The sequence below is a fragment of the Aureimonas sp. AU4 genome, from assembly GCF_001463765.1.
Classification (GTDB): domain Bacteria; phylum Pseudomonadota; class Alphaproteobacteria; order Rhizobiales; family Rhizobiaceae; genus Aureimonas.
Genome location: NZ_BBWK01000025.1, coordinates 1 through 54,793 on the forward strand (window position 1 = coordinate 1; position 54,793 = coordinate 54,793).

The following is a 54,793-nucleotide window of genomic DNA, read 5'->3' on the forward strand; positions in this document are numbered from 1 at the left end:
CCCCCTGCCCCCGCGCATCCGCGAGGGGTTCCGCTTCGAGAACGTCGGCTTCCGCTATGCGGGCTCGGAGCGCTGGGCCGTGCGCGGCCTCGACGTCCAACTACCCGCCGGTGAGGTGGTCGCGCTGGTCGGCGAGAACGGCGCGGGCAAGACGACGCTGGTGAAGCTGCTCGCCCGGCTCTACGACCCGACCGAGGGGCGCATCCTCCTCGACGGCACCGACCTGCGCGAGTTCGACCTTGCCGAGCTGCGCTCGCGCGTCGGCGTCATCTTCCAGGACTTCGTGCGCTACGACCTGTCGGCGGGCGAGAACGTCGCGGTCGGGCGGATCGAGGCGCGCGGGGACGCGAACCGCATCCGCGAGGCAGCCGGGCGCAGCCTCGCCGACGAGGTGATCGAGCGCCTGCCGGAGAAATACGACCAGACGCTGGGCCGCCTGTTCGCGGGCGGCGTCGAGCTGTCGGGTGGCGAATGGCAGAAGATCGCGATCGCCCGCGCCTACATGCGCGACGCCGAGGTGCTGATCCTCGACGAGCCGACGGCGGCCCTCGACGCGCGTGCCGAGTTCGCGGTCTTCGAGCGCTTCCGCGAGCTCAGCGCCGGCCGCACGGCGGTGCTCATCTCGCACCGCTTCTCGTCGGTGCGCCGGGCCGACCGCATCCTGGTTCTCGCCGGTGGCCGCATCGAGGCGGAAGGAACGCACGAGGCGCTGATGGCGGCTGGCGGACGCTATGCCGAGCTCTTCGAGCTGCAGGCCGCCGGCTACCGTTGAGCCGCGCTAGCCGAGCGCCAGCACGGAGCGGCGCAGTTGCTCGGTCAGCGCGAGGCGGTCGCTCGTCTGCCCGATCTCGTCCGGCGCGATCGGGCGGCCGACCGTGATGCGCAGCTGCCGGCCGCGCAGGCGGCGGAACTCGCCCACCAAGAGCCCGAGACGCACGGTGGCCGAGACGCGGCTGGCGAGGTGGAAGAGCGGCCCGTTCTGCCCGGCGCAGTGAACGGGCAGGACGCCCGCGCGGCCCCCACGCACGAGCCCGGCGGCGAACGTCTTCCAGGGCAGGTCCTCGGCGCGCCCGAAGGGTCGGGGCGCTGTGGCGACCGCGCCGGCCGGAAACACGATCACGATCGTGCCCTCGGCGAGAAGCTCGGCGGCGCGCCGCTTGGTGGCAAGGTTCAGCGCCACCGCCTCGCGCGTTTCCTCGAACGAGACCGGCAGGCCGTAGCGCGCCATCTCGGGGATCTGCATGAGGTCGTTGTGGAGAAGGATGCGCGCCGGCCGGCCGAGCCGCTCCGCGAGCGCCAGCATGGCCGCGCCGTCGCCGATGCCGAACGGATGGTTCGCGACCATCACGAGGCGCTCGGGCAGCTCGCCCGGCCGGAGCGGCCAGCTTCCGCCGATGTCGAGACCGATCCGCATCGTCTCCAGCATGAGGTGGAAGGGCTGCGGATGCCCCAGCGCCACGCGTTCGCGCCATTGCCGGTAGAGCCGCTCCAGCTCGCGCCGCCCCGACAGCATCTCCAGCGAGCGGATGAGGGCGCGTCGCGCGAGCGGGTCGGTCGGTCGCGCATAGCTGATCGCCGCCACCTCGTCGCGCGCTCGGTGAAGGCGCGGCAGGCGGATGCCGCGTCTCGAGCCCCGCTCCTGTCCCGCCCCGTCGATCCGCATGCGCCGTCCCCTGCCGCCTGGCCGAAGCCAGAGGCATAGCGCCTGCCCGTGACGGGGAGGCGACAGCGGCTGTGGAGCCTCCGCAGCCGGTGCGGGAGCGCTCCGGCGTCGCACGATGCGTCGATACGAATGGCCTAGAGGCCGAGAAGCCCGTGGCCGTCGGGGTCGTGGGCCGGAATGCCGTCGCCGCCGGAAAGGCGCAGCGCCGTGCGCTGGCCCGGCACGGACGCAAGGGCGCCGGGGGTTCGGTAGCACAGGAGTTCCAGATGCGGCGGCGCGCCACCCGGCGGCTGGAGCCCCGTCACCTCCACCGCGACGGCGGAGGGGTCGACGCCGGCCAGCCCGTCCATGCGGGCCTGCTCGGCACCGCGGTTCGTTTGTCGCGACAGGACTGTGAAGCCGAGCTGCCCGTAGAAGCGCAGGCTCTCGTCGGTGTCGCGCACCGAGACGGCGCTGTGGTCGATGCCCTGAAACAGGCCGGGCCGCTCGCGCCAGAGGTTCGGCACGTTCCCTGAAGGAAATCGGAGGAACTCCAGCGGGTGCCCATCGGGGTCGCGAAACTTGAAGGCGGTGGCGCAGCCGGACGCCTCGGGCAGGTGTTCGGGTCCGTTGAGCGAGATCGCCCGCCAACCGGGAACCGCGCGCAGGCGCTCCATCGCCGCCGCCATGTCGAAGACGATGATCGCCATGTGCTGGAAGCCGACCGAGTTCGAGGGCGCCGAGGCGGGTGGCCCGCTGCCGCGCTTGAACTCGACGCGCTCTTGCCCGAGCCGCACCGCTCCCTCGCCGTCCGCCACGGCATCGAAGGCCGCGCGATAAAAGGCGGCGAGCCGGGCGGGGTCGCGCGCCTCGCGCACGATCGCGGCGATACGCAGCGCGCCGCTCATGGCCAGCGCGCTCCGCGCGTGTTCAGGAACACGGCCATCAGCGTGTGGCTCGCGCCGATGAAGAGCCGATCGCGGTGCGGCCCGCCGCCGAAGGTGAGGTTCGAGACGGTGACGCCGAGGTGGATGCGCCCGAGAAGCCGGCCGTCGGGGCCGAGGCAATGGATGCCGTCGCCCGCGCTCGACCAGATGCGGCCCGCCTCGTCGACGGCCATCCCGTCCGTGTAGCCGGGCGAGACCTTGGCGAGGTCGCGCACGGCCCCGAGTGTGCGCCCGTCCGGCAAGACGGGCAGGACGCGAAGGACCTGCACGGGATCAGGACGGCTCTGGTCGCCCGTCTCGGCGACATAGAGGAGCGTCTCGTCGGGCGAGAAGGCGAGACCGTTCGGCCCCTGGAAGTCGAGGCTAACGGCCGAAAGGTCCCGCGTGTCGGGATTGAGCCGGTAGACCGTCGGCGGGAGCTCGGCCGCCTGCCGCTCGCCCTCGTAGTCGTTGGCAATGCCGTAGGGCGGGTCGGTGAACCAGATCGAGCCGTCACTCTTCACCACGACGTCGTTGGGCGAGTTGAGCCGGCGCCCCCGGAAATGCGTGGCGAGCGTGGTGAGCGAACCATCGTGCTCGACCCGAACCACCGCGCGATCGAGGTTGACGCAGGCGATGACGCGCCCCTCGCGGTCGCGCGCCTGTCCGTTGGCGTTGCCGGACGGCTCGCGCCAGACATGGAGGCCGCCGCGCTCGCTCCACGCCATGGTGCGCCCGCGCGGCAGGTCCTGGAACAGGAGCGTCGCCCAGTCCCCCATCCAGACCAGCCCCTCGATCCAGCGAAAGCCAGTCGCCAGCACCTCCACCGGCGCGTTCGAGAGCGTCAGCTGGTCGAACTCGGGCTCCACCGTCTCGAAGCGGAAGTCGGCGATGGGAAGCCCGGCATCCGGGACGCCGCCGGTCAGCGGAAACGGCACGGCGTCGTCCGGTCGCGCTGGGAGTCGAACTGCACGACCATGAGGACAGCCGGCTCGTCGCCCGCCGTGCCCGACATGTGCCCCTTGCGGCCGTCCTTCTCCCGCGTGCCCTGGTCCTCGCCGAACGAGATTTCGCCCGGCCCCATCTCGACCCGCGTACCGTCCATGGATTCCACCCACCAGCGGCCCGAAAGCGGGATGATCCATTGCGGCGCGGGGTTCTCGTGCCAGGCGCCCTCCCAGCCCGCCGGCTGCACCGTCACCATGACGGTCATCCCGTCGTGATGCTTTTCGCCCTGCCATTGCGGGGCGGCGGGCGGCTGCATGCTTTTCAGCTCGAACTCGGTCATCTCGCACTGGCGCTGCCGGCTGACGCCGTCCTCGTCGGTGTAGAGGTGCCAGTAGGATACGCGGGGCGGGGTCTCGTCGCTCATGGCTGGGTCTCGGCAAGGCTGTAGGGATGGGTGGAGCCGAACGGGTCGGCGAAGAAGCGGTCGACGCTCGCCGCCGTCGTGCCGAAGGTGACGAGCAGGAAGCCGCCGGCCAGCGCGAAGTTCTTCAGGAAGTCCCAGAACAGGTCGCGGCCCTTGCTCGGACCGGTGAAGGCGAAGTCCCCTTGCGCCCAGAAGCGCTTCCACAGGACGGCGGTCGCCATGCAGTAGCCGGCCAGAACCAGGGCGGCCATGCGGTCGGCGACGCCCGTCAGGACGCCGAGCGACATGACGATCTCGACCGCGAGGCCGGCAAAGATGAGCGCTCTGGCGAGCGTGCGCGAGGGCGCGATCTCGCCCGCCTGGCCGACGGCCCCCCGGAAGTTCACGATCTTGTCCATCGCGCTGAAGGGCAGGAACAGGGCGACGAGGAGGAGCCGGATCCCGAAGGCGATGACGAGCGACATGGGACCGGAACTCCGCTGGGTCTTGCCGCCGCTGAACGCCGCGCTTCCCCCTCGGTTGCACATGTGGACGAAACGTCATCACGCGTTCGGGAACGGCGCCCGAGCCCGATCGTTGCCCGGCTCACGTATTGGGACGCCTGAAGGGATGCGCCATGGATGACCGCTACGACGTCGTGATCGTGGGCGCGGGACCGGGCGGGGGCACGGTGGCCTGGCGTCTCGCGCAGACCGGCAAGCGCGTGCTCCTCGTCGAGCGCGGCGACTATCTCAAACGCGAGCGCCAGAACTGGGATACCGAGGAGGTCTTCGCCAAGGGCCGCTACCAGGCGCGGGAGACCTGGGTCTCGTCGAGCGGCGAGAGCTTCCGGCCGGGCCTGCACTACTTCGTCGGCGGCAACTCCAAGGTCTACGGCGGGGTGCTGCTCCGCCTGCGGGAGGAGGACTTCGACGCGGTGCGCCACCCGGACGGCGTCGCGCCGGAATGGCCGGTGAAGTACGACGAGTTCGAGCCCTACTACCAGGCGGCGGAAGAGCTCTTCGAGGTGCGCGGCCAACGCGGCGAGGACCCGACCGAGCCCCCCTCCCCCAAGCCCTACAAGCACCCGGCGATCCGTCACGAGCCGCGCATCCAGAAGCTCGCCGACGACTGGGCGCGAGAGGGGCTTCACCCGTTCCACCTGCCGATGGGAGCCCTACTCGACCAGGACGAGACGGGCGCGGCGACCCCGCACTCGCCGCTCCTGCGCTGCGATCCGTTCGACGGCTATCCCAGCCTCACCAACGGCAAGGCGGACGCGCAGGTGATCTGCGTCGACCCGGCTCTCGAGGCCCACCCGAACCTCACGCTTCTGAAGAACGCCTATGTCGAGCGTCTCGTGACCGACGCGGCGGGCACGAGCGTGGTGGGCGTCGAGACGGTGGTCGAGGGCCGCCGCCACACGATCCGGGGCGACATCGTGGTGGTGGCCTGCGGCGCGCTCTCCTCGGCGCTCCTGTTCCTGCGATCGGGCAGCGACCGGCATCCGGACGGGCTCGCCAACCGCTCGGGCCAGGTCGGGCGCAACTACATGCGCCACAACAACGCGACCGTTCTCGCCATCTCCAAGGAGCCGAACCCGACCGAGTTCCAGAAGACGCTCGGCCTCAACGACTTCTACCACCCCCACGCGAAGTCGCCGTTGAACCCGTTCGAATATCCGCTCGGCCATATCCAGATGGTCGGCAAGTCAGACGGCATGCAGATCGAGGCGGAAGGGCTGGCGGGCTTCCTCCAGTGGCTGCCCGAGAAGCCGTTCGAGTGGATCGCGCGGCACTCGATCGACTTCTGGCTGACCTCGGAGGACCTGCCCAAACCCGAGAACCGCATCTTCTACCGCGACAACCGGGTCCATCTCGACCTGACGCAGACCAACATGGACGGGCAGCGCGCCTTGCGCGAGATGCTGCGCGGGATCTGCGACAAGGCCGCGATCCACCCGCACCTGATGGACCGCACGCTGTATCTGGGCAAGGACACGCCGATCGGCGGCACGGCGCACCAGGCCGGCACGCTGCGCTTCGGCCCCGACCCCGCGCGCGACGTCCTCGACCTCGACTGCCGCGCACACGGGATCGACAACCTCTATGTCACCGATGCCAGCTTCTTCCCCTCGATCGGCGCGGTGAACCCGACGCTCACCATCATCGCCAACGCGCTGCGCGTGGCGGACCGCATCGCCAGGCGCCTTTGAGGCAGGATCCGTGCTAGAGGGCGCCCCATGTCCCTCACGTCCGGAACCAAGCCAAGCATGACCACTCTCCTCGACACGCTGATCCACGCCGCCCGCCTCGGCGGCGCGGTGGTCATGCGGCACTACGAGGCCGGGGTCGAGGCGCACGAGAAGAGCGACGGCTCGCCGGTCACGCTCGCCGACACGCAGGCGGAGGCCGCGATCCTGGCGCAGCTCGCGCTCGACCATCCCGGCGTGCCGACGGTGGGCGAGGAGACCGGCGCCTCGCCGGGCGCGGGGAGCGGCACTTTCTTCCTGATCGACCCGCTCGACGGCACGCGCGAGTTCATCGGCCGCAACGGCGAGTTCACGGTCAACATCGCGCTGATCGAACACGGGGAGCCGGTGGCCGGCGTCGTTCTGGCACCCGCCATGGGGCGGCTGTTCGCGGGAGCGCGCGGGGCGGGCGCCTTCGAGATCATGGCGGACGGGTCGCGGCGCCCCTTGCGCGTGCGCGCCTCGCCGCCCGCGCCCGTGGTGCTGGGAAGCCGCTCGCACGCGACGCCCGAGACGAGGCTCTGGCTGGAGCGCTTTCCCGGCCACGGCGCGGAGCCCTGCGGCTCGTCGGTGAAGTTCGGGCGGCTGGCGGCGGGCGAGGCCGATCTCTACCCCCGGCTCGGTCCCACGATGGAGTGGGACACGGCGGCGGGCGACGCGGTGCTGCGCGCGGCCGGCGGCCTGACCGTGACGCTGGAGGGCGAGCCGCTGCGCTACGGGCGGGCGGGCGGCGACTGGCGCAACCCGCATTTCATCGCTTACGGCGACCCGGCGCTGGCGGCGCGCTGCCGGTCCGCCGCCTGATCCGTCAGACGATGAACAGCGCCACGAGGGCCGACCACATCAGCGACGACAGGCCGAGGCCGATCAGCAGGCCCTTGGCGGGACGCAGGCCCTCGTTGGCCGCGGCGACGCCTTGTGCGGAACGGCTCCAGGTCGCGCGGCCGGCGGGAGCAAGCGACATGGTGGTCATGTGCGACATGGGCGAGACGAGTCCCCTGAAGGCGGCGCGGACGAGCGTGTCCGAACGAGACATGGGCGATCCTAGCCGACGAGTCCTTGCGCTATCGCAAGCAAAACTCCTGCAATTTGAGCCAAAGACGCGGTAAGAAGCCGGGCGGGAGGGCCGGCTTCTCGCCACCGACCTGCCCCCGCGGCAGGCTCGCGCCAGTTGGTCGTGACACGTTCGAAACCGTCGCATCCCGTTCGACACGCCTCAAACCCGTCAACCATGGTTGGTCCCGTTCCATGCAGCTTCAGCGAATCTGGACCGATGCGCAGGCCGAGATCCGGTTCTGGCAGTTGATGCGCTCGATCGAGGAGGCGCGCGTCTCGCAAGGTGGATTCTGGTCGCGCCTGACGGGGGCTCCCCGGCGCGCGGCTCGGCGCAGCGAAGCGTTGCAGCGCGAGGCCGACGCGCTGGTGGAACGCTTCACGCTGGCGGCAAGCGCCGCCCCGGAGGCACCGCGCCCCGTGCCCGACGAGGTCGAGCGCCTGGCGCGCATCCATTCGGCGATCCGCGTCGCGGCGACGCTCGCCAACGACGCGTCGCCGGCTCCCGTGCGCCATCGCACCCGGACCGGCCAGGGTGTCTGATCCCGCCGGGTCGCGGCGGGCCGACAAGCCATGATCGTCCCTTTTTCGAGCTCGCCCTCCTACGACTGCCAGCTGTGCGGCGCCTGCTGCTCGACCTCGCGCGAGTGGCCGCGCTTCTCCCTGGAAAGCGACGAGGAGATCGAGCGCATTCCCGAACCCTTGCGCGAGGCCGGCGGCATGCGCTGCGAGGGCGAGCGCTGCCTTGCCCTGTCGGGCGTCGTCGGCGAAGCCACGCGCTGCACGGTCTATGCGCTGCGCCCCCTCGTCTGCCGCGACTGCGAGCCGGGCGATCCGGAATGTCTCGAGGCCCGGCGAACGTTCGGCCTTCCGGTGTGAGAAGAATGCCCCTGCCTGTCTTGGCAGCGTCATTCACTCGTGATTAACTTTTCCTCATCGCGAACCGGGAGACGCCGTCATGTTCGTCGTGAGGATCGAGACCGAAGAGGTCCGCAAGTTCCGTGCCTTCCGTCGCCTGCGCGACGCCTTCGCCTATGCCCGACGCTCGGACGACGAGACGCAGGACAAGGGTGCCAGCGTCTTCGACGTCGCCGACACGGACGACGCCGAAATCGCCGTGATGGCGGTTCGCGACGGACTGGGCGCACCGCTCGCCGCGCGCGAGCCCGACACCGCCGTCATGCTCGCATCGATGGGACTCGGCACCGGACTTCGCATCTAAGGCCCGGAAAGCCTGGCGCGGTTAACAAAGCCTGACCGCGAGCCATGAGTTTCGTGCATGGCGACCATGACCGATGCTGCATTGCAGCAGAAGCGGACGGTTCATAGATTGGGTTCAGCCAAGAAGGAACCGAACCCATGACCATCACCAGCCGCCTGCGCCAGGCCTTCCGCACCGTCTCCTCCGAGGATCGCGCCAACCGCTACCTCAACGAGGCGACCTCGCTCGTTGACCTGGAGCGTCGCCAGCGCGAGATCGACCGCGGCCTCTTCGTTCGCCGCAACTACCCGTTCTAAGCGCCGCCCCGGCCGCCCCGGCCGCGCCCCGCGCGGCCATCGGCGCTTGCGCCGGGAGCCCCGCCGCGCCATGACGATGGCGGGAGGCTCCCCATGCCAGAGGCAATCACCACCCCGTCCGGCGAAGGGCCGCGCGTCGCGCTCTTCGTGACCTGTCTCGTCAACGTCATGCGCCCGGCGATCGCCGAGTGCGCGCGCGAGCTGCTTCTCGCCGCCGGCTGCCGGGTCGAGGTGCCGCTCCGGCAGACCTGCTGCGGCCAGCCCAACTTCAACGCGGGCGACCGCGAGGGCGGCCAGGCGCTGGCGCGCCACCAGATCGAGGTGCTGGAAGGCTACGACTACGTCGTGGCCCCGTCCGGCTCCTGCGTCGGGTCGCTGCGCCACGACGCGGGCACAGCGCTCGCCGACGACCCGGTTTGGGGCCCGCGCGCCCGCGCGCTCGCCGCGCGCACCCACGAGGTCGTCGGCTTCCTGCACGACGTCCTCCGCTTCCGCCCCGAGCCCCCTTCGCACCGCGCAACGGCGACCTACCATCCGACCTGCTCGGGCCTGCGCGAGCTGGGCCTGCGAGAGCAGCCCAAGGCGCTTCTCGGCCGCATTCCCGGGCTCGAATGGGTGCCTCTTCCCGAGGCCGAGACGTGCTGCGGCTTCGGCGGCACGTTCTGCGTGAAATATCCCGCGATCGCCAATGCCGTGGTCGAGGAGAAGGCGCGGGCCGTCGAGGCCACCGGCGCCGACATCCTGATCGGCGGCGACCTCGGCTGCCTCATGAACATGGCCGGCAAGCTGCAGCGGCGCGGCTCGCCCGTGCGCGTCTTCCACACGGTGGAGGCGCTGGCCGGCCGGTTGTCGGGTCCAGCCCTCGGGGAACCCGGCGCATGAGCGCGCTGCCGACCCCCGAAAACTTCGACGGGCGTACGCAGAAGGCGCTCGCCGACGCGCGCCTCAAGATCGCGATCGACCGAACCGCCGGCACCGCGCGCGCCAAGCGCGCGGCGATCGTGGGCCAATGGCCGGATTTCACGCTCGCGCGCGAGCGCGGGCGCGAGATCAAGGACCACGTCGTCGAGAACCTCGACCACTATCTCGCCGAGTTCGAGCGCAACGCCGTGGCGTCCGGCGCGGTGGTGCATTGGGCCGAGACGGCCGACGAGGCCTGCCGCATCGTGGTCGACATCTGCCGGCGCGCGGGCGCGCGCTCGGTGACGCGCTCCAAGTCCATGCTCGGCGAGGAGATCGGCCTGCCCCACGCGCTGGAGGAGGCCGGCATCGAGCGCGTCGAGACGGACCTGGCCGAGCACATCGTCCAGCTCGCCGGAGAGCGGCCCAGCCACATCATCTGGCCCGCCATGCACAAGACGCGCGAGGAGATCTCGGATCTCTTCCGCCGGCACCATGCCGAGCCGCACCGCGAAGAAACGGCCGAAGCCATGGCGGCCTCGGCGCGGCGGCACCTGCGCGAGCGCTTCCTGCGGGCCGATGTCGGCATCTCGGGCGCCAACTTCCTCGTCGCCGACACGGGCTCGGTCTGCACCGTGACCAACGAGGGCAACGCGGAGATGACCACGACGCCGCCGCGCATCCACATCGCGACGGCCGGCATCGAGAAGCTCGTGCCCACGGCCGCCCACGCCGCGATGATGCTGCGCCTTCTCGTGCGCTCGGCGACCGGGGCCGCGCTCACGCAGTACACGACCTTCCACACGGGCCCCAGGCGCGCGGGCGACCTCGACGGGCCGGACGAGTTCCACATCGTCCTCGTCGACAATGGGCGCTCGCGCATGCTCGCCGACCGCGAGATGCGGCCCATGCTGCGCTGCATCCGCTGCGGCGCCTGCATGAACCACTGCCCGGTCTTCAACCAGATCGGCGGCCATGCCTATGGCGGCACATATCCCGGACCCATGGGCGCGGTGCTGACGCCCGCGCTCGACGGGCTCTCCATGCAGACGCGCGATCTGGCCCACGCCTGCACGCTGAACGGGCGCTGCCGCGAGGTCTGCCCGGTGGACATCCCGCTGCCGACGCTTCTCAAGGGCTGGCGCACGCGCTCCTGGCGCGAGGGGCTGGAGCCCAAGACCATGCGCCGGGGCCTTTCGCTCTGGCGTTGGGCGGGGACGCACCCGCGCCTCTATCGGCTGGGCGCCGCCGTGGCCGCGCGGGCCCTGCGCCTGGCCGCGCGCGGCCGGGGGCGCCTCGGGCGCCTGCCCTTCCTGGCGGACGCCTGGACGCGCTACCGCGACCTGCCCGCTCCGCCCCCCGGCCCGACCTTCCTCGAGCGCGAGGCGCAGCGCCTGCGCGAGGGAACGCGATCGTGACCGGCGCGCGCGAGCGGGTGCTGGGCGCGGTGCGCGCTGCGCTGTCGGGCACGCCGCGCCGCCCGGCGGACGAGATCGCGAGCGAGGCGCGCCGGCTTCTCGACGAACCCGAGCGGGTGCGTCCCGTTCTGCCGCCCGGCGAGCCCGTCGCCCTGTTCGAGGCGGCGGTGGCGCGCCTGCCGCCCGGCGCCTCGATGGAGCGGGTCGATGGCTGGGACGCCCTGCCGGCGCGCGTCGCGGCCCGCCTTGCGAGCCTTGGCGCCGGCCCGGCGCTGAAGCTTGCGCCCGAGCCCGTCCTGACGCGCCTCGACTGGCGGCGCGCCGGTGTCGAGCTCGTCGAGGATGCCAACGAGCGCGCCGCCCTGTCGCTTGCCGAATGCGCGGTGGCCGAGACCGGAAGCCTCCTCCTGCGCTCGGGGCCGCGGATGGCGGTGCTCGACGCCTTCCTGCCGCTGCACCATCTCGTGGCGGTGCGGGCGAGCGACGTCCTGCGCCACCTCGAGGACGCCGTCGCCCGCGCCGATCTCGCGCGCTCGCGCAACCTCGTCGTCGTCACCGGCCCGAGCGGCACGACCGACATCGAGGGCAGCCTCGTGATCGGCGTCCACGGCCCCGCGACGCTTCATATCCTCGTGGTCGGAAACGCGGCGTGACCCGGCGTCAGGCGCCCAGCAGCGTCGTCAGCGCGTCGCGCAGCTCGCGGTTCGAATAGGGTTTCGACAGGACGTCGGTCGCGGTCTCGTCGAGGATGCCATCCGGCAGGAGGTTGAGGTTGCCGGTGGCGAAGAGAACGGGGAAGCCCGGCCGGCGACGGCGCAGTTCCAGCGCGAGGTCGGGGCCCGACAGGTCGGGAAGCGTCACGTCGAGGATCGCCGCGCGGTAGCCGTCCGCCCCGGCGAAGCTGACCAGCGCCTCCTCGCCCGAGCCGGCCTCCTGGCACTCGAAGCCGGCATCCTCGATCCACTCCACGGTCAGCGCCCGGATCATCGGATCGTCCTCCACGAGGAGGACCTTGCCGCGCGTCGGCGCTTCATGCTGAGACATCCGCAATCTTCTTCGAGTTCCGGCCGGCCGGGAGGTGAATCCGGCGCCCTGTCCCCACGAGGCCGCCTTGTCTTGGCATAGGTCGGAACCATGTTTCGAGTAAACAGCGTCACAGGCTTTTCATGACCGACACTCCCGAGACCCCGCCGCGGGAGCCGAACGACGTTCGCGTGTCGGGACAGGCCCTGAAGCCGAGCGGGTCTCACCACGACATCTTCTTCAAGGCCGTGGAAACGACGCGGATGCCGATGACGGTCACCGACCCTCATCAGCCCGACAACCCGATCGTCTTCGCCAACAACGCCTTCGTCCAGATGACGGGATATCGGCTGGATGAGATCATTGGTCGCAATTGCCGCTTCCTCCAGGGCCCCGGCACCGAGGCCGCGATCGTGGACGAGGTGCGCGAGGCGATCGCGGAGCGGCGCGAGCTCGCCACCGAGATCCTGAACTACCGCAAGGACGGCTCGTCCTTCTGGAACGCGCTCTTCATCTCGCCGGTCTACGACACGGACGGGAACCTCGTGTACTTCTTCGGCTCCCAGCTCGACGTCTCGCGTCGGCGCGACGCGGAGGACGCCCTGCGCCAGGCGCAGAAGATGGAGGCGCTCGGCCAGCTGACGGGCGGCATCGCGCACGACTTCAACAACCTCCTGCAGGTCGTCACCGGCTATCTCGAGGTGATCTCCTCCGGGATCGAGAAGAGCGAGATCGACCGGTCGCGCCTGACGCGCGCGGTGGACAACGTGCGCTCGGCCGCGGGCCGTGCCGTGACGCTGACCCAGCAGCTTCTGGCGTTCGCCCGCAAGCAGCGCCTCGAAGGGCGCCTCGTGAACCTCAACGGCCTCGTCGGCGGCATGACCGACATGGCCAACCGGACCTTCGGCGACCAGATCACGGTGGAGACCGAGCTGGCCCCCGATCTTGCCAACTGCCGCATCGACACGACGCAGGCCGAGGTCGCCCTCCTCAACATCCTGATCAACGCCCGCGACGCCATGTCCGCCTCCTCGGGCGGCACGGTGCGCATCCGCACAAGCAACGTGAGCGTTTCCACCGACGACGGCGACGCCTTCGGACACGTCCAGCCCGGCGACTTCGTTTCCGTCTCGGTCAGCGACACGGGCACCGGCATCCCGCGCGAGATCCTGACGCGCGTGCTCGACCCCTTCTTCACCACCAAGGACGAGGGCAAGGGCACGGGCCTCGGCTTGTCCATGGTCTACGGCTTCGCCAAGCAGTCCGGCGGCACGGTGCGCATCGATTCCGAGGTCGGCCGGGGCACCACGGTCGAACTCCTCTTCCCGGCGGCCGAGGGCGAGATCGCGCGGCCGCGCGAGCACCGGCACGCCTTCACCAGCCGGGGCACCGAGACGATCCTCGTGGTGGACGACCGGCCCGACGTCGCCGAGCTCGCCCGCGACATGCTGGAGGACTACGGCTACCGCGTCGTGGTGGAGAACGCCCCGCGCGAGGCGTTGCGCCGGCTCGACGAGGGGCAGCCGGCCGACCTCCTCTTCACCGACCTCGTCATGCCGGGCGGCATGAACGGGGTGGCGCTGGCGCGCGAGGCGCACCGGCGGCGGCCGCGCCTCAAGGTTCTCCTGACCACCGGCTATGCCGAGACCTCGATCGAGCGCACCGAGGCGGGCGGCACGGAGTTCGAACTCCTCAACAAGCCTTATGGTCGCCAAGACCTCGCGCGCCGGATCCGCATGGTTCTCGATGGCCCGACCGGGGTGGTCTGAACCTGAAAATACCAACCTGCGCGGGTATATTCCGGGGTTTTATTTGTTGCTCTTATAAATGGTTTAATGCGCGGGCTGTTTCGATTGACCCATTCTGGCGTCATGAACGAACGCCCCTCGCTTGTTGCTTCCGCTCCGATCACGATCCAGGACGCCGGGGAGGCAGGGCTGGTGACGTCGCTCCTGTCGATCTCGAAGACCACCCGGGCCTTTCTGTCGCTGCTTCTGACCGAGATCGACCTTCATCCCGGCCAGGACCAGCTTCTGCACCGCCTTGTGCCCGGCCAGCCGGTCAGCGTCTCGGCGCTGGCCGATCAGCTCGCGGTGCGCCCGTCCACCGTGTCCAAGATGCTCGACCGCCTGATCGAGAAGCAGCTCGTCAACCGCTCCAGCAATGCCACCGACGCGCGCCGCACGATGGTGATGCTGACGCCCGCCGGCGAGGCGGCGCGCGACAACGTGCGCGGCCTCTGGGACCGGCTCGAGACCGAGCTGGCCGGCGCCTTGCCGGAGGCGGATCGACAACCGCTCCTCCAGGCGCTCCAGCAGATCGACGGGCTTCTCACCGCCAAGCTGCGCCGGCTGCGCTAGGCATCTTTCCGGCTCGACACGCCGCGCGCCGCCACATTTTCGCTTCTCGCGAAAGGCACCAAGCCGAACCCTGCCGGAACCGGTGGACAGCGGGCACCCGTTTCGGGCACTCGCTGGGCAAACTCGTGCCTGTTGCTCTATGCTCAAGTCCATGCGTGCGTTGTCGAATCGAGAGAAGACCTCCCTTCCTGTGTCGAGTCCCACAGCTTCCCGGCGCGACGCGCTGAAATATGGTCTGGCCGGCGCCCTGTCGCTGGTCTGGTGGGCGCGCGACGCCCGCGCGCAGGGCAACCCGGGCGCGCCCGGCAGTTCGCAGCCGGCCGCGCCCGCCGCGCCTCCCCCGGCGCAGCCCGCGACCCCGCCCACGGTGGTGGACACGCAGGCCTTCTCGTTCGACGCCCTGACGGCGGCCATGCGCAACCGCGCGGCCCAGCCCTACCAGGCGCCCGGCGACGTCCTGCCCCAGCCCGTCCAGGAACTGGACTACGACGGCTACCGCCGCATCCTGTTCCGCCGCGAGCGCACGGTCTGGGCGAACGAGCCGCTCCAGTTCCAGATGCAGGCCTATTTTCCGGGCTTCCTCTACAAGGAGCCGACGCACGTCTTCATCGGCGACGGCACGCGCTTCCAGCTCCAGGCCTTCTCGGGCGCGGACTTCGAGTTCCTCGCCCCGCTCGACCCGACCCTCTACCAGGGCCTGGCTCTGCCGGGCGTCGCGGGCTTCCGCCTCAACACGCCGATCGACCGGCCCGACCTCTTCGACGAGCTCGTCTCGTTCCTGGGCGCGTCCTACTTCCGCGCGCTCGGCATGAACAACCGCTACGGCCTCTCGGCGCGCGGCCTCGCCCTCAACACCGCGACCTCGGTGGAGGAGGAGTTCCCGCGCTTCACGAACTTCTACGTCGTGAAGCCCCAGGCCGGCGAGGAGAGCATCCAGATCTTCGCCGAGCTCGACAGCCCGAGCCTGGCGGGCGCCTATTCCTTCACCGTGCGCCCCGGCGTCCAGACCGTGATCGACGTGACGGCGCGCCTCTTCTTCCGCAGCGCGGTGGAGCGGCTGGGTGTCGCCCCGCTCACCTCGATGTACCACTTCGGCGAAAACGACCACAACGTGCGCGAGGACTTCCGGCCGGAGATCCACGACTCCGACGGCTTGGCGATCCAGCGCCCGAACGGCGAGCACCTGTGGCGCCCGCTCAAGAACCCGGACGACCTCGCCCTCTCCTATTTCGGCGAAACCTCGCCGCGCGCCTTCGGCCTCCTGCAGCGCGACCGCGACTTCTCTCACTACCAGGACGTCGAGGCGCATTACGAGCTGCGCCCCTCGCTCATGATCGAGCCGCTCGGCGACTGGGGCCGGGGCATCGTGCAGCTCGTCGAGATCCCGACCAACTCCGAGGTCAACGACAACATCGTCGCCTTCTGGGTGCCCGAGGAGAAGCCGCAGCCGGGCTCGCAGTTCGAGTTCCGCTACCGCATGCGCTGGGGCTTCCTGGAGGACGCGCTGAGCCATCAGGCCCGCGTCACCGGCACGTTCGCGGGGGTCGGCGGCAACGGCGCGGACACGACCGAGACGGACCTCAGGCGCTTCGAGATCAACTTCGGCGGCGGCACGGCGCAGAACCTGCCCGCCGACGCCATGCTGACGCCGATCGTCGACGTGCCGGAGAACGCCCGGCTCATCCATAGCGGCATGGCGCGCCTGCCCGACGGCGGCTGGCGCCTGTCGATCGAGCTCCAGAAGCTCGACGCCATGCCCGTGGAGCTGCGCGCCAAGCTCCTGTTCAACCAGACCACCGTCTCCGAGACCTGGCACTACCAGTGGACCGGCAAGCCGTGAGCGTCACCGCTCCTCCGGGCGAGACGCGGCCCTTCGACACGCGGCCCGCGGGCGAGCTGGTGAACCGGCCGGACCTCACCGAGGCCCAGCTCCTTCAGGCGATCGCCGAGCGCCTCGCCTTCGAGAACCGCACCGGCCCCGAGCCGGCCGTGGTGATCGAGGCCGCGCGGCTCGGCAAGCGCAAGGCGCTGACCTTCCTGCGCCAGCTCGTCCTTCCCCCTCCCCGGTCCCGCCTCGAGATGCCGGTGCAGCCGATCCTGCGCGAGCATCTTGCGGGGGGCCCGCAAGGATCGCATTGATTTCCGTCGGCAAATAGCCGATCGGAACGCGCTCCGCCCCCGCCGATCCTCCCCGGCGAGAGGGCGCCGACCTGAAGGCACGCGGACAGGCCCATGATCGCTCTCGGCAGATTGCTCTTTGCGCTGACCGCCCTCCTGCTCGCTTTGGCGGCGGGCGTTCTCTTCGCCATCGTCGTCACCGCCAACGGCACGACCTGGCTCCATGTCGTGCAGGTCCTCCTCCTGTCGATCTGCTGCCTCTGGCTCGCCTGGGGCTTCAACACGGCGGTGGTGGGCATCGTCTCGCGGCGCGGCCAGCGCTGGCGCGCGCCCGTCGTGCCCGGCCGCCCGCCCGGCCGCACCGCGATCCTGATGCCGGTCTACAACGAGGACGCCGAGGCCGTTCTGGCGCGCGTGGCCGCCATGATCGAGGGCCTGCGCGCGATCCGTAGGCTCGACCGCTTCGACGTCCACGTCCTGTCGGACTCCACACGGCCCGAATGCGTGGTGGCCGAGCGGCGAGCGACCTTCCTCGTCGCCTCGGCGCTGGAAGTAGGCGGTCAGCTCTTCTATCGCAACCGCACCAAGAACATCGGCCGCAAGGCCGGCAACATCGCCGACTTCGTCACCACGAGCGGCGGCGCCTACGACTACATGCTGATCCTCGACGCCGACTCGCTCATGCGGCCCGAGACCATGGTCGAGATGGTGGCGCGCATGGACGCCGATCCCGAGCTCGCCCTTCTTCAGACCCAGCCGCTTATCATCGGCCGGCGCACGCTGTTCGGGCGCGCGCTCCAGTTCTCGGCCGCGCTCTACTCGCCGGTCTTCTCGCGCGGCATCGCCCAGCTGCAAGGGCGCGAGGGTCCGTTCTGGGGCCACAACGCGATCGTGCGCACGCGCGCCTTCGCCGCCCATTGCGGCCTGCCGAACCTGTCGGGCAAGCCGCCCTTCGGCGGGCACATCCTCTCGCACGACTTCGTGGAAGCCGCGCTTCTCGCCCGGTCGGGCTGGAAGGTGCGCGTCGATCCCGACCTGCACGGCTCGTTCGAGGAGGCCCCCACCAACCTCATCGAATACGCCAAGCGCGACCGCCGCTGGTGCCAGGGAAACCTCCAGCACGGCCGCCTGATCCCGGCTCCCCAGATCAACCTGTGGAGCCGCATCTCCATGGTGACCGGCATCATGGCCTATGCGGCCTCGCCGATCTGGCTCCTGTTCCTGATCGTCTCGCTGCTCGACCCGATCCTGGCGCCGGCGCCTGACTACTTCCCCGCCGACTCGCTGTTTCCCGTCTTTCCGCGTCCCGAGACCGGCAAGGCGCTGCTGCTGCTGCTCGGCATCTTCCTGCTTCTCCTCCTGCCCAAGACCCTGATCGCGCTGCGCACCGCCTTCTCGCGCCGCGCGCCGGCCTTCGGGGGCGCGGCCAACATCGTGCTCGGCGGCGCGCTGGAGCTCGCGCTCACCTCGGCGCTCGCCCCCATCATGATGATGTTCCAGACCAAGGCCGTGGTGGAGATCCTCGCCCAGACCGACAGCGGCTGGCCCTCCACCGACCGCGACGACGAGGGCTTGCCGCTTGGCGTCGCCTTCCAGGCCTCCTGGTGGATGGTGATCGCGGGCGCGGCGCTCCTGTTCACGACCTTCTTCTACGCGTTCCAGCTCTTCCTCTGGGTGTGCCCGATCGCGGTGCCGCTGCTTGTCGCACCCTTCTTCATCTCGCTCACCGGCAACCCGGCCTTCGGCGACCGCATCCGCCGCTCGGGCCTCCTCGCCACGCCCTTCGAGATCGACCCCGAGCCCGTGATCCGCGCTTCCGAGAAGTGGCGGCGCCGGCTGGTGGACGAGGTCGCCGCGCGAGAGGCGGCTCGCCCCGCCGCGTCGGCTCCCGCGCCCGACAAGCTGCAATTCACGCCGCACCCCGCCTGAGGCCAGGCGGCGCCGGGCCTCAGGCGGGCAAAGGTTCGCCTGCCCTGCGGGTTGCCGCTCCCGGCCCGTTCTGAAACCATGCCGCCTCGAAACGGGAGGCGAATCATGGTGACCACAACGGCGGAGCCGCGCGGCTCCTGGCTGTCGCGAGAGCGCACGGTCGCCGAACCCGGCTTCAGCCGCTGGATGGTGCCGCCCGCCGCGCTGTGCGTTCATCTGTGCATCGGGCAGGCCTACGCCTTCTCGGTGTTCAACCTGCCGATGACGCGGCTCCTCGGCGTCAGCGAGCCCGCGCCCGGCGACTGGGCGCTGACCGAGATCGGCTGGATCTTCTCGATCGCGATCGTCTTCCTCGGCCTGGCGGCCGCCTTCGGCGGCGCCTGGGTGGAGCGCGTCGGCCCGCGCCGCACCATGGCGACGGCGGCCGCCTTCTTCGGCGGCGGCTTCCTGGTGGCCGCGCTCGGCGTCCACCTGCACCAGCTCTGGCTGGTCTATCTCGGCTACGGGGTCTTGGGCGGCACGGGCCTCGGCCTTGGCTACATCTCGCCGGTCAAGACGCTGATGACCTGGTTTCCCGACCGGCCCGGCATGGCGACCGGCATGGCGATCATGGGATTTGGCGGCGGCGCCTTCGTGGCCTCGCCGCTCTCGGTCTGGCTGATGGGCCGCTTCGCCTCGCCGGCCTCGGTGGGCGTGGCCGAGACCTTCGTGGTGCTGGGTTTCGGCTACTTCCTGTTCATGATGGTGGGTGCGGCCATCGTGCGCGTGCCGCGCGCCGGCTGGGCGCCGGCCGGCTACACGCCCGCCCGCACGTCGACGGGCCTCGTCACGACCGCCGACGTCCATGTCGACGAGGCCATGAAGACACGGCAGTTCTGGCTTCTCTGGGGTATGCTCTGCCTCAACGTGACGGCCGGCATTGGCGTCCTCGGCCAGGCCTCGGCCATGATCCAGGAGATGTTCCCGGGCGTCATCACGGCGGCGGCGGCGGCCGGCTTCGTCGGCCTCCTGTCGCTCTTCAACATGGCGGGCCGCTTCGTCTGGGCCTCCACCTCCGACTATATCGGCCGGCGCGCCACCTACATGATCTTCTTCGCGCTCGGCCTCGTGCTCTACGCACTGGTGCCCTCGTCGGGCCGCATGGGCTCGGTGGTGCTCTTCGTCCTGTTCTACGCGGTCATCATGTCGATGTACGGCGGCGGCTTCGCGACGATCCCCGCCTACCTCCGGGACGTCTTCGGGGTGCGCTATGTCGGCGCGATCCACGGCCGGCTGCTGACCGCCTGGTCCGTGGCGGGCGTCGCAGGCCCGGTGCTCGTCAACTACATCCGCCAGTACCAGCTCGACCAGGGCGTGGCGAAGGCCGACGCCTACACGATCACCATGTACATCATGGCGGGGCTGCTGGCGGCGGGCCTCGTCCTGAACCTCCTGATGACGCCGGTGGACAAGCGTCACCACCTGCCGGCCGACGCGGCTAAGGCGTGAGGGAACGAGCCATGCGGCACACCGCCGCTCAACGCCGCGCTCGCGCCCGTGTGAGCGGGCCCCGCTGGCCTCCGCCGCCCGGAGCGGCGTAGAAGAGGCGTGCAACACGGACGCGGGAGACACGCGGCGCATGGCGCTCGGCGACAACAACCACCCCTTCTTCCGCCCGCTCTGGCGGCGCGTTCTTCTGGTCGCCGTCTGCGCCGCCTGGGCGCTGTTCGAACTCCTCGTGACGGGCGACCGGACCTGGGCGATCATGACCGGCATCGTCGCCGCCTACGCGGCCTGGACGTTCCTGATCACCTATCAGCCGACGCCGGCCGACCCGGCCGGCAAGGACTGAGCCTCGGGCTCAGTCCCGGTTGGCGACGCCGGCCTGAGAGAAGGTCGCCATGCCCGAGTGGCAGGCGACCGCCGCCTTGACGATGCCGGCGGCGAGCGCCGCCCCCGTGCCCTCGCCGAGCCGCATGCCGAGCGCGAGCAGCGGAACCTTGTTCATGCGCTGAAGTGCCGCCTGGTGGCCGCGCTCGGCCGAGACGTGGCCGAACAGGCAATGGTCGAGCGCCGTCGGGTCGAGCGCATGGAGGACGGCGGCCGCCGCCGTCACCGTGAAGCCGTCGACGATCACCGGCACGCGCTGCATGCGGGCGGCCAGGATCGCGCCCACCGACGCCGCGATCTCGCGTCCCCCCAAGCGCCGCAGCACCTCCAGCGGATCCGACAGGTGCCCGGCATGAAGGTCGAGCGCCTCCTGCACGATGGCGGCCTTGCGCTGGAGACCGGCCGCGTCGTGGCCGGTGCCCGCCCCCACCCAGTCCGCCGCCGTGCCGCCGAAGAGCGCGGCAAAGATCGCGGCCGCGACCGCCGTGTTGCCGATGCCCATCTCGCCGATGCACAGGAGATCCGGCTCGCCGGCCAGGCACTCCATGCCGAAGGCCATGGTAGCGGCGCAGTCGCGCTCGCTGAAGGCCGCCTCGCGCGAGATGTCGCCGGTCGGCACGTCGAGCGCGAGGTCGAAGACCTTGAGCCCGAGGTCGTAGGTCGCGCAGATCTGGTTGATCGCCGCGCCCCCGGCCGCGAAGTTCTCGACCATGGCCTGCGTCACCGAGACCGGAAAGGCCGAGACGCCGCGCGCCGCCACGCCGTGGTTGCCCGCGAACACGCAGACCACCGGCCGGTCGACGGTCGGCGCGCGGCCCTGCCAGGCCGCCATCCACTCGGCGATCTCCTCGAGGCGCCCGAGCGAACCCGACGGCTTGGTGAGCTCCTCCTGACGGTGGCGCGCGTCGTGCCGCGCCTGCGTATCGGGTCCCGGCATGGAGCGCAGGAGCGCGCGGATGTCGTCGAAGGGCAGGCCGGTGATGCTGGACATGGGTCTTCCTGGCAAACGCGTCGCGGCGGTCTTGGCCCCTTGCGCGCGCCATGGCAAGCGCCGGTCCCGCCGGTAAGCCTTTGCGCGAATCGCCGTGATCGCGGCCTATGGCGCGATGCGCCCCGACCTCGCCCTTCTCCGAACGCTCACCTTCCTGTCGCGCCTGCCGCCCGTTTCCTTCGCCTTCCGGGACGGGCCGCATCCGCTGGGCGCGGATGCGCCGCTGTTTCCGCTTGCCGGCGCGCTGATCGCCCTGCCGCCCGCGCTCCTTCTGCCGCTCGGCACGGCGCTCGGCCTCGCCCCGCTCGTCGCGGCGACGCTGTGCGTGCTCTCGCTCGTCGCGCTGACGGGGGCGCTCCACGAGGACGGGCTCGGCGACACGGCGGACGGGCTCTTCGGCCACCGCGCGACCGCCGATGCGCTGCGCATCATGAAGGACAGCCGCGTCGGCACCTATGGTGCGCTGGCGCTGACGGGATCGCTGGTTCTGCGCATCGCGCTTCTCGCCGATCTCGCCGCCGTCCGGCCCGGCGCAGCGGCGCTGGCGCTCGTGGCGGCGTCCGCCGCGAGCCGGGGCTGGATGGCGTGGCTCTGGAGCCGGCTTGCGACCGCCGATCCGGGAGGGTTGGCGGACAGCGTCGGCCGTCCCTCGGCGGCGGCCGGACGCGCGGGGCTCGTTCTCGGCCTCGCGATCGCGGCGGCGCTCGGCCTCGCCGTGGCGGACGTGCCGGGTCTCGTCCTGCCCGCGCTCCTCTCGGCGCTGCCGGTTCTCTGGCTGGCGCGCGTCCTGCGGCGGCGCCTGGGCGGGCAGACCGGCGACACGCTCGGTGCCGCGCAGCAGCTCTGCGAGATGGCATTGCTTCTCGGCTTCGCGCTCGTCGTCTAGCCGAAGACGAGCGCCAGGCCGAGCGTCAGGACGAGGAGCAGGTCGCAGAAGCGGCGGAAGATGCGAAGCGCCCGCGCGATGTCGGATAGGCCCGCCTCGCGCCGACCTTCCGCGCAGAGGAAGGGCGCGTCCACCTCGATCTCGCCGTAGCGGCGCGGGCCACCGAGCGCGAGGCGCAGGGCGCCCGCCATCGCCCCTTCCGGCCAGCCGGCATTGGGCGAGCGGTGGTGGGGCGCGTCGCGCCGCGCGACGGTCCAGGCCCGGCGCATGGCGCGCCCCCCGTAGCGCAGGCCGCTCAGCGCGAAGAGCAGCGCCGAAAGCCGCGCGGGGGCGAGGTTGGCGAAATCGTCGAGGCGCGCGCTCGCCCAGCCGAAGGCGCGGCGACGCTCGTCCATGTGGCCGACCATGGAGTCGGCCGTGTTCAGCATCTTGTAGGCGAGAAGCCCGGGCAGGCCGGCGAGGGCGTAGAAGAACCACGGCGCCACGACGCCGTCGGAGGCGTTCTCCGCCAGGCTCTCGATCGCCGCGCGGCAGACGCCCGCTTCGTCGAGCTGATCCGGATCGCGCCCGACGATCATCGACACGGCCTCGCGCCCGCCCTCCAGCCCGTCGCGGTCGAGCGCCCGCTCCACGCGCTCCACGTGATCGGCCAGACTCTTCTGGGCGAGGAAGACCGAGGCGATCACCGCTTCCAGCACGAGGCCGAAGGGCCCGAGCGCGCGGAACAGGGCATGGAGCACGGCGCCCGCCGCCATCGCCAGCAGGAGAAGGGCGAGGATGGCGAGCGTTCCGGCGACCTTGCGCCGACGCTCCGGCCATTCGGGGCGGTTGAGATACCACTCGGCGCGGCCGATCAACCAGCCGAGCCAGACCACGGGATGGGGCAGACGGCGCCAGAGCCGGTCCGGGTCGCCGAAGACGCGGTCGAACAGGAGGGCGAGCGACAGGGCGATCATGCGGCGATCTCCCGCAGGGCGTCACGCAGCGACCGGCAAAGGCGTCCGGCCTCGCCTTCGCTCGCGCACAGGCCGAAGCGCAGCGCGTCCGGTTCCGTCTCGAAGGGGCGAACGAGGATGCGCCGGCGCGCCAGCGCCTCGAACAGCGCGTGCGCGCGGCGGTGACGCACGAGCGCGAAGAGCGCGGCGTCGCCCATCGGCTCCAGACCGGCCTCCCCGATCGCGCGGCGCGTCCAGCCGCTCGCCGCCCGGATGCCGACGCGAAGGCGCGCCAAGGCGGGACCATCCTCCAGAAGGGCCGTCCCGACGGCGATGGCCGGCCCCGAGACCGGCCACTCGCCCAGCCGGGCGCGCAGCGGCGCTTCCAGCGCCGGGGGCACGAGAGCGAAGCCGAGGCGCAGGCCCGCCAGCCCGAAGGTCTTGCCGAAGGAGCGCAGCACCACGAGGCCGGGCCGCCCGGCCTGGGCTGCCACGCTCTCGCGCGGGTCGGCGTCCATGAAGGCCTCGTCGACCACGAGGACGCCGCCGCGCGCCGCCAGCCGGTCGGCGAGGTCCAGAAGGATAGCGGCTGGAAAGCGGCGGCCGTCGGGATTGTTGGGGTTGGCGACGAAGGCGAGCGACGCGTCGGCCGCCCCGTCGCGCGGGTCCTCGATCCGCACGACCCGGTGGCCGGCGGCCTCCAGCGCCTTCCCATGTCCGCCGTAGGCGAAGCGCAGCGCGGCGGCCGCCCCGGCGGGCACGAGATGGGGGAGCGCCGCGATCAAGGCCCCGGAGCCCGACGCCGCCACGATCCGCGCTTCGAGCCCCGCGCCCGTGAAACGGCGGAAGGCGTCCACCATGCGCGCCTCGTCCTCGGCCTCCGGCAAGCGCGTCCAGCTTTCCGGCGGAACGGGCGGCAGCGCGGGCGGGCGCGGGTTGATGCCGGTGGACAGGTCGAGCCAGTCGGCGCGAGCCCCGCCATAGGTCCGGATCGCCGCCAGGAGCGCGCCGCCGTGAACGAGCGCTTCCCTCATGCGCGGTCGATCACGTGGAGGAAGGAGCCGGCGACACGGCCCGCCTGCAGACCCGCGAGCCCGAGGTCTTCGCCCAGCGCGTCGCGCGCCCGGAACAGGGGGGCGCCCCGCTCCGACAAGGTGCTGGTGTAATGGAACTCGTGTGCGGTGAGCGCGCCCTCCCACGGCCCGCCCGGCAGCGTCTCCAGACGGCGATAGCCGAGATGCCGGCGGCGCTCGTGAAACGAGGTCTCGACGCCGAGCAGCCCGAGCATGGCGTGACGCGCGCCGTTCGCATCCACCAGCCCCTCGCCCAGAACCATGTAGCCGCCGCACTCGCCATAGACCCGCGCCCCGCCTGCCGCGGCCCGGTGCATCCCCGCGCGAAAGGCCGCCACCGCCGCCAGCCGTCCGGCATGGAGCTCGGGATAGCCGCCCGGCAGGAACACCGCGTCGGCCGCCGCGTCCGGCGCCTCGTCGGCAAGCGGCGAGAAGGGGTGAAGGCTCGCGCCCGCCGCCCGCCAGCCGTCGAGGAGATGGGGGTAGGCAAAGCCAAAGGCGGTATCCTGCGCCACGGCGACGCGCGTGCCCAGCGGCGCGAGGGTTTCAGCCGAGACCGTTTCGCGTGAAACATCGGGGACCAGCCATCGGTCCAGCGCCCCGGGCATAAGGCCTGCCGCGAGCCAGTCGGCGGCGTCATGCAGGAACGTGGCCAGGCCCGCGTGCTCACCGGCCTGGACGAGGCCGAGATGGCGCTCGGGCAGCACGAGATGCGGCGCGGGGGGCAAAACGGCGAGCACCGGCAGATCGAGCGGTGCGAGGGCCTCGCGCAGCATCCGCTCGTGGCGCGTCGAGGCCACGCGGTTGAGCACGAGGCCGGCAAAGCGCAAGCGCGGCCGGTGGTCGCGAAAGCCGCGCACGAGCGCCGCGACCGAGTGCGACTGGCGCGCGCAGTCCACCACCAGCACGACGGCAAGGTCCAGCAGCTCGGCGAGATCGGCCGACGAGCCCGTCCCGTCGGCCGCGCCGTCGAAGAGACCCATCATCCCTTCCGCGACCAGCGGCACAGGGCCTTGCGCCAGCGCGCGGAGGAGAACCGGGCGCATGGCGTAGGGGTCGAGATTGACGGAGGGAACGCCCGCCGCCGCCGCGTGGAAGGTGGGGTCGATATAGTCCGGCCCCGCCTTGGCAGGGCGCACGGCGACGCCCTCGCGCCGCAGGTGGGCGAGGAGCGCGAGCGTCACCAGCGTCTTGCCGGAGCCCGAATGGGGCGCGGCGACGAGGAGACCGGAGGGGAATGCGCGATCAGGCATGACGGCCGCGCTTTTCGCACGACCGCGCGCCGCCTATAAGCCCCCCATGGGCTTCAACCTCGGCAAGCGGCGGGACGGCGCGAGCGTCGCGATGCGCGAGGGCGCGCCCCTGCGCCGGGGCTGGACCACGGGCGCCTGCGCGACCGCCGCCGCCAAGGCCGCGAGTGCCGCGCTTCTCACCGGCCGCTTTCCCGATCCGGTCGCGATCACGCTGCCGCGCGGCGAGACGCCGGCCTTTTCGCTCGCGCGCGAGCGGCTCGGCGACGGCGAAGCCTTCGCCGCCATCGTCAAGGACGCGGGCGACGATCCCGACGTCACCCACGGGGCCGAGGTCTGGGCGCGCGTGCGCTGGCTGCCCGTCGGCTCCGGCCTCGTGTTCCGGGCCGGCGAGGGCGTCGGCACGGTGACCAAGGCGGGCCTGCCGATCCCGCCCGGCGAGCCGGCGATCAACCCGGTGCCGCGCCAGATGATCCGCGCCGAACTCGAGGGCCTCTGCGACGCGCACGGCCGGGCCCTGGATGCCGAGGTGACGGTCGGCGTCACGGACGGCGCGCGGCTGGCGGAGAAGACGTGGAACGGGCGGCTCGGCATCCTCGGCGGCCTGTCGATCCTCGGCACGACCGGCATCGTCCACCCCTTCTCCTGCTCGGCCTGGATCCACTCCATCCATCGCGGCATCGACGTCGCGCGGGCCGAGCGCGTCGGGCACGTGGTGGGCGCGACCGGCTCCACCAGCGAGGCGGCGGTCCGGCAACTCTATCCGCATCTGCCGGTGATCAGCTATCTCGACATGGGCGACTTCGCGGGCGGGCTCCTGAAGTACCTGCGCCGCCATCCGGTGGAGCGCCTCACGATCGCGGGGGGCTTCGCCAAGCTCGCCAAGCTCGCCCAGGGCGCGCTCGACCTCCACTCCGGGCGCTCGCAGGTGGACCTTGAATTCCTCGCCGCGCTTGCGCGGGACCTCGGCGCCGACGGCGACCTCGGGGGACGGATCCTCCGCGCCAACACGGCCAAGGAGGCGCTCGATCTCTGCGCGGCGGCCGGGCTCGACATCGCGGGCCTCGTGGGGAGCCGGGCGCTCGGCACGGTGCGGGAGGCGTTGCGCGGCGCGCCCGTCGCGGCCGAGGTCGTGGTGGTGGACCGCGCGGGCCTCGTGATCGCCCATGCCCGCTAGATCGGTGCTCGTTCTCGGCGGCACGGCCGAAGCGTCGCTTCTCGTCGCGCGCCTCGCGCGCGAGCATCCCGAGATGCGGCTCGTCCTGTCGCTCGCCGGGCGCACGCGCGAGCCGATCCTACCGGCCGGCGTCGCAGTCCGCATCGGCGGCTTCGGCGGCGCGGCGGGGCTGGCCGCCTACCTCCAGGCCGAGGGCGTGACCCATCTCGTCGACGCGACCCACCCGTTCGCGACCGGCATGTCGCGCAACGCGGTGGAGGCGGCCCGTCTCGCCGGGGTCCCTCGCATCGCGCTCCTGCGCCCGCCCTGGGAGCAAAGGACCGGCGATCCGTGGACCGAGGTGGATTGCCTGCGGAGCGCGCGCGACGCCCTGCCGATGGGCGCGACGGCCTTTCTCGCGCTCGGCGCCCAGCACGTCGCCCCCTTTCGCCACCGGCCGGACCTCCGGCTCGTCTGGCGCGTCGTGGACGCGCCGGAGGGCCCCCTGCCCTTCGCCGCCACGCTCGTCCTCGGCCGCCCCTCGACCGACCCGGCGGAGGAGGCCGCGCTGTTTGCGGGCCATGCGATCACGCACCTCGTCTGCCGCAACTCGGGCGGCCGACGCGCCCATGCCAAGATCGAGGCTGCGCGGCGGCTTGCGCTTCCGGTCGTGATGATCCGCCGGCCCGCGCCGCCCCCGCCACCGATCGCGGGCGACCTCGATGCCGTCGTCGAGTGGCTGGAGACTTAGCCGGCTTTCGCGCGCTTGGCGTGAGGCCGCAGGATGTGCGGATGCGCGGCGTCGTAGAGCGCCGAGTCGCGGAAGTCCTCGGCCGCGAGCGCCCGGCCGACGAGAACCAGCGCGGTGCGGGTGAGCTTGGCCTCGCGGACTTGGCGGCCGATCGTCGCGAGCGTGCCGTGGATGAAGAGCTCGTCCGGCCAGCCGACGCGATAGGCGACCACGACCGGGCAGTCCGGTCCATAGCCCGGCAGCGGCGACAGTTCGCGCTCGATATGGGCGAGGTTGCGGATCGACAGGTGGATGGCGAGCGTCGCGCGGCTTTTTGCCAGCGTCGCGAGATCCTCGCCCTCCGGCATGGCAGAGGACTTCATGGCGGTGCGCGTCACCACCACGGTCTGGCAGACCTCGGGCACGGTGAGCTCGAGTTTCAGCGCGGCGGCGGCCGCCGCGAAGGCCGGCACGCCGGGCGTCACGTCGAAGGGAATGCCGAGCCGGTCCAGCCGCCGCATCTGCTCGGCGGTCGCGCCGTAGATCGACGGATCGCCCGAATGGACGCGCGCGACGTCGAGCCCCGCCTCGTGGGCGCGTCGCATCTCCTCGACGATCTCGTCCAAGTGCATCGGCGCGGTGTCGAGGACGCGGGCGCCCTCTGGCGCGGCGCGCACGATCTCTTCGGGCACCAGCGAGCCGGCGTAGAGGCAGACCGGGCAGCGCTCGATGAGGCGAAGCCCGCGCAGGGTGATGAGGTCGGGCGAGCCCGGCCCCGCGCCGATGAAGTGGACGGTCATGACTGGATCCCGGTGCCGGGCTTGGCGGCATAGCCGCGCGGCGTATAGGCGAAGCGGCGTCCCTCGGGCGTGACGAGAAGACGCGTGTTGGTGGAGCCGACGAGGACGACGGTCAGCATGTCGACCTCCTCGACGTCGAGGGCCTGAAGCTCGACGATGCGCACGCTCTCGCCCTCGCGCCCAAGATTGGTGGCGAGCACGACCGGCGTGTCGGCGGGGCGGTGTTGCAGGAGCACGTCGCGGGCGTGGGCCAACTGCGTGCGGCGGCGCTTCGACACGGGATTGTAGAAGGCAACGACGAAGTCGCCCTCGGCCGCCGCCTGCACGCGCCGCTGGATATCCTCCCAGGGGGTCAGGAGGTCGGACAGCGAGATGGTACAGAAGTCGTGGCCGAGCGGGGCGCCGGCCTTGGCGGCAGCCGCCTGCAGCGCCGAGATGCCGGGCGAGACCTCGACGGCGATGCGCCGGGCCGCCTTGGATACCTCGCCCCGGTCGAGAAGCTCGAAGACCAGCGTCGCCATGGCGTAGATGCCGGCGTCGCCCGAGCAGACGAGCGCGACGGTCCGGCCCTCGCCCGCCAGCTCCATCGCATGGCGCACGCGCGCTTCTTCGGCGCCGAGGTCGAAGTCGTGGCGCGTCCGTCCGTCCGCGAGGGGCCCGAGGAGGTCGAGGTAGAGCGAGTAGCCGACGAGGTCGGTACTCTGCTCGACAAGGGCCGAGACGGCGGGCGAGCGCCAGGGCGCGCCGCCCGGTCCGATGCCGACCACGAAGAGCCGTCCCCGCGCCTGCCCGACGGTGGCCGGGTCGATCGGCAGGGGCGCGCGCGCGAGCGCGGCGGTGGCGCGCGCGCTCTTCTGCTTGGAGACCGCGAGCGCGCCTTGCGGGCCGACGGCGGCGAGCGCCGCGCCTTCCGACACGCCGTGGCAGCCCGTCTCGCGGAACACGATGGCGGACGGATTCATGAGGCGCGGGCGCTCGCGCTCCAAAGTGGCGGCGTCGAAGAAGCGGGCCGGCACGCCGAAGCGTGCGGCCACCGCATGAACCGCCGGCTCGTCGGCCTTGAGGTCGATCGACGCGACGCAAGCCAAGCTCAGCGGCGAGACGCCGGCTTGCGACAGGACCCGCTCGGCCAGCGCGACGGCCTCTTCGGGCGGGGCGCCGCGCTCGGCGCCGATTCCGAGCACCATGGTCCGGGGGCGGTAGAGAAGTTCGAGCGGCTTCGCCTCGCGAGCTTCTTCCGTGACGGCGAGCGTGACGCGCCCGTCGTCGGCGACGGGGATGCGAGAGGTCTGGAGCCACGGCGCCGCGCCCTCGATCCACGCCTCCGCGCCCGCGACGAGTTCGGCCATGACGCCCTTTGCGTCGGCCGCGTTCTCCAGCGTGTAGCCTAGCGGAGGAGCGTCGAGGGCGACGCCGAAGCGCAGGTCGCCGGCCGTCGTGACGGCGGCGTGTCCGCCGAGCCCTTCGGCGAGGCGCCGCGCGAGGTCGTTGGCACCGTGGTGGCCGCCGAGCAGCGGCACCGCGGCCGAGCCGTCCTCGGCCAGCGCCACGACCGGCGGCTCGGCGCCCTTGTCGGTCAGCAGCGGCGCGAGGATGCGGATCACCGCGCCCGCCGCCATGACGGCAATGAGCGGGCGACCGTCCCGAAACAGCCGGCGCAGGTGGTCGCCCGCCGCCTCGAACAGGATCTCGGCCTCGTCCGCGCGCCCGCGCGCGCCGTGAACCTCGCCGCCGACCAGCGCGGCGGCGCGGCGCGCGAGCGGCAGCGCGCCGGAGTGGAGGACGACGATGGCGGGCCTCATGCGAGCGTCCCCCGGATGGCGGGCTCGGTGCCGCGATAGACGAGAATCATCGCGAAATAGGGCGCCTCGTCGCCGGTCTCGCTCAAGGGGAGGACGCGCTCGCCCCCTTGCGTGACGCGCTCGGCATAGATCGCGTCGTCCATCAGACCGAGTTCTCCGAGGAGCCGCTTCACGCGCGAAAAATGCCGGCCGAGCTTCAGGACGGCGAGGCTGGTGGCGGCCTCGATCGCCGGGCGCAGCGTCTCGTCGGGCAACGTCGCGGGGAGCACCGTCACGACGTCGCCGCGCGCGCTCAAGGGCCGGCGGGCGCCTGCGGCGGCGGCCATCACGGACGAGACGCCGGGCACGACGACGGTGGGAAAGCGGTCGGACAATCGGGCATGGAGATACAGGAAGGAGCCGTAGAAGAAGGGGTCGCCCTCGCACAGCACCGCGACGTCGCGGCCGGCCTCGAGGTGCTCGGCGATCAGCGGGGCGGCGCGATCGTAGGCGGCCTGGCCGGGCGCGCGGTCGCCCGACATGAGAAGGGGGATCGCGATCTCTTCCTGTTCGCCGGGCAAGTGCGGCGCGGCGATCGCGCGCGCGAGGCTCTGCGATCCTTCCGCCGCGGGATAGGCGATCACCGGAACGCTGCGCAGGATGCGGTGCGCTTTCAAAGTGAGAAGCTCGGGGTCGCCGGGACCGAGGCCGAGGCCGTAGAGCGTGCCGGTCATGGCCGGGCCTTTCGCAGGCACCAGTGGGTCACGGGCATGGCCGGGCGCCAGCCGCGATAGGGACCGACCGGCTCGGCGTGGCTGACCGCGACGCGCAAGAGTTCGCCGCCGTGCACCTCGTGGAGAGCGAGGAGGATCGCCTCCGACTCCAGCGTCACGGCATGGGCGACGAGCCGGCCGCCGCCCTTCAGCGCGGCGAAGGCGGCGTGGAAGACGCCGTCCGTGAGCCCGCCGCCGATGAACACGGCATCGGGCGCGGGCAGGCCCTCGAACGCGGCGGGTGCCTTGCCCTCGATGATCAGCAGGCCGTGCGTGCCGAGCCGGAAGGCGTTCTCGGCGATCATCGCGCGGCGCTCCGCGATCGGCTCGACCGCGATCGCCCGGCCACCGGGCGCGGCGCGCAGCCATTCCACCGAGATCGAGCCCGAACCGGCTCCCACGTCCCACAGGAGCTCGCCGGCGCCGGGTGCGAGGGCGGCGAGCGCGAGGGCGCGCGGCACGCGCTTGGTCATCTTGCCGTCGTGCCGGAAGGCGTCGTCCGGCAGGCCGGTGGCGAAGGGGTGATGCACCGTCCCCTCGCCCATCCGGCACTCCACCGCGAGCGTGTTGAGAGCGGCGACGTCGGGAAGCGCGAACCCGTCGGCCTCTGCCTCACGCACCCACTCGGCCGGGCCGCCGAGATGTTCCAGGACGGCGATGCGGCTCGGGCCGAAGCCGCGACGGCGGAGGAGATCGGCGACGCGGGCCGGCGAGGCGCCGTCCTCGGACAGGACGAGGAGCCGCGCGCCCGGCGCGACGTGCGGATTCAGCGCCTCGACCTCGCGCCCGTGAATGGTCAGGCAGCGCACCGCCTCCAGCGCCCAGCCCATCCGTGCGGCCGCCAGCGAAAAGGCGGACGGCCCCGGCAGGACGCGCATCTCGCCCGCGTCGAGAAACGTGCGCAGCCAGCGCGCCGGGCCGAACCAGGACGGATCGCCGGTCGCGAGCACGACAGCGGGAGACCCACGCGCGGCGAGGATGTCGGCGGCCGACTCGGCGAACGGCGAGCGCCAGCGGACGCGCCGCGCGGGATGGTCGCCCAGCATGGCGAGATGACGCTCACCCCCGAACACGGTCTGCGCCCCGTCGAGTGCGCGGCGCGCCTCGGGGGTCAGCGTGTCGAGGCCGCCGTCACCGACGCCGATCACGTGGAGCCAGGGCGCGCTCATGCGAGGCCCGAGACGAGGGCGTTGACGGCGGCGGCCGCCACGGCCGAGCCGCCGCGCCGGCCGCGCAAGGCGGCGAAGGGGACGCCGCGAGGGCTCCGCTCCAGCTCGGCCTTGGACTCGGCCGCGCCCACGAAGCCGACGGGGAAGCCGAGGATCACGGCCGGGCGCGGCGCCCCGGCATCCAGCCGCTCCAAGAGGCGGAAGAGCGCGGTCGGCGCGTTGCCGATCGCGACCACCGCGCCCTCCAAGTCCCAGAGGTCGACCTGCGCGGCCGAGCGCGTCGTGCCGGTCTCACGCGCCATCGCCGGTACGCGCGGATCGTTGAGGAGGCAGACGACCTCGACGCCGGCCGGCAGGTTGCGCGCGATGATGCCGTGCCGCACCATCTCGGCGTCCACCAAGATATGCGCGCCTCCGGCCAGCGCCGCGCGGCCCGCCTCCACCGCATCGGGCGAGAGGGCGAGGTCGTCGATCGCATCCACCATGCCGCAGCTATGGGCGATGCGGATGGCGAGATCGCGCGCGGTCTCCGGCAGGCACGCGAGCGCTTCCGCCCCCTCCTCGCGGATGGTGCGGAAACTTTGATCGTAGATCGCGGCGGGATCGCGCTCGTAGTGAAGAGCCATCGCGCCTCACCGTTTCATCGAGCGCGGGCCCAGCGGGTGGTCGGCATGGGGATAGGGATGATGCGTGTGGTCGTGCCCGTGCGAATGCCCGTGCGCGTGGTCATGGCCATGCGCGTGGTCGTGGCCATGGTCGTGCGAATGGGAGTGAGCGTGCCCATGGGCGTGGTCATGCCCGTGGTGATGGTGCTCGTGGTCGCCGTGCGCATGGTCGTGATGAGCGTGCCCGTGCCCGTCCGGGGCCGCCGGCCCGGTGCCGATGCCCTCGACGTGGTGGTGATGGCTCTCCTGCGGCAAGCCGACTTCCGCCTCGAAGCCCAGCACCTGCTCGCGATACTTGCACATCTGGCAGTTCATCGTGTTGGTGCCCTCGCCTATCTCCGCGAGCCGATCGACGAAGGTCTCCACCACGAGGTCGTGGGCGCCGAGATAGCCCGCCTTCAGGAAGCGGATCTCCGGGTGCCCGGCCGCGACCTTGTCGACGCCGGCATAGATGCGGTCGATGAGGATGCCGGTGAACAGGAAGTAGGGGAACACGACGATCCGCCGGTAGCCGAGGCGGGCGGCATGGGTCAGCCCCGGTTCGACCAGGGGGAAGGTGACGCCAGAATAAGCCGTCTCGCCCCAGCCGAAGCCGAGGCCCTCCCAGAGCATGCGCATGACCTTGGCGACGTTCGAGTTGGCGTCGGGGTCGGAGGCGCCCCGCCCCACCACCACCAGCATCGTGTCGTGCAGCGGCTCGCCGTCGCGCCAGCCGTCGCGGCGCAGCGCCTCGCGAATGCGCTCGCCGGCGGCGCGGATCATCTTGGGGTCGATCCCCAGCTCGCGGCCGTACAGGATCTCGACGCCGTTGGCGCTCGCATAGGTGTTGAGGACGGAGGGGATGTCGTTCTTGGCGTGGCCGGCGGCGAACAGCATGCCCGGCAGCGCCATGATCTGCGTGGCGCCCGCCTCGCGCAGGCGGTCCAGCCCGTCGCGGATAATCGGGGTCGCGAACTCGAGATAGCCGTAGTCGACGCGCCAGTCCGGCAGGCGGCGCGCCATCTTCTCGGAGAGGCCCCGGAACTCCTCCACCGCGCCGCGGTCCCGCGAGCCGTGGCCGCACATCATCAGCGCCTTCATGGGCGCCTCCTTTCATCCAAAGGCCGAAAGGAGGCGCGGCGCGCTGGGGCGCTTCCGCGTGGCTCTTTCCGACAGTCTCCCCGCCAGCCCCCGGATTGGGTCGGCCGCGACAGGAATCGTTTCGTGAGCTCGAACCGTCGAGCACCGTCAGGCAGCGCGGTTAAACAGGGCCCGGGATGCCGCGTCAACGCGCGCCCGTTCAGTCCTCGCCGATGCGGTAGCCGACGGCGGGCTCGGTCAGGATCAGGCGCGGGCGCGCCGGGTCGTCCTCGAGCTTGGCGCGCAGCTGCCCGACATAGACGCGCAGGTACTGCGTGTCGTGCTCGTGCGCCGGGCCCCAGACGGCGCGCAGGATCTGGCGGTGGGTGACGACCTTGCCGCTGTGGCGCACGAGAAAGGCGAGGAGCTCGAACTCCTTGGGCGTCAGGCGCGTCTCGGCGCCGCCCTTGAGGACGCGGCGGCGCGCAAGGTCCACCTCGAAGTCGCGCAGGCGCAGCTGCGCCGTCTCGCCGGCCGCCGAGATGGCGTGGCGCAGAGCCGCGCGAAGCCGCGCCATCAGCTCGCCCACGCCGAAGGGCTTGTTCACGAAGTCGTCGGCGCCCAGATCCAGCACCTCGATCTTCTCGGCCTCGCGGTCGCGCGCCGATAGCACCACGATCGGCACGCGCGACCAGGCGCGCACGCGCTCCACCACCTGCTTCCCGTCCATGTCGGGCAGGCCGAGGTCGAGCACGACGGCCGCGGGAGACTGGTTGGCGACGGCCGCGATCCCCGCCTCGCCCGTGTCGGCGCGCAGGACCTCGTAGCCCGCCGCCTCCAGCGCCGGCTTCAGGAAGCGGTGGATGGCGGGCTCGTCGTCCACCACGAGGATGGCGGGGCGGGTCACGGGCGGGCCCCGGCCTCGAGGGGCAGGACGAGCCGGAAGCGGGCGCCGCGCTCGCCGGCGGGCGTGGCGTCGAGCTCGGCCCGCCCGCCATGCGCCTCCAGGATGCCGCGCGTGATGGCCAGGCCCAGCCCCGCGCTTTCGCCCGCGTCGCCCCCCGTTCGCGGCCGGGCGCGGGCGAACTTCTCGAAGACGTGGGGCGCGACGTCCTCGGCCACGCCCGGCCCGTCGTCGCGGATGCGGATCACCATCTCGTTGTCCTCGCGCGCGGCCGAGAGTGCGATGGCCGCGCCAGGGCCAGCATAGCGCATCGCGTTGCCGACGACGTTGCCGATCGCCTGGTCGAGAAGGCTCTGGTCGGCGAAGACCAGCGGCAGGTCGGGGGCGGCCGCGACCTCGAAGCGCTGCGTGGCGCCCCGCCGGCGCGCGAGGTCGACGACGCGGTGGAGCGTTTCGGTGACGTCCACCCAGTCGCGGCGGAGATCCAGCGTTCCCGCCTCGAGGCGCGTGACGGCGAGGAGGTTGCGCACCATGCCGTCGAGATGCTGCGCCTCGTCGCGGATCTGCGAGAGGAGGTCTCGCCGCGCCGGCTCCCCCATGCGGTCGCCGTAGTCGAGAAGCGCGCTCGCCGCCCCCAGCACCGAGGCGAGCGGGGTGCGGAAATCGTGGCTGATCGAGGCGAGGAGGATGTTCCTCACGCGCTCGGTCTCGGCCTCGAGGCGCACGCTGCGCACCTCGGCCGACAGAAGCGCGCGGTGCAGGGCCGCGGCGGTCTGCTCGGTGAGGGCGGACAGGAGCGTGCGCGCCTCGGCGTCCAGCGGGGCGGCGTCCGGCGCGCGCTCGACGCCCAGAACGCCGACCTTGCCCTCGCGCACGGTGAGGGGCACGAAGGACCAGGCGGTCGAGGGCAGCGTGCCGGTGCCCCGGCCCGCCGGCTCGCCGTGCTCGAAGGCCCAGCGCGCGGCGGTGCGCGCCGAGCCGTCGAGCCGGTCCTCGGGCGGCCAGGCGGCGGCGACCTCCAGATCCCCGGGGCCGGGCCGCAGCAAAACGGCCGAGCGCCCGGTCGCGGTGTTGATCTCGCCGACGGCCGCCTCCATCACCGCGCCCGCGTCCGGCAGGGCCGAGAGCGTGCGGGTGAACTCGTAGAGGCGCCGCGCGGCGAGCGTGCGGCGTGCCGACAGGCGCATCTCCTCGCGCGCGCGGCCCGCCAGCGCCGAGATCGTCACTGCGATGATCAGGAAGACGCCGAGCGCCAGCACCTCGTGCGGACGGGCGACCGTGAAGGAGCCGGTCGGGTCGATGAAGAAGAAGTTGTAGGCGGCGAACGACAGGAACGAGGCGACCACCGCCGGCCAGACGCCGAAGACGAGAGCGGGCACCAGCACCGCGAGGAGATAGAGCATCGAGAGGTTGGGCAGCGGCATGAATCGCACGAGCTCGCGCCCGAGAAGCGTCGCGCAGGCGACGCTGAGGACCGCCGCGCCGTAGCCGGTCCAGGTGCCGAACTCGGGCCAGCGCCAGCGCGCCGGGCGCTGCTCGGAGGTCTCGGTGAGGACGAGGACCGAGACGCCGCGCGCCCGGCGCACGAGGGCGTCGGCCAGCCCCCGCCGCGCGAAGGGCAGGAGGCGCCCACGCCCCTGCGCCTTGCCGACCACGATCTGCGTCACGTTCTCGAAGCGCGCGAAGCGCAGGATCTCGGCCGGCAGGTCAGCGGCGACCAGGCTGTGCGTCTCGGCGCCGAGGTCGCGCGCCAGATGCAGCGCGGCGTCGAGGGAGGCGGCCGACGCCGTCTCGGGCACGAGGCCCGGGCGCTCGATCGTCACCGCGAACCAGTGGGCGCTCAGGAGGTCGGCGAGACGCTTGCCCTCGCGCACGAGGCGCTCGGCCTGCCGGTCGGGCCCGAGGCACACGAGAAGCCGCTCGCCGGCCGCCCAGGGACCCTCGATCGCCCCGCCCTGCATGCGCTCGATCAGGTCGGAGTCGACCTGGGCGGCGACCTGGCGCAGCGCCAACTCGCGCAGCGCCGTGAGGTTGGAGGGCTTGAAGAAGTTGCGCGTGGCGCGCGTCGCGGTGTCCTCGACATAGACCTTGCCCTCGGCGAGGCGGCGGATCAGCTCGTCGGAGGGCAGGTCGACCAGCACGATCTCGTCGGCCACCTCCAGCGTCGTGTCGGGCACGGTCTCGCGCACGCGCACGCCCGTGATTCGCTGGACGACGTCGTTGAGGCTCGTCACGTGCTGGACGTTCATCGTGGTCCAGACGTCGATGCCGGCGAGCAGCAGCTCGGCGACGTCCTGCCAGCGCTTGGGGTGGCGCGAGCCCTCGACGTTGGAATGGGCGTACTCGTCGACGAGGAGGAGCGAGGGCCGGCGCTTGAGGGCCGCGTCGAGGTCGAATTCCGGCACGAGCCGTCCGCGATAGGGAATGAGCGCGCGCGGCAGGATCTCCAGCCCCGCCGCCATGGCCTCGGTCTCGGCGCGGCCATGCGTCTCGAGGACGCCCACCAGCACCTCGCGCCCGTCGGCCTTGGCCGCGCGCGCGGCCTGGAGCATGGCGTAGGTCTTGCCGACGCCGGGCGCGGCGCCGAAGAACAGGCGCAGCTTGCCGCGCCCCTCGCGCTCGGCCTGGCCGAGAAGCGCGTCGGGGGAGGCGCGGGGCGCGTCGTCCTGGTTCATGGCGGCCTTCGAGGGTGGACGGTTGCGGGAAACGGCCGAAGGGACGCACCGGCCGGCACGTCCCCCTGGACCAACGAGATAGAGCGGGCGGGCCCGGCGCGGGAGAAGACGCCGCTCAGTTGGCGGCGACCGGCGCGGACGGCGCCGGGGGCGCGGCGGCCGGGGCGGCCGCGTCGAGCGCGAGGTTCACGGCGAGCACGTTGACGCGCGGCTCGCCGAGGACGCCGAGGGTCCGGCCGCGCGTGTTCTCGGCGATCACGCGGCGCACGGTGTCGGCCGGGACGCCGCGCGCTCCGGCGATGCGGGCGACCTGAAGCTCGGCAAAGGCGGGCGAGACGTCGGGGTCGAGGCCGCTCCCCGAGGTGGTGATGCTGTCGGCCGGCAGCACGCCGGCGCCGGTCGCGGCCTTCAGCGCCTCGCCGTCGGTGCGCAGCCGCTCGGCGAGCTTGGCGCTGGTGGGCCCGAGATTGGTGCCCGACGACGAGGAGGCGTCGTAGCCGTTGCCGGCCGCCGACGGGCGGCCCTGCAGGTAGATGCCTTGGGTGAAGCTCTGTCCGATCAGGGAGGAGCCGACCGGGCGGCCGTCGCGAAGCACGAGGCTGCCGGCGGCCTCGCGCGGGAAGGCGGCGCCCGCCACCGCCGTCATGGCGGCGGGGTAGGCGAGGCCGAGGAGGACCGTGAGGAGCACGAGGAGCGTCACGGCGGGGCGAAGCTGGGTGAGCATGGGTCGGTTTTTCCGGAAAGGTCAGGCGAGGCCGAGCGCGGAGACCGCGAGGTCGATGATCTTGATGCCGACGAAGGGCACGAGGATGCCGCCGAGACCGTAGATGAGGAGGTTTCGCCGAAGGACGCTCGCGGCGTCCATCGGCCGGTAGGGCACCCCGCGCAGGGCGAGCGGGATCAGGGCGACGATCACGAGGGCGTTGAAGATCACAGCCGACAGGATCGCGCTTTCCGGCGTCGAGAGACGCATCACGTTGAGGACGCCGAGCTCGGGGATCGCGGCGATGAACAGCGCCGGGATGATCGCGAAGTACTTGGCGACGTCGTTGGCGATCGAGAAGGTGGTCAGGCTCCCACGCGTCATCAGCAGCTGCTTGCCGATGCCGACGATCTCGATGAGCTTGGTGGGGTCCGAATCAAGATCCACCATGTTGCCGGCCTCGCGGGCGGCCTGCGTGCCGGTCTGCATGGCGACGCCGACATCGGCCTGGGCGAGCGCGGGCGCGTCGTTGGTGCCGTCGCCGCACATGGCCACCAGCCGCCCCTGCCGCTGCTCGGTGCGGATGTAGTTCAGCTTGTCCTGGGGTGTGGCCTCGGCGATGAAGTCGTCGACGCCCGCCTCGCCGGCGATGGCCGCGGCGGTGATCGGGTTGTCGCCCGTCACCATGACGGTGCGGATGCCCATGCGGCGCAGCTCCGCGAAGCGCTCCTTGATGTCGGGCTTGACGACGTCCTTGAGGTGGATGACGCCGAGGAAGCGGCCGTTCTCGGCCAGGCCCAGCGGCGTGCCGCCCGACTTGGCGATGCGCTCGACAGCCTGGGAAAAGGCGGCGGGCTCAGGGACCTCACGGCCCGCCGTCTCGCGCACGAAGCGCCGGACGGCATCCACCGCGCCCTTGCGGATATGGCGCTCGCCGATGTCGACGCCCGACAGGCGCGTGGCGGCCGAGAACTCGATGAAGCGGGCCTCCTGCGGGCGCTCCTGCGGGATGGCGGCGTTGAAGCGCTCGCGCGCCAGGGTCAGGATCGAGCGACCTTCCGCGGTCTCGTCGGAGAGGCTCGAGAGAACCGCGGCGTCCACCGCATCGCGCTCGGAGATGCCCTCGGCCGCCACGACCTCGGAGGCCATGCGGTTGCCGAAGGTGATCGTGCCGGTCTTGTCGAGAAGCAGCGTGTCGACGTCGCCCGCCGCCTCCACCGCCTTGCCCGACATGGCGAGCACGTTGTGGCGGATCAGCCGGTCCATGCCGGCGATGCCGATCGCCGACAGGAGGCCGCCGATCGTGGTGGGGATCAGCGTGACGAGCAATGCCACGAGGATCGGCACCGAGACCGCCGCGCCGGAATAGCTCGAGAGGCCGGTGAGCGTGACGACGGCGACCAGGAAGATCAAGGTCATGCCGACGAGGAGGATGGTGAGGGCCAGCTCGTTCGGCGTCTTCTGCCGCTCGGCGCCCTCGACCAGGGCGATCATGCGATCGAGGAACGAGGAGCCGGGAGCGGCCGTGATGCGCACCACCAGCCAGTCGGAGACCACCGTGGTGCCGCCGGTCACCGCCGAGCGGTCGCCGCCCGCCTCGCGGATCACGGGCGCCGACTCGCCGGTGACGGCCGCCTCGTTGACGGACGCGATGCCCTCCACGATCTCGCCGTCGCCCGGCACGAGGTCGCCGGTCTCGACCAGGACGTGGTCGCCCACCTTCAGGTCGAGCGCCGAGACGGACTGGATGCTGCGGCGATCCTTCGCCGAGGCCATGCGCTTGGCGACCGTGTCGGTGCGCGCCTTGCGAAGCGAATCGGCCTGGGCGCGGCCGCGCCCTTCCGCGATGGCCTCGGCGAAGTTGGCGAACAGCACCGTGAACCAAAGCCAGGCCATGATCTGGCCGGTGAAGAGGAGCGGGTTGCCGACCACGAGATCGCGCGCGAAGAGCACGGTGACCACGGCGGCCACGACCTCGGTGACGAAGATCACCGGGTTGCGCATGAGGGCGGCGGGATTGAGCTTGCGGAAGGCGTCGACCGTGGCGCGGCCGACGAGGTCGGGCCGGAAGGTGGACGTTGCGGCCTTGGCAGCCATGGGAGGATTTCCTTTGGTCGGGTCGCGGGGCGCGACCGACGAACAAGACGGGGGATGAAAGCGGGACCCCGTCCGGGGCGGGGTCCCAAAGAAGCGTCAGAAGGTCTTGTTGCTGAGCATCTGGACCTGCTCGGCGATGGGGCCGAGGGCGAGCGCGGGGAAGAACTGGAGACCGCCGAGGATCAGGATGATGCCGGCCAGCAGCCCCACGAAGAGCGGCCCGTGGGTCGGGAACGTGCCCGACGAAGGGGCGAGCTTGGGCTTGGGGGCGAGCGAGCCCGCGATCGCCATCATCGGCACGATGTAGGCGAAGCGGCCGAGCAGCATGGCCAGACCCAGCGTCGTGTTCCACCAGGGCGAGTTGGCCGACAGGCCGCCGAAGGCCGAGCCGTTGTTTCCCGCCGCCGAGGTGTAGGCATAGTAGATCTCCGACAGGCCGTGCGGTCCCGCGTTGCCGAGGCCCGACAGCGCCGCCGGCAGGACGGCGGAGACCGCCGAGAAGCCGAGGATCGCGGTGGGCAGGATCAGGATGGCGAGCACCGCCATCTTCATCTCCTTGGCCTCGATCTTCTTGCCGAGATATTCCGGCGTGCGGCCGACCATCAGGCCCGCCACGAAGACCGAGATGATCGCGATCACGAGGATGCCGTAGAGGCCGGAGCCGACGCCGCCCGGCAGGATCTCGCCGAGCATCATCAGGACCATGGGCACCATGCCGCCGATCGGCGTGAAGGAGCCGTGCATCGCGTTGACGGCGCCGTCCGACAGGCCGGTGGTGACGGCCGCGAACATGGTGGAGGCGGCGAGGCCGAAGCGGACCTCCTTGCCTTCCATGTTGCCGCCGGTCGGGTCGAGGCCGGCGCTCGCGAGGACGGGCGTGCCGGCGGCCTCGGCCCAGTAGGCGATGCCGATGCCGGCGACCAGGAGAAGGCCCATCACCGACAGGATGGCATAGGCCTGCCGGCGATCGCCGATCAGCCGGCCGAAGGCGAAGACCAGCGCCACCGACACCACCAGCATCTGCCAGATCGTCAGCGCGTTCGTGAGCGGCGAGGGGTTCTCGTAGGGGTGCGCGGCGTTGGCGTTGTAGAAGCCGCCGCCGTTCGTGCCGAGCTGCTTGATCGCGAGTTGCGAGGCGACGGGGCCGAGCGCCAGCGTCTGCTGGTTGCCCTCCAGGGTCTGCACCGTGGCGGACGCGTTGAGCGTCTGCGGCGTGCCCATCGACACCTGCCAGAGGCCGGTCACGATGGCGAGCGGCAGGAGCACGTAGAGCGTGGCGCGCGTCGCGTCCGCAAAGAAGTTGCCGACGCTCGACGCGCCCGAGCGCGCGAAGGCGCGCACGAGCGCCACCGCCAGCGCGATGCCGGTCGCCGCCGACAGGAAGTTCTGGACCGTGAGCCCCGCCATCTGGCTCAAGATGCTCATGGTCGTCTCGCCGCCGTAGCTCTGCCAGTTCGTGTTGGTCACGAAGGAGACGGCCGTGTTGAAGGCCAGATGCGGCGACAGGCCCAGAAACCCTTGCGGGTTGAGCGGCAGGAAGGCCTGCGCGCGCAGGAGACCGTAAAGGAGCACGAAGCCCGCCGCGTTGAAGGCGAGCATGGCCAGCGTATAGCCGAGCCAGCCCTGCTCCTTGGCGGGGTCGATCGCGGCGAGGCGATAGAAGCCGCGCTCGAGCGGACCGAGCACGGGCGACAGGAAGGTGCGCTCGCCCGCGAAGACGCGGCTCATGAAGGCGCCGAGCGGCACGGCCGCCGCCAGCACGAGGGCGAGGATCAGGAGAATCTGGAGCCAACCGATAAGGGTCATGACGCGCTCAGAAGCGTTCGGGTCGCACGAGGGCGAACAGGAGATAGGCGGCGAGCGCGAGGCTCACGCCGCCACCGAGAACGAGGTCGAACATGGGAGATCGTGCCTTTCAGGCGGCCCAGCGGGCATAGGCGCCCATCAGGACGAAGAAGCCGATCCCCACCAGGAGATACAGGAGGTCGAACATGGGACGGGTCGTCGCTTGCCTTTGACGGTTGAACGACACTCTATTTGCTCGCCCCGCCGTAAGCGCTCCATCGGGACTTCGCGGCCGGGGCGTAAGGATCGCATAAAGGCGTTGCCACGGGCCGCCGCCTCGCGCTCTATGCGCCCCGCCTCGTTCCTCCCCGCCTCGCCTGTCCCCTCCCCGAGAATCCGCCATGTCGCCCGACCTCCTGTTCCTCGTCCTGGTGGGCGCCGCGTTTCTCGCCGGCTTCGTGGACGCCATCGCGGGCGGGGGCGGCATGATCACCGTGCCGGCGCTCCTCCTGTCGGGCATGGACCCCTTGACCGCGCTCGGCACCAACAAGCTGCAGGGGCTGTTCGGCGCGGGCTCGGCGACGATCGGCTACGCGCGGCGCGGCCTCGTGAACCTCGGCTCGCTCCTGCCCGCGGCCGCGCTCTCGGCGCTCGGCTCGGCCGCGGGCGCGGGGCTCGCGACCGTCCTGCCGGTGGAGTTCCTGGAGCGGCTTCTGCCCTTCCTCCTGATTGCGATCGCGCTCTACTTCGCCTTCAAGCCGGGCCTGTCGGACGTCGACCGCGAACGCCGCCTGTCGCCCGCGCTTTTCGCGCTCCTCGCGGTGCCCCTGATCGGCGCCTATGACGGCCTGTTCGGGCCGGGTACGGGATCCTTCTTCATGCTCGCCTTCGTGGGGCTCGCGGGCTACGGCGTCCTCAAGGCCACCGCCCATACCAAGCTCCTGAACTTCGCCTCGAACCTCGGGGCCTTCGCGGTCTTTGCGGGCGTCGGCACGATCGACTGGCGCACGGGTCTGGCGATGGGCGTCGCGCAGTTCGCGGGCGCGCAGGTCGGCGCCTGGCAGGCCTCGCGGCTCGGCGCGCGCCTGATCCGCCCGCTTCTCGTCTCGGTCTGCATCGCGCTCGCCGTGAAGCTCCTCACCGCATGAGCCGACCCACGGCCGCCCTCATGCTGCAGGGCACGGGCTCGGACGTCGGCAAGAGCGTGCTCGTCGCGGGCCTCTGCCGCCTGTTCGCGCGGCGCGGCCTCAGCGTTCGCCCCTTCAAGCCGCAGAACATGAGCAACAACGCCGCCGTCGCGCGGCTGCCGGGCTCGGCGGAGCGCGGCGAGATCGGCCGGGCGCAGGCGCTCCAGGCGCTCGCCTGCGGGGTGCCGCCGAGCGTCCTGATGAACCCCGTGCTTCTCAAGCCGCAGGGCGAGACCGGGGCGCAGCTCGTGGTGAACGGGCGGGTGCGCGGCACGTTCTCGGCGCGCGACTACCAGGGGATGAAGGCCGGGCTTCTCGCCGAGGTCCTCGACAGCTACCGGGCGCTCGCCCGCGAGGCCGATCTCGTGATCTGCGAGGGCGCGGGCTCGCCCGCCGAGATCAACCTGCGGGCCGGCGACATCGCCAACATGGGTTTCGCGCGCGCGGCCGAGATGCCCGTGGTGCTGGTCGGCGACATCGACCGGGGCGGGGTGATCGCCTCGCTGGTCGGCACCCACACCGTGCTGCCGGAAGCGGACCGCGCGCCGGTGCGGGGCTTCCTCGTCAACAAGTTCCGCGGCGACCCGGCGCTGTTTGCGGACGGCATGACGGCGGTGACGCGCTTCACCGGCTGGCCGGCGCTCGGGCTCGTTCCCTGGCTGCCGGAGGCCTCGCTCCTGCCGCCTGAGGACTCCGTCTCGCTGGAGCGGCGCATCGAGGGCTCGGGCGGCGAGATGCTCGTCGCCGTGCCACGCCTGCCGCGCATCGCCAACTTCGACGACCTCGACCCGCTCGGCGCCCACCCCGCGATCCGCGTGCGCTTCGTGCGGCCGGGCGAGCGCGTGCCGCCCGAGGCCGCGCTCGTGGTGCTGCCCGGCTCCAAGGCGACCGCGAGCGATCTCGCCGAACTGCGCGGCCAGGGCTGGGACCGCGACATCCTCGCCCACCACGCGCGCGGCGGACGCGTTCTCGGCCTGTGCGGCGGCTACCAGATGCTGGGACGCACGATCCGCGACCCGCACGGCCTCGAGGGGCCGGCCGGCGACGAGACGCCGGGCCTCGGCCTCCTTGCGGTGGATACCGAGCTTCGCGCCGACAAGACGCTGCGCGAGGTCGCGGGGCATGTCGGCGGCCATCCGGTGGAGGCCTACGAGATCCACATGGGCGAGAGCGCGGGGCCCGACACGGAGCGCCCCTTTGCCGTGGTCGGGAACCGCCCGGAGGGCGCGCGGGCGCGCGACGGGCGCGTGGCGGGCACCTATCTGCACGGCGTGCTCGCGGGCGACGGCGCGGCCGGGGCCGTCCTCGCCTCGCTCGGCCTTTCCCTGCCCCCCGCCCCGGCGGGCTACCGCGAGGGCGTGAACCGGGCCCTCGATGCAATCGCCGACCGGCTGGAGCAGGCGGTGGACGCGCAAGCGCTGCTTCGCATCGCGCGCGGCGCATGACCGCGAGGTGACAGGGACCTTACCAAGGTTTCACGCAGCGCATGGCCGCACTGCCCTAGCTTGAGGGACGAGACGTCCGATTCGAGGTCGACCCATGAGCATCGCCGGCGCGCAGTCGCCCTCCCCCCTCGCCGATCGCCCCACAGGCTATGGCCTCGTCACCCGCACGCTCCACTGGGGCATGGCGCTGCTCTTCGCCTGGCAGTTCGCGGGAGCGATGCTTCATGCGCTGGCCGAGCGCACGCCCGTCGAGCGCTTCGTCTGGGCGACGCATTATTCCGTGGGCGTCACGCTCTGGGCGCTTGTGCTCGCGCGCGGCGCCTGGGGCCTGGCGAACCTCGGCAGCCGGCCACGGCACGAGGGGCCGCCGCTCCTCGCCAGGGCGGCGACGCTCGGCCATCTCGCGCTCTACGCGCTGATGGTCGTGGTGCCGACGCTCGCCATTCTGCGCGCCGCCGGCAACGGGCGGGGCTTCTCGGTCTACGGCCTCCAGCTCGTCGCGCCCGGCGGCGAGCCGAACGCTGCGCTCGTCGCGCCCGGCAACGTCCTGCACGGCTTCCTCGGCTGGACGCTTCTGGTTCTCGTCGCCGGCCACGTCGCGGTGGCGCTGTGGCACGCCCGGGTGCGCCGCGACGGGACGCTGCGGCGCATGACGCACGGGCCCGAGGAGAGCCGGCTGATCGGCTAGCGCTCTTCGGCGAACCGCTTGAAGCGCTCCGCCCAGTCCTTGTGCCAGCGCGACAAGGGCGGGCGATTCTCCACGATGTCGCCCGCCGCCCACAGGATGCGCCGCTCGTCGAGCTCGCGCGAGACGTCGTTGTCGGGGCACAGGATGTAGAAGTCGCCGGCCTCCAGGCGCTCCATCATGAAGTCCACCGTCTGCTCGGCGGTCCAGGCGGCGGCCGGCTTCTCGGTCCGCTCCCCGCGCGTGAGGTCGGTCCACACGAAGCCGGGGATCAGGAGCGCGGCCTCGACCTGACCGCCTTCCGTCTGGCGCAGCTCGTGCTGCAGCGCCTCGGTGAACACCTTCACGCCGGCCTTGGCGACGTTGTAGGCCGGGTCGCCCGGCGGCGTGGTGATGCCCTGCTTGGAGCCGGTGTTGATCACGAGCGCGGGCTCGCCGTGCGCACGCATGGCCGGCACGAAGGCGCGCGTGCCGTTGATGACGCCCCCTAGGTTGATCGAGAGAACCGCGTCCCAGGCCGCCTGCTCGCCGAAGATCGAGGAGCCCGGCTGGATCGCGGCGTTGTTCATGAGGACGTGGACCTTGCCGAGCGTGCGCTCGATATGGGCGCTCGTGCGCTCCAGCCCCTGCCGGTCCGACACGTCGCAGGCCGCCGCGAGCACGAGGCCCGGCTCGTCGGCGATGGCGAGCAACTCTTCCTGCGCCCGCTCCAGCTCCTCCATGCGCCGGTCGATGATCGCGACCTTGAGTCCCGCGCGCAGGAAGCGCTTGGCGGCGGCGAGCCCGATGCCGGACGCGCCGCCCGTGATGACGGCGGTGTGGAGCGGGGCGATGGCGGGATGATGCATGGGATCGGGTCCTCGGGACGGGAAGCTCGGCGGCGGATCGCCGGGAGATAGGCCGGCGCCGCGCCCACGGCGAGGCGGCGCCGCCGCCCCGCCCGGTTCGGCTCGATGCCCGCCTGACGATTGCGCGGCGCCGCGCCGCTGGTGGCGGGCCCGCGCCGCCCTAGCTCACCGGGTCGTGAGAGCGAGACGGGGGACGAGCGCATGGCGGACACGACGGGCTGGCCGACGAGCCTGTGGATCGTTCGCCACGGCGAGAGCCTCGGCAACGTGGCGCGCGATCTCGCCATGCGCGACGGGCTCGCGCGCATCGACATCGAGACGCGCGACGTCGACGTGCCGCTGAGCCCGCTCGGCGGAAGCCAGGCCGACGCGGTGGGCCACTGGTTCGCGGCCATGCCCGCCGACGAGCGGCCCGAGATCGTCCTGTCTTCGCCCTACATGCGCGCCCGGCAGACCGCGCGGCGGATCGTCGAGGAGGGAGCGATCCCGGTGGAGCGCGTCGCGACCGACGAGCGGCTGCGCGAGAAGGAGTTCGGCGTCCTCGACCGCCTGACGGCGCGCGGCATCGAGGAGAGCCATCCCGACCAGGCCGAGTTCCGCCGCATCCTCGGCAAGTTCTACCACCGGCCGCCGGGCGGCGAGAGCTGGTGCGACGTGATCCTGCGCCTGCGATCCATGCTCGACACGGTGTCGCTGCACTACGGCGGCAAGCGCGTCCTGATCGTCGGGCACCAGGTCGTGGTCCTGTGCCTGCGCTACGTGATCGAGCGGCTCGACGAGGAGGCGATCCTGGCGATCGACCGCCAGACCGAGGTCGCCAACTGCGGGATCACGCACTACGAGCGCGAGGGCGGCGAACTCAGCCTGCGCCGCTACAACTTCACCGCCCCCATGCGGCGCGAGGGCACGCCCGTCACCGCCGAGCCCGACCGCAAGGCGGCCGCCGGATGAGCGCCGCCGTCGCCATGGACGAGCCCGTCGCCGTCGACCGCACCTTCCTGCTCGGCCAGCCACTGCCGAACCTCTCGGCCACCGGCTCCAAGGACGACCGGGGCACGATTCTCGTCGTCGCTGGCTCGCGCGAGGTGCCGGGCGCGGCGCTCCTCGCCGCCACCGCCGCGCTGCGCGTGGGCGCGGGCAAGCTGCAGATCGCGACCGTGCGCTCCATGAGCCTCGCCATGGCGATCGTCATGCCCGAGGCGCGCGTCATCTCGCTGCGCGAGACCGGCGAGGGCGAGATCGACCCGGCCGAGCTGGAGCGTCTGGTCGAGGATGCCGCCAAGGCCGACGCCGTGCTGCTCGGCCCCGGCATGGTGGAGGAAACGGGCTCGCGCTCGCTGGCGCTGGGGCTGATCGAGCGCATCCGCGCGCCCATGGTGCTGGATGCGGCCGCGATCACGAGCCTGGCGTCCGATGCCGAGCGCCTGCGCCGCGCGCCGGGCCGCCTCGTGCTCACCCCCCATGCCGGCGAGATGGCGGCCTTTCTCGGACAAGCGCGCGAGGCTGTCGAGGCCGACCCCGCGCAGGCCGGCCTGGAGGCGGCGCGTCGCACCGGCGCGGTGGTGGCGATGAAGGGCGATTCCACCTTCGTCTGCGAGCATGGCGAGGCGCCCTGGCTCTGCGAGGGCGGGGGCGTCGGCATGGCGACCTCGGGCTCGGGCGACGTCCTGTCGGGCGTCGTGGCGGGGCTGCTCGCGCGCGGCGCCGCGCCGCGCCTTGCGACGCAATGGGGCGTCTTCCTCCATGCCGAGGCCGGGCGGCGCCTTGCCCGGCGCATCGGCACGGTGGGCTTTCTCGCGCGCGAGCTTCTCGACGAGCTGCCGCTCGCGCTGGAAGATCACCGCCCTTGAGGCGGATCCGCGATTGACTCCCCGCCCCACCCCCGTATCCTGCGCGGCGGATGGTCCCGCGCCACGCTTCGTGCGCACGGGCTAAGAGGGAATGCGAAGGGCCGACTCAAGTCGAGGGCCCGGATCGCAGCCGACCCCGCGACTGTAGAGCGGCGAGGTTCCTCCACCGGGCTCGATGGGCCCGGAAACGCCACTGGATTCGTCCGGGAAGGCAGGAGACGACCAGCGACCCGCGAGCCAGGAGACCTGCCATCCGTACGAGGCGACCCGCCGGGTCGCCGTCACGGAGGTTGAACCGTCATGAACACGCAAGTTGCGGCCCCCGCCGCGCAAGGCTCCGCGCAGGCCCGCTGGCTCGCCGCCTCGGCCGCCCTTCTCCTCGCCCTGCCCCTTCTGTGGGGCGCGGGCTTCGCCTCGGCCGACGCACTGCACGACACCGCGCACGACGTGCGCCACGCCATGGGTCTGCCCTGCCACTGAGGCGCGGGCCGGTGCGCTGACGCGCCGTTTCCAAGGCTTCCCATGCTCCGCCGCCTTCCGCGCCGGCCGCCCCGTTCGGGTCGGGTCGGCGCGGGATGACGACGGCTTGCGCCCTTTTCCCCGATCGCTCGAGCCCGGCCGTGAGGCCGCGCCGCGATTTCGCAGGTGAATGTCATGATCGTTCGAACCCTTCTCGTGGCGCTCGTCGCCGGCATCCTCGCCGGCGCGGCGGTCACGCCCCTCCAGCACTGGAAGACGACGCCGCTCATCCTCGAGGCCGAGACCTACGAGGGTGGCGGCGGCCACCACGACCACGCGCCGCACGAGCACTCCGCCCTCTCCCTCGCGTCGCCCGCCCATGCCCACGCGCCGGCCGCGGCCGACGGCGAGGCGGCGGGAACCGCGGAGCGCCTCGCCGGCTCGCTTCTGGCGAACCTCGTGCTCGGCGCCGGCTTCGCGCTGCTCCTGTCGGCCGCGAGCTTGGCCGCCAACCGCCCGATCACGGCGCGCAACGGCGCGCTCTGGGGACTGGCGGGCTTCGCCGTCCTGACGCTCGCCCCCGCGCTGGGCCTGCCGCCGGAACTGCCCGCCATGCCCGCCGCCGACCTGCACGCGCGGCAGATCTGGTGGCTGGCGACCGTGCTGACGACGGCGGGCGGCGCCGCGCTCCTTGCGTTTCGCCGCGAGACGGCCGCGCGCCTCGGTACGGTCGCGCTTCTCCTGCTGCCGCATCTTGCGGGCGCGCCGCACCCCGCCGACATCGGCTCGCCCGTGCCGGCCACGCTCGCGGCCGAGTTCGTGATGGCCTCGCTCCTTGTTTCCGCTGCCTTCTGGGCGCTCGCGGGCCTCTTCACCGGGCTTCTCGCGGAGCGCTTCGCGGGCCACATCCGGCCGGCAAGGCTCCGCGCGGCGTGAGCGTCGCGCTGGTTCTGGGGGGGGCGCGCTCCGGCAAGAGCCGTTTTGCGGAAGCGCTCGTGCGCGATACGGGCCGCGAGCCCGTCTATCTCGCGACGGGCCAGGCCTTCGACAGCGAGATGGAGCGCCGCATCCACGAGCATCAGGCGCGCCGCCCGGCGCCCTGGCGCACCGTGGACGCGCCGCTCGATCTTCCCCACGCCATCCGCCGCGAGGCGGGGGCGGGCACGGCGCTTCTCGTGGACTGCCTGACGCTCTGGGTCACCAACATCCTCCTCGCCGAGCGCGACATGGCGGCGGAGCGCGAGGCGCTTCTCGCCGCCCTTCGCGACCTGTCCCCCGACAGCTCGGCCGTCCTCGTGTCCAATGAGGTCGGCCTCTCCATCGTCCCCGACAACGCGCTCGCCCGTCGCTTCCGCGACGAGGCGGGCCTCCTCCATCAGGCGGTCGCCGCGCTCGCGCACGAGGTTCATCTCGTGGTCGCCGGCTTGCCCGTCCGCATCAAGGGCTGACAACCAATGCGCAAGATTCCCGCCACCGTCGTCACCGGCTTCCTGGGTGCCGGCAAGACCACGCTGATCCGCCATCTCCTGGAGAATGCCGGCGGCCGGCGCATCGCGCTCGTGATCAACGAGTTCGGCGACCTCGGCGTCGACGGCGACCTTCTCAAGGGCTGCGGCGTCGAAACGTGCCGCGAGGAGGACGTCGTGGAGCTCACCAACGGCTGCATCTGCTGCACGGTGGCCGACGACTTCATCCCCACCATGGAGAAGCTGATCGAACGCGCCGACCGGCTCGATCATATCGTGATCGAGACGAGCGGCCTCGCCCTGCCCCAGCCGCTGGTCGCCGCCTTCAACTGGCCGGAGGTCAAGGCGCGCGTCACCGTCGACGGCGTCGTCACGGTGATCGACGCGGCGGCCGTCCGCGCCGGGCGCTTCGCCCATGACGAGGAGAAGCTCGCCGAGCAGCGCGCGGGCGACGCGAGCCTCGACCACGACGATCCGCTCGAGGAGCTCTTCGAAGACCAGATCCGCGCGGCCGACCTCCTCGTCCTCAACAAGTGCGACCTTCTCGACGCCGCCGGCATCGCCGCCGTGCGGGAGGCGATCGCGGAGGCCGCCGGCGCGCGGCTGCCCGCGATCGTGGAGGCGTCGCAAGGGCGCCTGCCGGCCGACGTGCTGCTGGGCCTTGGCGCCGGCACCGAGGACCTCATCGCCGGGCGGCGCTCGCATCACGAGATCGAACACGAGGGCGGCGAGCCGCACGACCACGACGACTTCGAGAGCTTCGTGGCCGATTTCGGCGCGATCCGCGACCTGCCCGCCTTCGAGGCGGCGTTGCGCGACACGATCCGCCGCCACGACATCCTGCGCGTGAAGGGCTTTGCCAGCGTCGAGGGCAAGCCGATGCGCCTCGTGGTCCAGGCTGTCGGCGAGCGGATCGCGACCTACTACGACCGCAGGCTCATGCCCGCCGAAGAGGGACGCTCGGCGCTGGTGGTGATCGGGCTGCACGACCGCATCGAGGAGGGCGAGGCGCAGATCGCTGAGGCCCTGCGCGCGGCGGCCGGCGCGCAAGCCGCGCAGGCCGCCGAGTAGCCGCGCCGTGCATCTGCCGCTCGCGCAAGGGGTTTCGCTCGCCGACGGGACGCCGGCCGTCGACCTCCGGCAGACGCCGGGGCGCGTTCTCGTCCTGTCCGCCGCCGACACGGAGCTGGCGAGCCTGGCGGCGGCGGCCGGGCGGCTGGACCTGCCCGGCGATGCGCTGCGGCTGGCGAATCTGGCACAGCTCAACCACCCCATGTCGGTGGACGCGCAGCTGGAGCGTCTGGCGCCGGGCCTCAGCCTCGCGGTGATCCGGGTGCTGGGGGGGCGCGCCTACTGGGCGCATGGCTGCGAGGCCTGGAGCGCGGCGGGGCGGCGGCACGGCTTTCCCGTGCTGTTTCTTCCCGGAGACGAGCGGCCCGATGCCGAACTGGCCGCGCTCTCGACGCTCGGCGAGCCCGATGCCGGTCGTCTCGCGGCCTATCTCATGGGCGGCGGCCCGGAGAACGCCGACGCCTTTCTGCGGGCGACGCGCGCGATCCTCGACGGCACAGGCTGGCCCGAGCCCGCCCGGCCGCTGCCGCGCGCGGGCGAATGGCAGCGGCCGCGCGCGAACGCTGGCGCGCCGGTGGCCGCCGTCTGTTTCTACCGCGCGCTCCTTCAGAGCGGGCAGCTCGCCCCCGTCGAGGCGTTGTGCGAGGCGATGGAGCGCGAGGGGCTCGACCCGTTGCCGGTCTTCGTCGCGAGCCTCAAGGATGGACCGAGCGTCGACGTCCTGCGCACGCTGTTCACGCAGCGCCCGCCCGCCGTCGCCGTGAACCTCACGAGCTTCGCGGTTTCGGCCCTGCGGGGCGAGCGCGCGCCGACGGTGCTCGAGGAGAACGGCGCGGTGGTGCTGCAGGGCGTGCTGTCGGCGGGCTCGCGCGAGAGCTGGGACGCCTCGCCGCGGGGCCTGGGCGCGCGGGATCTTGCGATGAACGTGGCGCTGCCGGAGGTGGACGGACGCGTCTTCGCGCGCGCGCTCGCCTTCAAGGCGCAGGCGCGCTTCGACGCGCGCTGCCAGGTTTCCGTGGTCACGCACGAGCCGGACGCAGGCGGCATCCGCTTCACCGCGCAGCTGGCCGCAAGCTGGGCGCGGCTGCGCGCGAAACCTGCACCGGAGCGTCGCGTCGCGATCGTGCTCGCCAACTACCCGAACCGCGACGGGCGGCTCGGCAACGGCGTCGGCCTCGACACGCCGGCGGGAACGGTGGAGGTGCTGCGCGCGATGCGGGACGCCGGCTACGGGGTCGGCGACATGCCGGCGGACGGCGACGCGCTGATGCGGCGCCTTGCCGAGGGGCCGACGAATGCGGGCGTCGCGGGCCGCCGGATCGGGGAAACCTGGCCGCGCGAGCGGCACGAGGCCTTTCTTGCGACCTTGCCGGACGCGCTGCGCCAAGCCGTCACCGACCGCTGGGGCACGCCGGAAAGCGACCCGATGTTCGCAAACGACGCCTTCGCGCTGCCGGTCATGCGCCTGGGCGACGGCGTCGCGATCGGCGTCCAGCCGGCGCGCGGCTACAACATCGATCCCGCCTCGAGCTTCCACGATCCCGCGCTGGTTCCCCCGCACAACTACCTCGCCTTCTACGGCTGGCTACGTGCTGGGCTAAAGGCCGATGCCGTGATCCACATGGGCAAGCACGGCAACCTCGAATGGCTGCCCGGCAAGGCGCTGGGATCCTCCGAGACCTGCTGGCCGCAGGCGCTTCTCGGCCCCCTGCCCCATCTCTACCCCTTCATCGTCAACGATCCCGGCGAGGGAAGTCAGGCCAAGCGCCGCACGGCCGGCGTCGTGGTGGACCACCTGACGCCGCCGCTGACGCGCGCCGACGCGCACGGCGCCGCGCGCGACCTCGAAGCGCTGGTGGACGAGTATTTCACGGCTACCGAGGGCGATCCGCGCCGCGCCAAGCTTCTGGCGCGCGAGATCGCCGATCTCGCCAAGGCGAGCGGCCTTCTGGCCGATGCCGGTCTGGGCTCGCTCGACGATCCCCAGACGCTTCAAAAGCTCGACGGCTGGCTCTGCGAGCTCAAGGAGATGCAGATCCGCGACGGGCTCCACGTCTTCGGCCGCTCGCCGGAGGGCCGGCTGCGCCGCGACACGCTTCTGGCGCTAGCCCGCCTGCCGCGCGGTCTGGAGCCGGCGGAGGCGTCGCTGACACGCGCGCTCAGTGACGATCTGGATCTGCGCTTCGACCCGCTCGGCGGCGACTGGGGCGAGCCGTGGGAGGGGCCGCGCCCGTCTGTCCTCGCGGACATCCTGCCCGGTCCCTGGCGCAGCCGAGGCGACGCGGTGGAGCGGCTGGAAGCGCTGGCCGTCGCCCTGATCGGGGGCGAGGCCGAGCCGGAGGCCGGCTGGGCCGGCACGCGCGCGGTGCTCGGCGACATCCGGGGGCGCCTTGCGCCCGCGCTGGACCGCTCGGGAGCGGCCGAGATCGCGGGGCTGCTGGCCGGCCTCGACGGGCGCTTCGTACCCCCCGGCCCGTCGGGCGCGCCGACGCGCGGGCGGCCCGACACGCTGCCGACGGGGCGCAACTTCTTCTCGGTCGACACGCGCGGCGTGCCCACCGAGGCGGCCTGGAGCCTCGGGCGCCGCTCGGCCGAGCTGTTGCTCGCCCGCCACGCGCAGGATCACGGCGAGCCCTTGCGCGCGCTGGCGCTGACCGCTTGGGGCACCGCCAACATGCGCACGGGTGGCGACGACATCGCGCAGGCGCTCGCCCTGATCGGCGTCCAGCCGACCTGGGAGCGGGCGAGCGGGCGCGTCACCGGATTCGAGATCCTGACGCCCGCCCGTCTGGGGCGCGGACGCGTCGATGTCACGCTACGCATCTCCGGCTTCTTTCGCGACGCCTTTCCCGAGCAGATCGCCCTGTTCGACCGTGCCTGCCGGGCGGTGGCACTGCTCGACGAGGACGAGGAGGACAACCCGATCGCCGCGCGCTTTCGCGACGAGGCGACCGCCTTCGAACGCGAAGGACATGCGGCCGAGGCCGCGCGGCGCATGGCGGGGGCGCGCGTCTTCGGCTCCATGCCCGGCTCCTACGGCGCGGGGCTGCAGGCGCTGATCGACGAGGGCGGCTGGCATACGCGCGCGGATCTCGCCGAAGGCTTCCTCGTCTGGGGAGGCTTCAGCTACGGCGACGGCGAGGAGGGCATGCCCGCCCGGCCCCTTCTGGAGCGCCGTCTCGCCGCCGTCGAAGCCGTCGTCCAGAACCAGGACAATCGCGAGCACGACCTTCTCGACTCCGACGACTACTACCAGTTCGAGGGGGGGCTGGCGGCGAGCGTCGAGCACCTTTCGGGGCAGGCGCCCGCGAGCTACCACCTCGACCACTCCAACCCCGAGCGCCCCGTGCCGCGCACGCTCGCCGAGGAGATCGCGCGGGTCGTGCGCGGGCGCGCCGCCAACCCGAAGTGGATCGCAGGCGTGATGCGACACGGCTACAAGGGCGCCTTCGAGATGGCGGCCACCGTGGACTACCTCTTCGCGTTCGCCGCCACCACGAACGCCGTGCCCGGCCGCCACTTCGACCTCCTGCACGACGCCTATATCGGCGACGAGGCCGTGCGCGGCTTCATGGAGAAACACAATCCCGCGGCGCTCGCCGAGATGGAGGCGCGTTTCGCGGAAGCGGTGCGGCGCGGCTTCTGGCATCCTCGCCGCAACGACCTCACGACAAGGATCGCCTCATGAGCGAGAAGTCCCCCGTCCTCGCCGCCATGAGCGAAGAGGAGCTCGACGCGCGCCACGCCGAGAAGATGCGCAAGAAGAAGGCGGCGCGCGACAAGATCATCGCCACCAAGACCGTGGAGAAGGGCCTCCTCATCGTCCACACCGGCAAGGGCAAGGGCAAGTCGACCGCTGCCTTCGGCCTCGTCTTCCGGGCGATCGGCAACGACATGCGGGTCGGCATCGTCCAGTTCGTGAAGGGCCGCTGGGAGACCGGCGAGCGCCGGGCGCTGGAGCGCTTCAGCGATCAGGTGACCATCACCGCCAT

General features: G+C 72.1%; 55 protein-coding genes and 1 riboswitch (1 of these 56 cut by a window edge). Of the genes, 31 read left to right on the top strand and 24 right to left on the bottom strand.

Translation table 11 applies throughout. The annotated features are described in order from the left end of the window. Positions 1-772: ABC transporter ATP-binding protein (locus AUL35_RS08355; RefSeq protein WP_156417902.1), on the top strand; the 772-nt coding region annotated here is incomplete at its 5' end. Between the two features lie 6 nt (positions 773-778). Here the strand turns inward: AUL35_RS08355 and AUL35_RS08360 are convergent. From AUL35_RS08360 to AUL35_RS08380, 5 genes are all read right to left on the bottom strand, one after another. Then, entirely contained in the window at positions 779-1,663 is an 885-nt protein-coding gene (locus AUL35_RS08360; protein WP_244493707.1) for a glycerol acyltransferase, read from the bottom strand. Positions 1,664-1,797: 134 nt separating this feature from the next. Beyond that, positions 1,798-2,550 carry a VOC family protein gene (locus tag AUL35_RS08365; protein WP_062013966.1) on the bottom strand — a complete coding sequence of 251 codons (753 nt, stop codon included), beginning with the start codon at positions 2,548-2,550 and terminating at the stop codon, positions 1,798-1,800. After that, positions 2,547-3,506 carry an SMP-30/gluconolactonase/LRE family protein gene (locus tag AUL35_RS08370; protein ID WP_244493708.1) on the bottom strand — a complete coding sequence of 320 codons (960 nt, stop codon included), beginning with the start codon at positions 3,504-3,506 and terminating at the stop codon, positions 2,547-2,549. The genes AUL35_RS08365 and AUL35_RS08370 overlap by 4 nt, the downstream gene beginning before the upstream one ends. Next, positions 3,491-3,940: a cupin domain-containing protein gene (locus AUL35_RS08375; RefSeq protein ID WP_062013968.1), complete on the bottom strand. Its 450-nt coding sequence runs from the start codon at positions 3,938-3,940 to the stop codon at positions 3,491-3,493. The genes AUL35_RS08370 and AUL35_RS08375 overlap by 16 nt, the downstream gene beginning before the upstream one ends. After that, complete coding sequence (locus AUL35_RS08380) at positions 3,937-4,404, bottom strand: DoxX family membrane protein (RefSeq protein ID WP_062013970.1); 468 nt, start codon at positions 4,402-4,404, stop codon at positions 3,937-3,939. The genes AUL35_RS08375 and AUL35_RS08380 overlap by 4 nt, the downstream gene beginning before the upstream one ends. A 152-nt stretch (positions 4,405-4,556) precedes the next feature. On the opposite strand from AUL35_RS08380, the gene AUL35_RS08385 reads away from it, so the two are divergent. Then, positions 4,557-6,134, top strand: a complete 1,578-nt coding sequence (locus tag AUL35_RS08385) for an FAD-dependent oxidoreductase (RefSeq protein ID WP_062013972.1) — start codon at positions 4,557-4,559, stop codon at positions 6,132-6,134. 57 nt (positions 6,135-6,191) lie between these two features. Beyond that, positions 6,192-6,974 (top strand): 3'(2'),5'-bisphosphate nucleotidase CysQ, encoded by a 783-nt coding sequence (gene cysQ / locus AUL35_RS08390; RefSeq protein WP_062013975.1) that lies wholly within the window; start codon positions 6,192-6,194, stop codon positions 6,972-6,974. Positions 6,975-6,978: 4 nt separating this feature from the next. Here cysQ and AUL35_RS08395 read toward each other — a convergent pair whose 3' ends face one another. Beyond that, complete coding sequence (locus tag AUL35_RS08395; protein ID WP_062013977.1) at positions 6,979-7,206, bottom strand: hypothetical protein; 228 nt, start codon at positions 7,204-7,206, stop codon at positions 6,979-6,981. A gap of 212 nt (positions 7,207-7,418) precedes the next feature. Here AUL35_RS08395 and AUL35_RS08400 point away from each other — a divergent pair, with 212 nt between their 5' ends. From AUL35_RS08400 to AUL35_RS08425, 7 genes are all read left to right on the top strand, one after another. Then, positions 7,419-7,766 (top strand): hypothetical protein, encoded by a 348-nt coding sequence (locus AUL35_RS08400; protein ID WP_062013979.1) that lies wholly within the window; start codon positions 7,419-7,421, stop codon positions 7,764-7,766. A gap of 30 nt (positions 7,767-7,796) precedes the next feature. After that, complete coding sequence (locus AUL35_RS08405; RefSeq protein WP_062013981.1) at positions 7,797-8,102, top strand: YkgJ family cysteine cluster protein; 306 nt, start codon at positions 7,797-7,799, stop codon at positions 8,100-8,102. A gap of 79 nt (positions 8,103-8,181) precedes the next feature. After that, the gene (locus AUL35_RS08410; protein ID WP_062013983.1) at positions 8,182-8,445 is read left to right on the top strand and encodes a hypothetical protein; all 264 of its coding nucleotides are present in this window, start codon (positions 8,182-8,184) and stop codon (positions 8,443-8,445) included. A gap of 137 nt (positions 8,446-8,582) precedes the next feature. Further along, entirely contained in the window at positions 8,583-8,741 is a 159-nt protein-coding gene (locus AUL35_RS21555; protein ID WP_082666204.1) for a DUF3563 family protein, read from the top strand. Positions 8,742-8,834: 93 nt separating this feature from the next. After that, the gene (locus AUL35_RS08415) at positions 8,835-9,623 is read left to right on the top strand and encodes a (Fe-S)-binding protein (protein WP_062013985.1); all 789 of its coding nucleotides are present in this window, start codon (positions 8,835-8,837) and stop codon (positions 9,621-9,623) included. Next, positions 9,620-11,059, top strand: coding sequence for a LutB/LldF family L-lactate oxidation iron-sulfur protein (locus AUL35_RS08420; RefSeq protein WP_062013987.1), 1,440 nt, complete (start codon positions 9,620-9,622; stop codon positions 11,057-11,059). Before AUL35_RS08415 ends, AUL35_RS08420 begins: the two co-directional genes overlap by 4 nt. Further along, positions 11,056-11,712: an LUD domain-containing protein gene (locus tag AUL35_RS08425; protein ID WP_062013989.1), complete on the top strand. Its 657-nt coding sequence runs from the start codon at positions 11,056-11,058 to the stop codon at positions 11,710-11,712. The genes AUL35_RS08420 and AUL35_RS08425 overlap by 4 nt, the downstream gene beginning before the upstream one ends. Before the next feature lie 7 nt (positions 11,713-11,719). Here AUL35_RS08425 and AUL35_RS08430 read toward each other — a convergent pair whose 3' ends face one another. Then, the gene (locus AUL35_RS08430; protein WP_062013991.1) at positions 11,720-12,103 is read right to left on the bottom strand and encodes a response regulator; all 384 of its coding nucleotides are present in this window, start codon (positions 12,101-12,103) and stop codon (positions 11,720-11,722) included. Positions 12,104-12,225: 122 nt separating this feature from the next. On the opposite strand from AUL35_RS08430, the gene AUL35_RS08435 reads away from it, so the two are divergent. From AUL35_RS08435 to AUL35_RS08465, 7 genes are all read left to right on the top strand, one after another. Next, positions 12,226-13,851, top strand: a complete 1,626-nt coding sequence (locus tag AUL35_RS08435) for a hybrid sensor histidine kinase/response regulator (RefSeq protein WP_062013993.1) — start codon at positions 12,226-12,228, stop codon at positions 13,849-13,851. Positions 13,852-13,953: 102 nt separating this feature from the next. Beyond that, a complete protein-coding gene (locus AUL35_RS08440) occupies positions 13,954-14,442 on the top strand; it encodes a MarR family winged helix-turn-helix transcriptional regulator (protein ID WP_244493709.1) in 489 nt (162 codons plus the stop codon). Between the two features lie 190 nt (positions 14,443-14,632). Continuing rightward, on the top strand, positions 14,633-16,282 hold the full coding sequence (locus tag AUL35_RS08445; RefSeq protein WP_244493710.1) for a glucan biosynthesis protein: 1,650 nt from the start codon (positions 14,633-14,635) through the stop codon (positions 16,280-16,282). After that, positions 16,279-16,581, top strand: a complete 303-nt coding sequence (locus AUL35_RS08450; protein WP_156417904.1) for a hypothetical protein — start codon at positions 16,279-16,281, stop codon at positions 16,579-16,581. The genes AUL35_RS08445 and AUL35_RS08450 overlap by 4 nt, the downstream gene beginning before the upstream one ends. 93 nt (positions 16,582-16,674) lie before the next feature. Continuing rightward, a complete protein-coding gene (gene mdoH, locus AUL35_RS08455; RefSeq protein WP_062013997.1) occupies positions 16,675-18,489 on the top strand; it encodes a glucans biosynthesis glucosyltransferase MdoH in 1,815 nt (604 codons plus the stop codon). A gap of 105 nt (positions 18,490-18,594) precedes the next feature. Next, on the top strand, positions 18,595-19,977 hold the full coding sequence (locus AUL35_RS08460; protein WP_062013999.1) for an OFA family MFS transporter: 1,383 nt from the start codon (positions 18,595-18,597) through the stop codon (positions 19,975-19,977). A gap of 130 nt (positions 19,978-20,107) precedes the next feature. Further along, positions 20,108-20,320, top strand: coding sequence for a hypothetical protein (locus AUL35_RS08465; protein WP_062014001.1), 213 nt, complete (start codon positions 20,108-20,110; stop codon positions 20,318-20,320). A gap of 9 nt (positions 20,321-20,329) precedes the next feature. Here AUL35_RS08465 and cobT read toward each other — a convergent pair whose 3' ends face one another. Next, complete coding sequence (gene cobT / locus AUL35_RS08470; protein ID WP_062014003.1) at positions 20,330-21,349, bottom strand: nicotinate-nucleotide--dimethylbenzimidazole phosphoribosyltransferase; 1,020 nt, start codon at positions 21,347-21,349, stop codon at positions 20,330-20,332. A gap of 94 nt (positions 21,350-21,443) precedes the next feature. Between cobT and cobS the strand changes: the two genes are divergently transcribed. After that, positions 21,444-22,235 (top strand): adenosylcobinamide-GDP ribazoletransferase, encoded by a 792-nt coding sequence (gene cobS, locus AUL35_RS08475; RefSeq protein WP_062014005.1) that lies wholly within the window; start codon positions 21,444-21,446, stop codon positions 22,233-22,235. On the opposite strand, the gene cbiB is transcribed toward cobS, so the two are convergent. The 3 genes from cbiB to AUL35_RS08490 are packed head-to-tail and all read right to left on the bottom strand — an operon-like array spanning position 22,232 to position 25,496. Continuing rightward, positions 22,232-23,191: an adenosylcobinamide-phosphate synthase CbiB gene (gene cbiB, locus AUL35_RS08480; RefSeq protein ID WP_062014007.1), complete on the bottom strand. Its 960-nt coding sequence runs from the start codon at positions 23,189-23,191 to the stop codon at positions 22,232-22,234. The genes cobS and cbiB overlap by 4 nt on opposite strands. Next, the gene (gene cobD, locus AUL35_RS08485; protein WP_062014009.1) at positions 23,188-24,204 is read right to left on the bottom strand and encodes a threonine-phosphate decarboxylase CobD; all 1,017 of its coding nucleotides are present in this window, start codon (positions 24,202-24,204) and stop codon (positions 23,188-23,190) included. The genes cbiB and cobD overlap by 4 nt, the downstream gene beginning before the upstream one ends. After that, positions 24,201-25,496 carry a cobyrinate a,c-diamide synthase gene (locus AUL35_RS08490; RefSeq protein WP_062014011.1) on the bottom strand — a complete coding sequence of 432 codons (1,296 nt, stop codon included), beginning with the start codon at positions 25,494-25,496 and terminating at the stop codon, positions 24,201-24,203. The genes cobD and AUL35_RS08490 overlap by 4 nt, the downstream gene beginning before the upstream one ends. A gap of 91 nt (positions 25,497-25,587) precedes the next feature. Here AUL35_RS08490 and AUL35_RS08495 point away from each other — a divergent pair, with 91 nt between their 5' ends. Further along, positions 25,588-26,670: a cobalt-precorrin-5B (C(1))-methyltransferase gene (locus AUL35_RS08495; protein WP_244493714.1), complete on the top strand. Its 1,083-nt coding sequence runs from the start codon at positions 25,588-25,590 to the stop codon at positions 26,668-26,670. Continuing rightward, on the top strand, positions 26,660-27,400 hold the full coding sequence (locus AUL35_RS08500; protein WP_062014013.1) for a cobalt-precorrin-6A reductase: 741 nt from the start codon (positions 26,660-26,662) through the stop codon (positions 27,398-27,400). Before AUL35_RS08495 ends, AUL35_RS08500 begins: the two co-directional genes overlap by 11 nt. Here AUL35_RS08500 and cobM read toward each other — a convergent pair. From cobM to kdpF, 12 genes are all read right to left on the bottom strand, one after another. Beyond that, the gene (gene cobM / locus AUL35_RS08505) at positions 27,397-28,179 is read right to left on the bottom strand and encodes a precorrin-4 C(11)-methyltransferase (RefSeq protein WP_062014016.1); all 783 of its coding nucleotides are present in this window, start codon (positions 28,177-28,179) and stop codon (positions 27,397-27,399) included. The genes AUL35_RS08500 and cobM overlap by 4 nt on opposite strands. Then, complete coding sequence (gene cobJ, locus AUL35_RS08510) at positions 28,176-29,981, bottom strand: precorrin-3B C(17)-methyltransferase (RefSeq protein ID WP_062014018.1); 1,806 nt, start codon at positions 29,979-29,981, stop codon at positions 28,176-28,178. Before cobJ ends, cobM begins: the two co-directional genes overlap by 4 nt. Further along, on the bottom strand, positions 29,978-30,694 hold the full coding sequence (gene cobI, locus AUL35_RS08515) for a precorrin-2 C(20)-methyltransferase (protein WP_062014019.1): 717 nt from the start codon (positions 30,692-30,694) through the stop codon (positions 29,978-29,980). The genes cobJ and cobI overlap by 4 nt, the downstream gene beginning before the upstream one ends. Next, positions 30,691-31,902 (bottom strand): bifunctional cobalt-precorrin-7 (C(5))-methyltransferase/cobalt-precorrin-6B (C(15))-methyltransferase, encoded by a 1,212-nt coding sequence (locus AUL35_RS08520; RefSeq protein WP_062014021.1) that lies wholly within the window; start codon positions 31,900-31,902, stop codon positions 30,691-30,693. Before AUL35_RS08520 ends, cobI begins: the two co-directional genes overlap by 4 nt. After that, positions 31,899-32,528, bottom strand: a complete 630-nt coding sequence (locus tag AUL35_RS08525) for a precorrin-8X methylmutase (protein WP_062014023.1) — start codon at positions 32,526-32,528, stop codon at positions 31,899-31,901. Before AUL35_RS08525 ends, AUL35_RS08520 begins: the two co-directional genes overlap by 4 nt. A gap of 6 nt (positions 32,529-32,534) precedes the next feature. Continuing rightward, positions 32,535-33,647: a sirohydrochlorin chelatase gene (locus AUL35_RS08530; protein ID WP_062014031.1), complete on the bottom strand. Its 1,113-nt coding sequence runs from the start codon at positions 33,645-33,647 to the stop codon at positions 32,535-32,537. Between the two features lie 199 nt (positions 33,648-33,846). Continuing rightward, entirely contained in the window at positions 33,847-34,533 is a 687-nt protein-coding gene (locus tag AUL35_RS08535) for a response regulator (protein WP_062014033.1), read from the bottom strand. After that, positions 34,530-37,205, bottom strand: coding sequence for a sensor histidine kinase KdpD (locus AUL35_RS08540; protein WP_062014035.1), 2,676 nt, complete (start codon positions 37,203-37,205; stop codon positions 34,530-34,532). The genes AUL35_RS08535 and AUL35_RS08540 overlap by 4 nt, the downstream gene beginning before the upstream one ends. Before the next feature lie 115 nt (positions 37,206-37,320). After that, entirely contained in the window at positions 37,321-37,929 is a 609-nt protein-coding gene (gene kdpC / locus AUL35_RS08545; protein WP_062014037.1) for a potassium-transporting ATPase subunit KdpC, read from the bottom strand. 21 nt (positions 37,930-37,950) lie between these two features. Next, positions 37,951-40,005 (bottom strand): potassium-transporting ATPase subunit KdpB, encoded by a 2,055-nt coding sequence (kdpB, locus tag AUL35_RS08550; RefSeq protein ID WP_062014039.1) that lies wholly within the window; start codon positions 40,003-40,005, stop codon positions 37,951-37,953. Between the two features lie 96 nt (positions 40,006-40,101). Then, on the bottom strand, positions 40,102-41,811 hold the full coding sequence (gene kdpA / locus AUL35_RS08555; RefSeq protein WP_062014040.1) for a potassium-transporting ATPase subunit KdpA: 1,710 nt from the start codon (positions 41,809-41,811) through the stop codon (positions 40,102-40,104). Between the two features lie 7 nt (positions 41,812-41,818). Next, positions 41,819-41,905, bottom strand: coding sequence for a K(+)-transporting ATPase subunit F (kdpF, locus tag AUL35_RS08560; protein ID WP_062014041.1), 87 nt, complete (start codon positions 41,903-41,905; stop codon positions 41,819-41,821). Between the two features lie 286 nt (positions 41,906-42,191). Between kdpF and AUL35_RS08565 the strand changes: the two genes are divergently transcribed. The 3 genes from AUL35_RS08565 (at position 42,192) to AUL35_RS08575 (ending at position 45,110) form a co-directional block, all read left to right on the top strand. Next, positions 42,192-42,938, top strand: a complete 747-nt coding sequence (locus AUL35_RS08565) for a TSUP family transporter (RefSeq protein WP_062014042.1) — start codon at positions 42,192-42,194, stop codon at positions 42,936-42,938. Next, positions 42,935-44,422 (top strand): cobyric acid synthase, encoded by a 1,488-nt coding sequence (locus AUL35_RS08570; RefSeq protein ID WP_062014043.1) that lies wholly within the window; start codon positions 42,935-42,937, stop codon positions 44,420-44,422. Before AUL35_RS08565 ends, AUL35_RS08570 begins: the two co-directional genes overlap by 4 nt. 94 nt (positions 44,423-44,516) lie before the next feature. After that, positions 44,517-45,110: a cytochrome b gene (locus AUL35_RS08575; protein ID WP_062014045.1), complete on the top strand. Its 594-nt coding sequence runs from the start codon at positions 44,517-44,519 to the stop codon at positions 45,108-45,110. Here the strand turns inward: AUL35_RS08575 and AUL35_RS08580 are convergent. Then, complete coding sequence (locus tag AUL35_RS08580) at positions 45,107-45,955, bottom strand: SDR family oxidoreductase (RefSeq protein WP_062014047.1); 849 nt, start codon at positions 45,953-45,955, stop codon at positions 45,107-45,109. The genes AUL35_RS08575 and AUL35_RS08580 overlap by 4 nt on opposite strands. Positions 45,956-46,156: 201 nt before the next feature. Here AUL35_RS08580 and AUL35_RS08585 point away from each other — a divergent pair, with 201 nt between their 5' ends. The 8 genes from AUL35_RS08585 to cobO all read left to right on the top strand — a co-directional run. Beyond that, complete coding sequence (locus AUL35_RS08585; RefSeq protein WP_062014049.1) at positions 46,157-46,906, top strand: histidine phosphatase family protein; 750 nt, start codon at positions 46,157-46,159, stop codon at positions 46,904-46,906. Beyond that, positions 46,903-47,805 (top strand): NAD(P)H-hydrate dehydratase, encoded by a 903-nt coding sequence (locus AUL35_RS08590; protein ID WP_244493711.1) that lies wholly within the window; start codon positions 46,903-46,905, stop codon positions 47,803-47,805. Before AUL35_RS08585 ends, AUL35_RS08590 begins: the two co-directional genes overlap by 4 nt. Positions 47,806-47,839: 34 nt before the next feature. Continuing rightward, positions 47,840-48,074, top strand: a riboswitch (cobalamin riboswitch). Positions 48,075-48,105: 31 nt separating this feature from the next. Further along, positions 48,106-48,285 (top strand): CbtB-domain containing protein, encoded by a 180-nt coding sequence (locus AUL35_RS08595; protein WP_062014051.1) that lies wholly within the window; start codon positions 48,106-48,108, stop codon positions 48,283-48,285. Between the two features lie 174 nt (positions 48,286-48,459). Continuing rightward, on the top strand, positions 48,460-49,200 hold the full coding sequence (locus tag AUL35_RS08600; protein WP_062014052.1) for a CbtA family protein: 741 nt from the start codon (positions 48,460-48,462) through the stop codon (positions 49,198-49,200). Next, positions 49,197-49,712, top strand: a complete 516-nt coding sequence (gene cobU, locus AUL35_RS08605) for a bifunctional adenosylcobinamide kinase/adenosylcobinamide-phosphate guanylyltransferase (RefSeq protein ID WP_062014054.1) — start codon at positions 49,197-49,199, stop codon at positions 49,710-49,712. The genes AUL35_RS08600 and cobU overlap by 4 nt, the downstream gene beginning before the upstream one ends. A gap of 6 nt (positions 49,713-49,718) precedes the next feature. Next, positions 49,719-50,801 (top strand): cobalamin biosynthesis protein CobW, encoded by a 1,083-nt coding sequence (cobW, locus tag AUL35_RS08610; protein WP_062014057.1) that lies wholly within the window; start codon positions 49,719-49,721, stop codon positions 50,799-50,801. Between the two features lie 7 nt (positions 50,802-50,808). After that, complete coding sequence (gene cobN / locus AUL35_RS08615; protein WP_062014058.1) at positions 50,809-54,489, top strand: cobaltochelatase subunit CobN; 3,681 nt, start codon at positions 50,809-50,811, stop codon at positions 54,487-54,489. Beyond that, a protein-coding gene (gene cobO, locus AUL35_RS08620; RefSeq protein ID WP_062014060.1) for a cob(I)yrinic acid a,c-diamide adenosyltransferase crosses the window boundary here: on the top strand, positions 54,486-54,793 show its beginning. The gene runs 334 nt beyond the window's last position; the window shows 308 of its 642 coding nt (coding positions 1-308); its start codon is at positions 54,486-54,488; the stop codon falls past the right edge of the window. The genes cobN and cobO overlap by 4 nt, the downstream gene beginning before the upstream one ends.

Excerpts from the sequence above, each read along its gene's own strand:
- AUL35_RS08360 (WP_244493707.1), bottom strand. The coding sequence starts at position 1,663 with ATGCGGATCGACGGGGCGGGACAGGAGCGGGGCTCGAGACGCGGCATC.
- AUL35_RS08365 (WP_062013966.1), bottom strand. The coding sequence starts at position 2,550 with ATGAGCGGCGCGCTGCGTATCGCCGCGATCGTGCGCGAGGCGCGCGAC.
- AUL35_RS08375 (WP_062013968.1), bottom strand. The coding sequence starts at position 3,940 with ATGAGCGACGAGACCCCGCCCCGCGTATCCTACTGGCACCTCTACACC.
- AUL35_RS08380 (WP_062013970.1), bottom strand. The coding sequence starts at position 4,404 with ATGTCGCTCGTCATCGCCTTCGGGATCCGGCTCCTCCTCGTCGCCCTG.
- AUL35_RS08385 (WP_062013972.1), top strand. The coding sequence starts at position 4,557 with ATGGATGACCGCTACGACGTCGTGATCGTGGGCGCGGGACCGGGCGGG.
- cysQ (WP_062013975.1), top strand. The coding sequence starts at position 6,192 with ATGACCACTCTCCTCGACACGCTGATCCACGCCGCCCGCCTCGGCGGC.
- AUL35_RS08395 (WP_062013977.1), bottom strand. The coding sequence starts at position 7,206 with ATGTCTCGTTCGGACACGCTCGTCCGCGCCGCCTTCAGGGGACTCGTC.
- AUL35_RS08400 (WP_062013979.1), top strand. The coding sequence starts at position 7,419 with ATGCAGCTTCAGCGAATCTGGACCGATGCGCAGGCCGAGATCCGGTTC.
- AUL35_RS08405 (WP_062013981.1), top strand. The coding sequence starts at position 7,797 with ATGATCGTCCCTTTTTCGAGCTCGCCCTCCTACGACTGCCAGCTGTGC.
- AUL35_RS08410 (WP_062013983.1), top strand. The coding sequence starts at position 8,182 with ATGTTCGTCGTGAGGATCGAGACCGAAGAGGTCCGCAAGTTCCGTGCC.
- AUL35_RS21555 (WP_082666204.1), top strand. The coding sequence starts at position 8,583 with ATGACCATCACCAGCCGCCTGCGCCAGGCCTTCCGCACCGTCTCCTCC.
- AUL35_RS08415 (WP_062013985.1), top strand. The coding sequence starts at position 8,835 with ATGCCAGAGGCAATCACCACCCCGTCCGGCGAAGGGCCGCGCGTCGCG.
- AUL35_RS08420 (WP_062013987.1), top strand. The coding sequence starts at position 9,620 with ATGAGCGCGCTGCCGACCCCCGAAAACTTCGACGGGCGTACGCAGAAG.
- AUL35_RS08430 (WP_062013991.1), bottom strand. The coding sequence starts at position 12,103 with ATGTCTCAGCATGAAGCGCCGACGCGCGGCAAGGTCCTCCTCGTGGAG.
- AUL35_RS08435 (WP_062013993.1), top strand. The coding sequence starts at position 12,226 with ATGACCGACACTCCCGAGACCCCGCCGCGGGAGCCGAACGACGTTCGC.
- AUL35_RS08440 (WP_244493709.1), top strand. The coding sequence starts at position 13,954 with ATGAACGAACGCCCCTCGCTTGTTGCTTCCGCTCCGATCACGATCCAG.
- mdoH (WP_062013997.1), top strand. The coding sequence starts at position 16,675 with ATGATCGCTCTCGGCAGATTGCTCTTTGCGCTGACCGCCCTCCTGCTC.
- AUL35_RS08460 (WP_062013999.1), top strand. The coding sequence starts at position 18,595 with ATGGTGACCACAACGGCGGAGCCGCGCGGCTCCTGGCTGTCGCGAGAG.
- AUL35_RS08465 (WP_062014001.1), top strand. The coding sequence starts at position 20,108 with ATGGCGCTCGGCGACAACAACCACCCCTTCTTCCGCCCGCTCTGGCGG.
- cobT (WP_062014003.1), bottom strand. The coding sequence starts at position 21,349 with ATGTCCAGCATCACCGGCCTGCCCTTCGACGACATCCGCGCGCTCCTG.
- cbiB (WP_062014007.1), bottom strand. The coding sequence starts at position 23,191 with ATGATCGCCCTGTCGCTCGCCCTCCTGTTCGACCGCGTCTTCGGCGAC.
- cobD (WP_062014009.1), bottom strand. The coding sequence starts at position 24,204 with ATGAGGGAAGCGCTCGTTCACGGCGGCGCGCTCCTGGCGGCGATCCGG.
- AUL35_RS08490 (WP_062014011.1), bottom strand. The coding sequence starts at position 25,496 with ATGCCTGATCGCGCATTCCCCTCCGGTCTCCTCGTCGCCGCGCCCCAT.
- AUL35_RS08495 (WP_244493714.1), top strand. The coding sequence starts at position 25,588 with ATGCGCGAGGGCGCGCCCCTGCGCCGGGGCTGGACCACGGGCGCCTGC.
- AUL35_RS08500 (WP_062014013.1), top strand. The coding sequence starts at position 26,660 with ATGCCCGCTAGATCGGTGCTCGTTCTCGGCGGCACGGCCGAAGCGTCG.
- cobM (WP_062014016.1), bottom strand. The coding sequence starts at position 28,179 with ATGACCGTCCACTTCATCGGCGCGGGGCCGGGCTCGCCCGACCTCATC.
- cobJ (WP_062014018.1), bottom strand. The coding sequence starts at position 29,981 with ATGAGGCCCGCCATCGTCGTCCTCCACTCCGGCGCGCTGCCGCTCGCG.
- cobI (WP_062014019.1), bottom strand. The coding sequence starts at position 30,694 with ATGACCGGCACGCTCTACGGCCTCGGCCTCGGTCCCGGCGACCCCGAG.
- AUL35_RS08520 (WP_062014021.1), bottom strand. The coding sequence starts at position 31,902 with ATGAGCGCGCCCTGGCTCCACGTGATCGGCGTCGGTGACGGCGGCCTC.
- AUL35_RS08525 (WP_062014023.1), bottom strand. The coding sequence starts at position 32,528 with ATGGCTCTTCACTACGAGCGCGATCCCGCCGCGATCTACGATCAAAGT.
- AUL35_RS08530 (WP_062014031.1), bottom strand. The coding sequence starts at position 33,647 with ATGAAGGCGCTGATGATGTGCGGCCACGGCTCGCGGGACCGCGGCGCG.
- AUL35_RS08540 (WP_062014035.1), bottom strand. The coding sequence starts at position 37,205 with ATGAACCAGGACGACGCGCCCCGCGCCTCCCCCGACGCGCTTCTCGGC.
- kdpC (WP_062014037.1), bottom strand. The coding sequence starts at position 37,929 with ATGCTCACCCAGCTTCGCCCCGCCGTGACGCTCCTCGTGCTCCTCACG.
- kdpB (WP_062014039.1), bottom strand. The coding sequence starts at position 40,005 with ATGGCTGCCAAGGCCGCAACGTCCACCTTCCGGCCCGACCTCGTCGGC.
- kdpA (WP_062014040.1), bottom strand. The coding sequence starts at position 41,811 with ATGACCCTTATCGGTTGGCTCCAGATTCTCCTGATCCTCGCCCTCGTG.
- kdpF (WP_062014041.1), bottom strand. The coding sequence starts at position 41,905 with ATGTTCGACCTCGTTCTCGGTGGCGGCGTGAGCCTCGCGCTCGCCGCC.
- AUL35_RS08565 (WP_062014042.1), top strand. The coding sequence starts at position 42,192 with ATGTCGCCCGACCTCCTGTTCCTCGTCCTGGTGGGCGCCGCGTTTCTC.
- AUL35_RS08570 (WP_062014043.1), top strand. The coding sequence starts at position 42,935 with ATGAGCCGACCCACGGCCGCCCTCATGCTGCAGGGCACGGGCTCGGAC.
- AUL35_RS08575 (WP_062014045.1), top strand. The coding sequence starts at position 44,517 with ATGAGCATCGCCGGCGCGCAGTCGCCCTCCCCCCTCGCCGATCGCCCC.
- AUL35_RS08580 (WP_062014047.1), bottom strand. The coding sequence starts at position 45,955 with ATGCATCATCCCGCCATCGCCCCGCTCCACACCGCCGTCATCACGGGC.
- AUL35_RS08585 (WP_062014049.1), top strand. The coding sequence starts at position 46,157 with ATGGCGGACACGACGGGCTGGCCGACGAGCCTGTGGATCGTTCGCCAC.
- AUL35_RS08590 (WP_244493711.1), top strand. The coding sequence starts at position 46,903 with ATGAGCGCCGCCGTCGCCATGGACGAGCCCGTCGCCGTCGACCGCACC.
- AUL35_RS08595 (WP_062014051.1), top strand. The coding sequence starts at position 48,106 with ATGAACACGCAAGTTGCGGCCCCCGCCGCGCAAGGCTCCGCGCAGGCC.
- AUL35_RS08600 (WP_062014052.1), top strand. The coding sequence starts at position 48,460 with ATGATCGTTCGAACCCTTCTCGTGGCGCTCGTCGCCGGCATCCTCGCC.
- cobW (WP_062014057.1), top strand. The coding sequence starts at position 49,719 with ATGCGCAAGATTCCCGCCACCGTCGTCACCGGCTTCCTGGGTGCCGGC.